General features: G+C 58.6%; 55 protein-coding genes and 2 pseudogenes (2 of these 57 only partly in view). 15 read left to right on the top strand and 42 right to left on the bottom strand.

The window, feature by feature from the left end; genetic code table 11:
- Positions 1 to 779: the 3' portion of an ROK family transcriptional regulator gene (locus ASC96_RS07575; RefSeq protein WP_082511982.1), read on the top strand. Its footprint begins 535 nt before the window's first position; the window shows 779 of its 1,314 coding nt (coding positions 536-1,314); its start codon lies off the left edge, out of view; it ends in the stop codon at positions 777 to 779.
- A gap of 85 nt (positions 780 to 864) precedes the next feature.
- On the opposite strand, the gene ASC96_RS07570 is transcribed toward ASC96_RS07575, so the two are convergent.
- The 7 genes from ASC96_RS07570 to ASC96_RS07540 all read right to left on the bottom strand — a co-directional run bounded on the left by ASC96_RS07570 (position 865) and on the right by ASC96_RS07540 (position 7,316).
- Positions 865 to 1,164, bottom strand: coding sequence for a DUF2218 domain-containing protein (locus ASC96_RS07570; protein WP_060502428.1), 300 nt, complete (start codon positions 1,162 to 1,164; stop codon positions 865 to 867).
- Positions 1,165 to 1,199: 35 nt separating this feature from the next.
- Entirely contained in the window at positions 1,200 to 2,114 is a 915-nt protein-coding gene (gene purU / locus ASC96_RS07565) for a formyltetrahydrofolate deformylase (RefSeq protein WP_060502427.1), read from the bottom strand.
- Between the two features lie 20 nt (positions 2,115 to 2,134).
- Entirely contained in the window at positions 2,135 to 3,415 is a 1,281-nt protein-coding gene (locus ASC96_RS07560; protein ID WP_060502426.1) for a flavin-dependent oxidoreductase, read from the bottom strand.
- Positions 3,416 to 3,464: 49 nt separating this feature from the next.
- Positions 3,465 to 4,172 carry a B12-binding domain-containing protein gene (locus ASC96_RS07555; protein ID WP_060502425.1) on the bottom strand — a complete coding sequence of 236 codons (708 nt, stop codon included), beginning with the start codon at positions 4,170 to 4,172 and terminating at the stop codon, positions 3,465 to 3,467.
- 146 nt (positions 4,173 to 4,318) lie between these two features.
- Entirely contained in the window at positions 4,319 to 4,522 is a 204-nt protein-coding gene (locus ASC96_RS07550) for a hypothetical protein (RefSeq protein WP_060502424.1), read from the bottom strand.
- A gap of 53 nt (positions 4,523 to 4,575) precedes the next feature.
- Positions 4,576 to 5,793, bottom strand: a complete 1,218-nt coding sequence (locus tag ASC96_RS07545; protein ID WP_112834753.1) for a Xaa-Pro peptidase family protein — start codon at positions 5,791 to 5,793, stop codon at positions 4,576 to 4,578.
- Positions 5,790 to 7,316 carry a trimethylamine methyltransferase family protein gene (locus tag ASC96_RS07540; RefSeq protein ID WP_162246335.1) on the bottom strand — a complete coding sequence of 509 codons (1,527 nt, stop codon included), beginning with the start codon at positions 7,314 to 7,316 and terminating at the stop codon, positions 5,790 to 5,792. The genes ASC96_RS07545 and ASC96_RS07540 overlap by 4 nt, the downstream gene beginning before the upstream one ends.
- Positions 7,317 to 7,571: 255 nt before the next feature.
- Here ASC96_RS07540 and ASC96_RS07535 point away from each other — a divergent pair, with 255 nt between their 5' ends.
- The 3 genes from ASC96_RS07535 to ASC96_RS07525 all read left to right on the top strand — a co-directional run bounded on the left by ASC96_RS07535 (position 7,572) and on the right by ASC96_RS07525 (position 9,998).
- Entirely contained in the window at positions 7,572 to 7,949 is a 378-nt protein-coding gene (locus ASC96_RS07535; RefSeq protein ID WP_060502421.1) for a nuclear transport factor 2 family protein, read from the top strand.
- 240 nt (positions 7,950 to 8,189) lie between these two features.
- A complete protein-coding gene (locus tag ASC96_RS07530) occupies positions 8,190 to 9,179 on the top strand; it encodes a helix-turn-helix domain-containing protein (protein WP_162246334.1) in 990 nt (329 codons plus the stop codon).
- Positions 9,180 to 9,371: 192 nt separating this feature from the next.
- Positions 9,372 to 9,998, top strand: a complete 627-nt coding sequence (locus ASC96_RS07525) for a GntR family transcriptional regulator (protein ID WP_060511948.1) — start codon at positions 9,372 to 9,374, stop codon at positions 9,996 to 9,998.
- A gap of 25 nt (positions 9,999 to 10,023) precedes the next feature.
- Here ASC96_RS07525 and ASC96_RS07520 read toward each other — a convergent pair whose 3' ends face one another.
- Positions 10,024 to 10,350 carry a hypothetical protein gene (locus ASC96_RS07520; RefSeq protein ID WP_156393916.1) on the bottom strand — a complete coding sequence of 109 codons (327 nt, stop codon included), beginning with the start codon at positions 10,348 to 10,350 and terminating at the stop codon, positions 10,024 to 10,026.
- A gap of 146 nt (positions 10,351 to 10,496) precedes the next feature.
- On the opposite strand from ASC96_RS07520, the gene ASC96_RS07515 reads away from it, so the two are divergent.
- The 3 genes from ASC96_RS07515 to ASC96_RS07505 all read left to right on the top strand — a co-directional run bounded on the left by ASC96_RS07515 (position 10,497) and on the right by ASC96_RS07505 (position 14,166).
- Positions 10,497 to 12,083, top strand: a complete 1,587-nt coding sequence (locus tag ASC96_RS07515) for an aldehyde dehydrogenase family protein (RefSeq protein ID WP_200954922.1) — start codon at positions 10,497 to 10,499, stop codon at positions 12,081 to 12,083.
- 4 nt (positions 12,084 to 12,087) lie between these two features.
- Positions 12,088 to 13,251: an FAD-binding oxidoreductase gene (locus ASC96_RS07510; RefSeq protein ID WP_060502417.1), complete on the top strand. Its 1,164-nt coding sequence runs from the start codon at positions 12,088 to 12,090 to the stop codon at positions 13,249 to 13,251.
- Positions 13,252 to 13,323: 72 nt separating this feature from the next.
- Complete coding sequence (locus tag ASC96_RS07505; RefSeq protein WP_060502416.1) at positions 13,324 to 14,166, top strand: fumarylacetoacetate hydrolase family protein; 843 nt, start codon at positions 13,324 to 13,326, stop codon at positions 14,164 to 14,166.
- A 154-nt stretch (positions 14,167 to 14,320) separates the two neighbouring features.
- Here ASC96_RS07505 and ASC96_RS07500 read toward each other — a convergent pair whose 3' ends face one another.
- A complete protein-coding gene (locus ASC96_RS07500; RefSeq protein ID WP_060502415.1) occupies positions 14,321 to 15,214 on the bottom strand; it encodes a LysR substrate-binding domain-containing protein in 894 nt (297 codons plus the stop codon).
- Positions 15,215 to 15,335: 121 nt separating this feature from the next.
- Between ASC96_RS07500 and ASC96_RS07495 the strand changes: the two genes are divergently transcribed.
- Complete coding sequence (locus ASC96_RS07495) at positions 15,336 to 15,965, top strand: hydrolase (RefSeq protein ID WP_244481933.1); 630 nt, start codon at positions 15,336 to 15,338, stop codon at positions 15,963 to 15,965.
- A 174-nt stretch (positions 15,966 to 16,139) separates the two neighbouring features.
- Here ASC96_RS07495 and ASC96_RS07490 read toward each other — a convergent pair whose 3' ends face one another.
- From ASC96_RS07490 to ASC96_RS07455, 8 genes are all read right to left on the bottom strand, one after another.
- Positions 16,140 to 17,150, bottom strand: coding sequence for a sugar ABC transporter substrate-binding protein (locus ASC96_RS07490; protein ID WP_060502413.1), 1,011 nt, complete (start codon positions 17,148 to 17,150; stop codon positions 16,140 to 16,142).
- 342 nt (positions 17,151 to 17,492) lie between these two features.
- Entirely contained in the window at positions 17,493 to 18,506 is a 1,014-nt protein-coding gene (locus tag ASC96_RS07485) for an ABC transporter permease (protein ID WP_082511979.1), read from the bottom strand.
- Entirely contained in the window at positions 18,503 to 20,020 is a 1,518-nt protein-coding gene (locus tag ASC96_RS07480; RefSeq protein WP_060502411.1) for a sugar ABC transporter ATP-binding protein, read from the bottom strand. The genes ASC96_RS07485 and ASC96_RS07480 overlap by 4 nt, the downstream gene beginning before the upstream one ends.
- Positions 20,021 to 20,786: 766 nt before the next feature.
- A complete protein-coding gene (locus ASC96_RS07475) occupies positions 20,787 to 21,833 on the bottom strand; it encodes a helix-turn-helix transcriptional regulator (RefSeq protein WP_162246333.1) in 1,047 nt (348 codons plus the stop codon).
- Between the two features lie 92 nt (positions 21,834 to 21,925).
- A complete protein-coding gene (locus ASC96_RS07470) occupies positions 21,926 to 22,645 on the bottom strand; it encodes a ribonuclease activity regulator RraA (RefSeq protein ID WP_060502409.1) in 720 nt (239 codons plus the stop codon).
- Positions 22,632 to 23,048 carry a RidA family protein gene (locus ASC96_RS07465; RefSeq protein ID WP_060502408.1) on the bottom strand — a complete coding sequence of 139 codons (417 nt, stop codon included), beginning with the start codon at positions 23,046 to 23,048 and terminating at the stop codon, positions 22,632 to 22,634. Before ASC96_RS07465 ends, ASC96_RS07470 begins: the two co-directional genes overlap by 14 nt.
- A gap of 37 nt (positions 23,049 to 23,085) precedes the next feature.
- Entirely contained in the window at positions 23,086 to 23,502 is a 417-nt protein-coding gene (locus tag ASC96_RS07460) for a cupin domain-containing protein (protein WP_060502407.1), read from the bottom strand.
- 66 nt (positions 23,503 to 23,568) lie between these two features.
- Positions 23,569 to 24,510 (bottom strand): VOC family protein, encoded by a 942-nt coding sequence (locus tag ASC96_RS07455; RefSeq protein WP_060502406.1) that lies wholly within the window; start codon positions 24,508 to 24,510, stop codon positions 23,569 to 23,571.
- A 197-nt stretch (positions 24,511 to 24,707) separates the two neighbouring features.
- Here ASC96_RS07455 and ASC96_RS07450 point away from each other — a divergent pair, with 197 nt between their 5' ends.
- Complete coding sequence (locus ASC96_RS07450) at positions 24,708 to 26,258, top strand: NAD(P)/FAD-dependent oxidoreductase (protein WP_060502405.1); 1,551 nt, start codon at positions 24,708 to 24,710, stop codon at positions 26,256 to 26,258.
- A 157-nt stretch (positions 26,259 to 26,415) separates the two neighbouring features.
- Here ASC96_RS07450 and ASC96_RS07445 read toward each other — a convergent pair whose 3' ends face one another.
- The 11 genes and pseudogenes from ASC96_RS07445 to ASC96_RS07405 all read right to left on the bottom strand — a co-directional run bounded on the left by ASC96_RS07445 (position 26,416) and on the right by ASC96_RS07405 (position 35,179).
- Positions 26,416 to 27,819: a DUF4360 domain-containing protein gene (locus tag ASC96_RS07445; RefSeq protein ID WP_082511978.1), complete on the bottom strand. Its 1,404-nt coding sequence runs from the start codon at positions 27,817 to 27,819 to the stop codon at positions 26,416 to 26,418.
- Positions 27,820 to 27,882: 63 nt separating this feature from the next.
- The gene (locus ASC96_RS07440) at positions 27,883 to 28,473 is read right to left on the bottom strand and encodes a DUF4360 domain-containing protein (protein WP_060502403.1); all 591 of its coding nucleotides are present in this window, start codon (positions 28,471 to 28,473) and stop codon (positions 27,883 to 27,885) included.
- Positions 28,474 to 29,146: 673 nt separating this feature from the next.
- On the bottom strand, positions 29,147 to 29,668 hold the full coding sequence (locus ASC96_RS07435) for a DNA starvation/stationary phase protection protein (RefSeq protein ID WP_060502402.1): 522 nt from the start codon (positions 29,666 to 29,668) through the stop codon (positions 29,147 to 29,149).
- Positions 29,669 to 29,705: 37 nt separating this feature from the next.
- Positions 29,706 to 29,888 (bottom strand): hypothetical protein, encoded by a 183-nt coding sequence (locus tag ASC96_RS07430; protein WP_156393915.1) that lies wholly within the window; start codon positions 29,886 to 29,888, stop codon positions 29,706 to 29,708.
- Positions 29,889 to 30,350: 462 nt separating this feature from the next.
- Positions 30,351 to 30,573, bottom strand: a pseudogene (gene purU / locus ASC96_RS33745) (formyltetrahydrofolate deformylase); the annotation flags it as partial.
- 1 nt (position 30,574) lies between these two features.
- Positions 30,575 to 31,266: pseudogene (locus ASC96_RS07425) on the bottom strand (formyltetrahydrofolate deformylase); the annotation flags it as partial.
- A gap of 1 nt (position 31,267) precedes the next feature.
- Positions 31,268 to 31,508 (bottom strand): ACT domain-containing protein (locus tag ASC96_RS33740; protein ID WP_348270794.1); only part of this gene is annotated, 241 nt, incomplete at its 3' end.
- 134 nt (positions 31,509 to 31,642) lie between these two features.
- Complete coding sequence (locus ASC96_RS07420; protein WP_060502400.1) at positions 31,643 to 32,434, bottom strand: 3-methyl-2-oxobutanoate hydroxymethyltransferase; 792 nt, start codon at positions 32,432 to 32,434, stop codon at positions 31,643 to 31,645.
- Between the two features lie 70 nt (positions 32,435 to 32,504).
- On the bottom strand, positions 32,505 to 33,731 hold the full coding sequence (locus ASC96_RS07415) for an FAD-dependent oxidoreductase (RefSeq protein ID WP_060502399.1): 1,227 nt from the start codon (positions 33,729 to 33,731) through the stop codon (positions 32,505 to 32,507).
- An 11-nt stretch (positions 33,732 to 33,742) separates the two neighbouring features.
- Positions 33,743 to 34,057 (bottom strand): MocE family 2Fe-2S type ferredoxin, encoded by a 315-nt coding sequence (locus ASC96_RS07410; RefSeq protein ID WP_060502449.1) that lies wholly within the window; start codon positions 34,055 to 34,057, stop codon positions 33,743 to 33,745.
- Positions 34,058 to 34,093: 36 nt separating this feature from the next.
- A complete protein-coding gene (locus tag ASC96_RS07405; RefSeq protein WP_060502398.1) occupies positions 34,094 to 35,179 on the bottom strand; it encodes a fatty acid desaturase family protein in 1,086 nt (361 codons plus the stop codon).
- Between the two features lie 145 nt (positions 35,180 to 35,324).
- Between ASC96_RS07405 and ASC96_RS07400 the strand changes: the two genes are divergently transcribed.
- The 6 genes from ASC96_RS07400 (at position 35,325) to ASC96_RS07375 (ending at position 42,435) form a co-directional block, all read left to right on the top strand.
- Complete coding sequence (locus ASC96_RS07400) at positions 35,325 to 36,356, top strand: LacI family DNA-binding transcriptional regulator (protein ID WP_060502397.1); 1,032 nt, start codon at positions 35,325 to 35,327, stop codon at positions 36,354 to 36,356.
- Positions 36,357 to 36,531: 175 nt separating this feature from the next.
- Positions 36,532 to 37,344, top strand: coding sequence for a TIM barrel protein (locus tag ASC96_RS07395; RefSeq protein WP_060502396.1), 813 nt, complete (start codon positions 36,532 to 36,534; stop codon positions 37,342 to 37,344).
- 236 nt (positions 37,345 to 37,580) lie between these two features.
- Entirely contained in the window at positions 37,581 to 38,510 is a 930-nt protein-coding gene (locus tag ASC96_RS07390) for a sugar ABC transporter substrate-binding protein (protein ID WP_037103482.1), read from the top strand.
- Positions 38,511 to 38,658: 148 nt separating this feature from the next.
- A complete protein-coding gene (locus tag ASC96_RS07385) occupies positions 38,659 to 40,197 on the top strand; it encodes a sugar ABC transporter ATP-binding protein (RefSeq protein WP_060502395.1) in 1,539 nt (512 codons plus the stop codon).
- A gap of 39 nt (positions 40,198 to 40,236) precedes the next feature.
- On the top strand, positions 40,237 to 41,262 hold the full coding sequence (locus ASC96_RS07380; protein ID WP_060502394.1) for an ABC transporter permease: 1,026 nt from the start codon (positions 40,237 to 40,239) through the stop codon (positions 41,260 to 41,262).
- Positions 41,263 to 41,295: 33 nt separating this feature from the next.
- Complete coding sequence (locus tag ASC96_RS07375) at positions 41,296 to 42,435, top strand: Gfo/Idh/MocA family oxidoreductase (protein WP_060502393.1); 1,140 nt, start codon at positions 41,296 to 41,298, stop codon at positions 42,433 to 42,435.
- A 214-nt stretch (positions 42,436 to 42,649) separates the two neighbouring features.
- Here ASC96_RS07375 and ASC96_RS07370 read toward each other — a convergent pair whose 3' ends face one another.
- From ASC96_RS07370 to ASC96_RS07305, 14 genes are all read right to left on the bottom strand, one after another.
- A complete protein-coding gene (locus ASC96_RS07370; protein ID WP_060502392.1) occupies positions 42,650 to 43,759 on the bottom strand; it encodes an S-(hydroxymethyl)glutathione dehydrogenase/class III alcohol dehydrogenase in 1,110 nt (369 codons plus the stop codon).
- A gap of 11 nt (positions 43,760 to 43,770) precedes the next feature.
- Complete coding sequence (locus ASC96_RS07365; RefSeq protein WP_244481931.1) at positions 43,771 to 44,664, bottom strand: sugar phosphate isomerase/epimerase; 894 nt, start codon at positions 44,662 to 44,664, stop codon at positions 43,771 to 43,773.
- Positions 44,661 to 45,866 carry an FAD-dependent oxidoreductase gene (locus ASC96_RS07360; RefSeq protein WP_060502390.1) on the bottom strand — a complete coding sequence of 402 codons (1,206 nt, stop codon included), beginning with the start codon at positions 45,864 to 45,866 and terminating at the stop codon, positions 44,661 to 44,663. The genes ASC96_RS07365 and ASC96_RS07360 overlap by 4 nt, the downstream gene beginning before the upstream one ends.
- Before the next feature lie 52 nt (positions 45,867 to 45,918).
- Positions 45,919 to 46,863 (bottom strand): substrate-binding domain-containing protein, encoded by a 945-nt coding sequence (locus ASC96_RS07355; RefSeq protein ID WP_060502389.1) that lies wholly within the window; start codon positions 46,861 to 46,863, stop codon positions 45,919 to 45,921.
- Between the two features lie 71 nt (positions 46,864 to 46,934).
- Positions 46,935 to 47,246 (bottom strand): MocE family 2Fe-2S type ferredoxin, encoded by a 312-nt coding sequence (locus ASC96_RS07350; RefSeq protein ID WP_060502388.1) that lies wholly within the window; start codon positions 47,244 to 47,246, stop codon positions 46,935 to 46,937.
- On the bottom strand, positions 47,243 to 48,277 hold the full coding sequence (locus ASC96_RS07345; protein WP_060502387.1) for a sterol desaturase family protein: 1,035 nt from the start codon (positions 48,275 to 48,277) through the stop codon (positions 47,243 to 47,245). Before ASC96_RS07345 ends, ASC96_RS07350 begins: the two co-directional genes overlap by 4 nt.
- Before the next feature lie 168 nt (positions 48,278 to 48,445).
- Positions 48,446 to 49,447 (bottom strand): LacI family DNA-binding transcriptional regulator, encoded by a 1,002-nt coding sequence (locus tag ASC96_RS07340; RefSeq protein WP_060502386.1) that lies wholly within the window; start codon positions 49,445 to 49,447, stop codon positions 48,446 to 48,448.
- A gap of 229 nt (positions 49,448 to 49,676) precedes the next feature.
- Positions 49,677 to 50,369 (bottom strand): gamma-glutamyl-gamma-aminobutyrate hydrolase family protein, encoded by a 693-nt coding sequence (locus tag ASC96_RS07335; RefSeq protein ID WP_060502385.1) that lies wholly within the window; start codon positions 50,367 to 50,369, stop codon positions 49,677 to 49,679.
- A gap of 65 nt (positions 50,370 to 50,434) precedes the next feature.
- Positions 50,435 to 51,397 (bottom strand): ATP-binding cassette domain-containing protein, encoded by a 963-nt coding sequence (locus tag ASC96_RS07330; protein ID WP_060502384.1) that lies wholly within the window; start codon positions 51,395 to 51,397, stop codon positions 50,435 to 50,437.
- Positions 51,394 to 52,305, bottom strand: a complete 912-nt coding sequence (locus tag ASC96_RS07325) for an ABC transporter ATP-binding protein (RefSeq protein ID WP_060502383.1) — start codon at positions 52,303 to 52,305, stop codon at positions 51,394 to 51,396. Before ASC96_RS07325 ends, ASC96_RS07330 begins: the two co-directional genes overlap by 4 nt.
- Positions 52,302 to 53,123 carry an ABC transporter permease gene (locus ASC96_RS07320; RefSeq protein ID WP_060502382.1) on the bottom strand — a complete coding sequence of 274 codons (822 nt, stop codon included), beginning with the start codon at positions 53,121 to 53,123 and terminating at the stop codon, positions 52,302 to 52,304. The genes ASC96_RS07325 and ASC96_RS07320 overlap by 4 nt, the downstream gene beginning before the upstream one ends.
- A gap of 5 nt (positions 53,124 to 53,128) precedes the next feature.
- The gene (locus ASC96_RS07315) at positions 53,129 to 54,064 is read right to left on the bottom strand and encodes an ABC transporter permease (protein WP_060502381.1); all 936 of its coding nucleotides are present in this window, start codon (positions 54,062 to 54,064) and stop codon (positions 53,129 to 53,131) included.
- Positions 54,065 to 54,155: 91 nt separating this feature from the next.
- Positions 54,156 to 55,745 (bottom strand): ABC transporter substrate-binding protein, encoded by a 1,590-nt coding sequence (locus ASC96_RS07310; protein ID WP_060502380.1) that lies wholly within the window; start codon positions 55,743 to 55,745, stop codon positions 54,156 to 54,158.
- Positions 55,746 to 55,804: 59 nt separating this feature from the next.
- Positions 55,805 to 57,060, bottom strand: the 3' portion of a protein-coding gene (locus ASC96_RS07305; RefSeq protein ID WP_060502379.1) for an amidohydrolase. Its footprint extends 370 nt past the window's final position; only the last 1,256 of its 1,626 coding nucleotides appear in the window; its start codon lies beyond the right edge, outside the window — the gene reads right to left on this strand; it ends in the stop codon at positions 55,805 to 55,807.

Raw genomic sequence — 57,060 nt, 5'->3', positions numbered from 1 at the left:
ATGACATCTACGATTTTGCCACCAAGCAGCCGGGATGGGACGCCTGGGCCAGCGTCCCCGTCGCCCAGCGTCTGCAGGAGTTGTGCGGTTTGACCGTGCTTGTCGAGAACGACGCGACGGCCGCGGCGATCGGCGAGCATTTTGCCCGCCGCGACAAGGACAAGCGCAACTTCGCCCATCTGTATATCGGATACGGCGTCGGCGCCGGCATGATTGTCGATGGCATGCCCTTGAAGGGTGCATGGGGGAACGCCGGCGAACTCGGGCTCTTGCCATTTCAACCGAAACGCATGCGCGACAATGGCGCACCGCCGATTATCGATGCCATCCTGTCGCTGAACGGTATTGCGTCGGCGCTCGAATGGAGCATCGAAGATGCCGATGCAGCGGTCGCCGACCTGTCAATCCTTGCTGATATCCATGCCCGCCGCGATCCGCAGCTTTCCGCCTGGATGGAGGAGGCGGGACTTTGCCTGCGTTTTCTGGCGGCTATTCTCGAAGGCACCATCGATCCGGAGTTCATTACGGTCGGCGGGTCGCTACCGCCGTCGATTATCACGGCGCTGGTCGAGCGGGCCTATCCGCTGTACCGCTCCTTGAGCGAACGCAAGGACCGCCGTTCGCCGCGGCTCGTCGTCGGTGAACTGACCGATGACGCGCCGGTTATCGGCGCCGCCAGCCTGCCGATCTTCGTCAACACCAACCCGAATTTTCGCCATCTCTATATCCGCCAGATCGGTGACGATCAGCGCCCCTTCGAGCAGCCGAAAAGAAGTTAACGGGGAGCCGTTGAACCCCGCCGGTTGCTGGTGGCTGGCCGGATCAGGGCAAGTGGCGGTGCTTGATTGACCACGGGCGGGATCGTCAGGCCTCCGGCTGTCGCCAGTCCCACACAAACGATGACGATTCGCGAAAACCGAACCGATTGATGTGCTCTTCTATGGCCGCCTTGCCCTTGCTCAGGGAAGTAACGTCTGCTGCCGCAATGGTGATTGTCAGCGCGTCCGTATTCGGCTCGATCGTATAGCTTGTCTGCCCAAACGCCATCACGACGCCGGCCGCCGTTTCATTGACGACCGGGCCGTGATGTTTCCAGTGGCTCAGAAGCTGGGCGCAATAGCGTGTGGCTTGCGCCGTCTGGATCGAGACTGTCGCGTTTGGCATGGGTTTCCTCTCCCGGTTCTGGGCGCGCTGCAATCTTAGTTGTGCAGGACGACGGTCGTCTTGCCGTTGATGAAGACCCGGCCTTCCAGATGATTCCTGACGGCGCCTGCCAAAACCCTGCGTTCGATATCGCGGCCCTTGCGGACGATGTCATCAAGGGAATCGAGATGGCTAATGCGCTCGACATCCTGTTCGATGATCGGCCCTTCGTCCAAGTCGCCGGTGACATAATGGGCCGTCGCTCCGATGATCTTGACACCCCGTTCCTTGGCCTGCTGGTAAGGCCGTGCGCCCTTGAAACCGGGCAGAAAGGAATGATGGATATTGATGCACCGACCAGACAATGCTTTCGCCGCGTCATCCGACAGGACCTGCATGTAGCGGGCAAGAACCACCAGATCGACGGCGCTCTGCTGGACGATGTCGAGCAGTTTCTGCTCCTGTTTCGCCTTTGTTGCGGCGGTTACGGGCAGATAATGGAACGGCATGCCCCGCAGATCTATATTGGCGAAATCTTCCTTCGGATAATTGGAGACAACGCCGACAATCTCGGCTGGAAATTCCCGCACGCGCAACCGGTAAAGGAGGTCGAGCAGGCAATGATCGAACCTGGAGACCATGATCAAAACCCGGGCCCGGGCATCGGCGGTTTTCAGGCTGATGGTGGCCCCTACCCTCATCGCAACGGCCTGAAGCCGTTCCTCGAGCTTGCGGAAATCGTCGGCCGTGCCTGAATAGCTGAAGACCAGCCGCATGAAGAAACGGTCGGTATCGATATCACCATATTGATGTGCCTCGGTGATGTCGGCGCCGATTTCGGATAGCAGGGTGGTAAAGCCCGCAACGATGCCGCGCGTGTTGGGGCTGGAAGTGGTCAAGACATACGAGCAGGTCCGATTGTCGTCCTGAACGCAACTGGCGCCGTGAATAACGGCAGTGTCATAGCACATTCTCATGAACTCCGTGGTGCTTACAAAAGTCTCGGATCGATATCGACCAACGGATCTAGCGCGTTGACCTGTGCGGGATAGAAACCGGCGGCTTTCTTGTAGTCGTCAGCGATCCGGTTGAGGTCTTCTTTCGGGATAACGTCATGGATATGCTTGAAGCCGCCGGGGGCTAACTGCTCGGCGAGAACCATGACCCATTCCGGGCCCATTTTTTCGCGGTTGAGCTTGACCAGGGAATAGACTTCCTCAAGCCGCAGTTTCTCGTAGAAGTCGATGGCCGCTACAGCGTCGCGCTGTGTCTTGAAGGCAAGTGCCAGCGCCCGCACATCGACGATCGCCTGGGAGGCGCCGCTGGAGCCGGCCGGATGCATGGCATGGGCGGCATCGCCGATCATGGTGACCCGCCCGAAAGTCCATTTCGGGATGCGATCCCGGTCGACTTTGGGAAAGACATAGAGTTGCTTGGCGTTGCGAATGATGCCGGGCACATCGCACCAGTCATAGGCCCATTTCTCAAAACGGGGAGCGACCTCGTCGATCGTGCAGACGCGGTTCCATTCCTCTTGAGGCATCGGCTTGTTGGGATCGACTGAATCTTCAGCGACGAAATTGATCTGCGTGCTGTCCGGATGGGTCAGAGGTCCAGCCATCGGATAGAAAACCACCTTCTGCTGGCGATGTCCGGCCATGAACATCGTGTGGTTATCCAGGAAGGTCTTGGCATCCGTGACACCCCGCCACATGATTTGCCCGGCAAAACGCGGCGCGGCCTCCTGCGGATAGAAGAAACGGCGAACGGCGGAATGAATTCCATCGGCGGCAATCAGGATGTCGCCGGTATAGGTGCCGACCGGCTTGCCATCCCGGCTCTCCCGGAATTCGGCGGTGACGAGATCGCCCGTCTGCTCCAGCCTATGGAAGTAGTGCCCTGTCCTGACGGCGTCTTCACCAAGGCGCTCCTTGACGGCCTTGAGCAAAAGACCTTGAAAGCGCCCGCGGCTGATGCCGAATTGTGGCCACAGATAGCCGGCTTTCAATCCACGCGGTTCGCTCCAGATTTCCTGCCCGTGCTTGTTGTGATAGCGGAGTTCCTCCATCGAGGAACCGATCTCCGAAAGCTTGCCCAGGAGACCGAGATTGGTGAGTTCCTTGACTGCATTGGGCTGCAGGTTGATGCCTACACCCAGCTCGCGGACCTCATGCGCGGCTTCGAACAGTTCGACGTCGATACCCAAGGCGTGAAGCCTCAGGGCGGCGGTCAGTCCGGCGATGCCGGCGCCGACGATCAGAATTTTTGTCATTGTCTTGTTTCCCTAGCCCCAAGGCCTGAGCAGCAGGCCGGCTCGAATGTCATGCGTCGATACTGTTGCGGCGATATTTCCTGGCAAGATGGTGCTTAGCGGTTTCGACTGCGGCGGCTGCATCGCGGCAATAGGCGTCAGCCCCGACTGCGGCGGCAAATTCCTCGTTGAGTGGCGCGCCGCCGACGAGGACAATGTAGTCCTCGCGCAGCCCGCGCTCTTTCAACGTGTCGACGACGATCTTCATGTAAGGCATGGTCGTGGTGAGCAGCGCCGACATGCCGAGAATGTCTGGCTGGTGTTCCTGGAGCGCGCCGATGTAGACATCGACATCGATGTTGATGCCAAGATCGATCACTTCGAGGCCAGCACCCTCCCACATCATGATGACGAGGTTTTTCCCGATATCGTGAATATCGCCCTTGACCGTGCCGATGACGGCTTTCCCGATGGGCTTGGCACCGGTGTTTGCCAGAAGCGGCTTGAGGATGTTCATCCCGGCCTTCATCGCGTTTGCCGAGAGCAGCACTTCCGGAACGAAAAGAATGCCATCGCGGAAGTCCATGCCGACGATCCGCATTCCCTCGACCAGGGCTTTTTCCAGCACTTCGGTCGGAGACCAGCCGCGGCCAAGTAAAATGCGGGTTCCCTCGGCGATTTCATCGGCAAGGCCATCGTACATGTCTGCATGCATCTGATCGGTCAGGGCGTCGTCATCAAGCTCTGAAAGGATAATCTCATCGGTTTGCGTGCTCATTCCAACCCCTGCTTTTACGTGTCCTCAAGATGTGCAAACGATTAGCCTGCAGCCTTGTCATTTCAGAAGTCCCGAATGAGACCATTGATCCGGTGCCGGCAAAGCAAATATGCGCATGCGTTTTGCTTCAGGCAGCCGGCGGGGGATCACTCGGCGTCAGGCGTGGTCCTGTTGAGGTCAGCCGCCAACCCGGTCGCGGTGACAGCGACGATGGGTAAGATCGCGCCGCCGGACTTGCGGCACTTTGCAGAACCGCAGGCTCGGTTGCATTTCGGTATTTTGCCGGAAAATGCTGCAGCCCCGCCGGGGCAGGCATCATCGGCAAGCGCATCAATCATGAAAATGCACATAGTCTCCTCCTTCTGAGCCGATGGGGGCCGAGGCGCCGGCTTGCGCGTGCGGCTTAGCGCGAATTCAGCAGATCAAGCGGATATTTGGAGAGCAGGTCGTAGCCATCGTCGGTCACCAGTATCTGCTGTTCGATCTTGACGCCCTGTTTGCCGCCAAACTCGCCAACATAGCTTTCGACACAGATCGTCATCCCTGTCTCCAGGACACCGTCGAAACCGAAGTTCTCATAATCGCGCCAGTAAAGGATTTGGGGATACTCATCGCACATGCCGATGCCATGGGCGGCACAAACATATTGCTGGCGGCGGAACCGCTCCGGCAGGTTTTCCGACCGTTCGGCAAACTCCCTGAATGTCAGGCCGGCTTTCACCATCGACATGTTCCGGTCGAGATGCTCCACCGCGATGTCAAACAGATCCTGCTGTTCGACGGTGGGTTTGGCGTCACCACAGATCCAGGTGCGGGAAATATCGGCGCAATAGCCGTAGTTTCCGATCAGATCCGTATCGAAGGCGACGATGTCGCCATTCTCGATACGCCGATCGCTTGCCTCCTTGAACCAGGGATTGGTGCGCGGACCGGACGCGAAGAGTGCGCCCTCCAGCCACTCGCCACCGAGTTCGATGTTGCGCTTGTGGAGGATCGACCAGACTTCCCGCTCCATCAGGCCGGGCTCCAGCCCTTGGCGCATGCTTTCCATGCCGGCTTCTGCGGTGCTGATTGCGCAGCGGATGGCGCCGAGTTCGTCGGCAGACTTGATGACGCGGGCATGCTCCATGATGCCCTGCCCCTCGATGACCTTGACGCCCTCTTGCTCGAGCCCCCACACGCCGAACGGATTGATCCTGTCGACGGCAAGGCGGCAGTTGCCGCCACCGTGCTCGCGGACGAGCGCGGCAATGCTCTTCGACCAGGCCTTCGCATTTTCCTCGAAGCGTGGTCCTGCCGTGAAGTAGGTCCATGGAATGCAGGGGCTCAACTCGTCGACGAGATCGAAGCCATCGTAGAGATGCAGCATGGTCGTCGCGTCGAAGATGATGACCGGGCCGGAGGTCGCGATGAAGGCGTATCGAACCGGATTGTGATGGCCCCAGACCTGCATGTTGGTCGTGTCGGTCGCATAGCGCAGGTTCACGGAATCAAACAGGACAATGCCGGCGACGTCGTGGATGGCCATCTGTTCGCGCATTCGCGCCAGCCGGTACTTGCGAAGAGCCGTCAGGCTCCATCCGGTTTCAGTACCCGCGGTAAAGGTTCCGGCCATATTCATTGTTCGAACTCCCCACCGGTGATGGCTTTTGAGCGGGAGGCAATAAAGTCACCGATCGTCTGCCGCAGCCCCTCGTCGATCGCCGGTGCTTCGTATTCGTCGATCATGCGGCGCGCCTTGGCGAGGCCGACCTGATGAGCGTCAAGCCGCCCCTCGTCACGCCATTGCTCGTAGCTGTTGGCATCCGAGAGCTCGGGTATGTAGAAGGAATTCTTGCGCGTATGCGCTTCGCCCAGAAAATGCCCGCCCGGGCCGACCTTCACCAAGGTTTCGAAGACTTCCTCGAGGTCATCCATTCTCGGACGAAGGAAGGCCTCGTAGAAGATATCGATCTGCTCGACGTCGTGGACAAATTTGGAATAGCTGATGGCAAGGCCGCCTTCGACGATACCGGCGGCGTGGATAATCCAGTTCGCATGCGCCAACATGTAACCCCATGTCGACATGATCGATTCATAACCGGCCTGCAGATCTGGCGTCTTGGCTGTGGTCCAGAGCCCGCTCGCCCGCCATACCAGGCCGAGTTTGCGGATGACTTGGCCAACGATCAGGTTCATGGCGATCGGTTCGGGGCTGCCGGTCAGTGGCGCGCCCGATTTCATCGAGATCGTCTGTGCCACGCAGCCAAACATCGCTGGCGCACCCTTGCGGATGATTTGCGTATAGGCGATGCCGCTGAGGGCTTCGGCGATGATAAGAGCGCAAGCGCCGATGGTGCTGACGGGCGAACTGGCGCCGCCCATGACGAACGGTGTACAGATGACCGTCTGGTTGGCGCGCGAATAGATTTCGAGCGCGTTGATCATCGCCTCATCCCAGACAAGCGGGGTGTTGCAGTTGACCAGCGAGCCGACAACCATGTTCTGATCGACAAATTCCTCACCGAACACAAGCTGCGACAGCGCAATGGTGTCCTTCGCCGCCGTCCGCGATGTCACGGCGCCCATATAGGGTTTGTCCGACAGCAGGATTGTCTGTCCGACAAGCTCGAAGTGACGCAGCCGAACATCGACATCCTGGGGCTCAGCAAGCACGCCGCCGTTGATCTGGATCGTCTTGGCCGTATGCGCCAGCTTGGTGAAGTTCTGCAGGTGCTCGCGCGTGCTGGTCTTGCGAACGTCGTCGAAATCGAGAACGTGTGGCGCGCCATAGGCCCCGCTGAAGACTGTCCGGGCGCCACCAAGCGTGATTGAGCGCTCGGGGTTGCGGGCGTTGAAACGGATCTCGGATGGAGCCGTTGAGATCAGCTTCATGATCAGGTCGCGCTTGATGCGCACACGTGCCCCGTCAACCTGTGCGCCGGCGGACTGCCAGCGGGCTGGCGCCTCCGGATGGCGGAATTCGATGCCGATTGTTTCCAGAATCCTAAATGCCATGCCCAGTACTTGTTCGAGGCCATCCTCGTCCATGATGGAATAGGCGGGCAACTGGTTGATAAGCTCCGCCCGCTGAACTGCGCCCTTGCGAGCCTGCGCCTCACGGCGATTTGCGGCGCCCCCGCGCCGTGTCCCTGGAGTGCTCATGATTTGCTCCGCTAGAAATCCGATGGATGCGTTTGCCCGCATTTGCCGGACTATTCCTGTGTGAGCGCCGGGGAGATCGATAGTCCAAATTTATACCGCCTGATGCGAGCGAACGGATCGCGGCCATCATGTGAAAGCGGGGATGGTGACGAATAGGACAAGCACTGCCTTGGGCTTGGCTGTCTAAAACGAATGGTAAGCCACGGACACCTATTGCCGCGAAACGGGCGGCGTCGTCTTCAGGAGGGAAGAGTAATGTTTGCAACGATCGATGCGGCAGAGGCCGCATTTTACTCGGCTATCGAACGGCATGACGTGAACGCCATGTGTGATATCTGGTCGAACTCTGACCGGGCCGCCTATATCGAGCCGAACGGCAATGCAGCGGTCGGCATCGAGGCGATTATTGAAACAATGGCGCATGCGTTTGCGAGCGCGCCGTTTGTTCAGTTTGAGTTGACTCACTTGACCCAAAGCGAGCCGGGAAACTCTGCCGCCATCCGGCTTGTCCGGGAAAATGTTACCTTCGTCGCTGACAATCGCAAGACCGCGCTCATGGGCACCAATGTCTTCCGGCGCGATGCCACAGGCTGGAAGATTCTGTTGCATCAGGCAACGCGGCTCGCGACCTGAGATCGTAGCTTGCGCGTCCATGTGTCCGCCGGAAGACGCACTCCTTATGCCGGCTGACAACGCACATGAGAGCCACCCCGGCAGGCGATTGATCGTCTCCATCAATGCCTGCCATTCTCAAAACAAGTTGTAGGGTACGTGATGCTTCTGGGCACCCGTGGTGAAAACGAGCATGAGGCTTTTCGGTACGATGGCCGCTTTGAGCGGCAGAACCGCGCTGATCTGGAGCCGGTGACGCGGGTGACAACGGTCACCGTGCTTGTCGTCGATGGTTTCTCGATGCTTAGTCTTGCGGCCATCATCGAACCCTTCAACCAGGCCAACAGGGCTGACGCTGCAGATCATTTCCGTTGGAGATTGGTCGGGGTGCTTCGTCGGTCGGCGGTGGCATCTTGCGGGATCGAGGTCGAGCTCAGTGACGATCTTACATCATTCCGTCCGGATGCGAGCGCTCTACAGGAACATTTGGTGGTCGTTTGTTCTGGAAACGATGTCGATCGTCATGTCAGCTCGAAAACCCGCTCCTTTCTCAGAGGAATGGCGCGAAGGGGGGCCACTCTCGTCGGCGTGGGGACGGGAGCCTGGATGATTGCAGATGCCGACCTGCTTGAGGAAAAGGAATGCACAATCCATTGGAGCAAGATGCCGAGCTTTTCGGAGCGCTTCCGGGACATAACGGTCAATGGCCAGCGGCTTCACAGCGATGAGAACATCTACACTTGCGCGGGTGAAATGGCGTCCTTCGATTTTTCCCTGGATATAATTCAGGCCCGGCTCGGCGCGACGAAATCAAACCGGCTTGCGGAATACTTCCTGGGCAATGTCATAGCCCCGGCAACCGCCAGGCAGAAACTTCCCAAGCCTCTTGTGCACGCGGCACCCCGCCATCCGCTGGTGCAAGCGATCACCGTGATGGAGAACAATATCGCGGAGCGTAAAACGCTGAACGAGATTGCCAAGATGTCGCTGATATCGCGCAGGCAACTCGAGCGCCTGTTCATGAAGCATCTCAAAACCACCCCGGCCCAGTATTACATTCAGCTGCGCCTCGAATGGGGCAAGAGCCTGCTTGAGCAAACGTGCATCCCAGTCATCGATATCGCGGTTGCATCCGGCTTTGTAACCGCATCGCACTTTTCGCGCTCATTCAGGAACTTATTTTCCTGTCTTCCTTCTGAAATACGATCTACTGAAAGAAACGAGCAGGCTGCGGCGGTCGAGCTGGCGTAAAACGCGGTTGAAATTTACCGTAACCAGATCGAAAAACGACGGCTATCTGAAACGAGGACACCAAGGATGAGTTCTTCGCAGCACCAAGGAAAGCGTCAACGCGCTTCCTCAAAGACGGTGTCTGAGCTATCGCCTGACATGCTTGCAAAGCTGGGGGCCATTCCGGCCCAGCCCGCAATTAGAAAAAGCTCATTGACGGAGCAAGCTTACCAGAAAATCAAGGTGCGCATTCTGACGGCCCAGTATGAGCCGGGGCGATTCCTGCAGGAAAATGCGATCTGCGAGGAGCTTGAAATGGGCAGGACTCCTGTCCACCAAGCACTGCAGCGGCTGATGCAGGAAGATCTGCTCGAGGTCATCCCGCGCAAAGGCGTGTTGATCCGGCTGGAATCGCTTGATGAAATTCTGCTGGCTCTGGAAGTACGTGGTGTTCTGGAGCCCTATTGCGCCTCGAAAGCGGCAACGCGGTTGAGCAACGCACAGCTCAAGGAGTTGGACACGATCCAGGCCGAAACGATTGCTGCCGTGCACCGGCAATCAAAGCCGGATTTGTTGCTACTGGACCGGCGTTTTCATTCGATCATTGCGTTGGGAGCGGGTAATCCGATGATTGCCGATTTCCTGCGCCCCGTCCATGAAAGGCTGACGCGTCTCTGGTTTCAGCCGCGCTGGGCGCCCAGCGATTTCTCGCAGACAGAGGGCGAGCATGACGCGATCATTGCCGCCATCAAGCGCCGGGACGCGGATGGCGCAATGACCGCGATGCGCGAACATATCACATCCCTGCATGGGCGCCTGATATCCTCCGGCGGTTCCTGACCACTGCACACATGCGATGAGCCGGCTACCATGGATCATCATTGGGGGACGGGACGGCGTGCGCAGCGGCTGTCCCTCCCTTCGCAACATCGCGGCGATGCTTCAGCCAGAAATAGGGAAAAAAGAGCAGGAACAGCAGTGCTCCTTTGCTCGTTGCCATGGTCTTCAGGAACGCCAGGAAATCATCCGGTGCCATATAGACCATGGTTCTCATCGCTTGCTTTTCGTCGCTGTGGATGACCAGCATGGTTCCCGACCGTTCGATCTTGCCGAAATTGAAATCCACATCGGCTAGCTTGCTCGTCACACGCATAAACTTTCCACCTGATTTTAGGTCGCTGCTGCTGTTCAAGAACAGCGAATTTACCCGATCGTAAGTGCCCTGCCCCGGCCGAAATAGTCTCGAATGGGACAAGCGCTACCTTAGCCGCTCGCCTATCCAAATCGGGACAACAACGCCAACGGCCATGCGCCGAAGGCCTGCAAGGAGGGATGGCCTTGCAGCGCGATCAATCGCGGTTCCGTACCGGTAGCAAGGATGGGTTGAGAGACATGATCTTCGACAAACAAAAAGTATTCGCCGAGCTGGGTCTTCAAGCGTTGAATTCAGGCGCCTATGGCAGCGAAGGTGGTTGGAGCGTTGCAGAACCCGGCAACGCCTTCGCGGCCATAAACCCATCGACCGAGGAAGAACTTGCCAGGGTCGGCAATGCTTCTGGCGAAGACTATGACCGCATCATCAAGGCTGCCGTCGCAGCACACAAGAAATGGCGCATGGTCCCCGCACCCGTCAGGGGCGATCTTGTTCATCGTATTGGTATGCTCGTTGCAGAGCATCATGATGCGCTTGGCGCGCTGGTGTCGCTCGATACCGGCAAATCGCTGATGGAAGGCAAGGCCGAGATCAAGGAGGTCATCGATATGGCCACCCTCGCCGCCGGTCAGTCGCGCATGCTTTATGGTTTTACGCAGCAGTCGCAGCGCGCCCATCACCGGATGTATGACCAATGGCTGCCGCTCGGTGTCGTCGGCATCATCACAGCCTACAACTTTCCAGCCGCGGTATGGGCGCAGAATGGTTTTCTGTCTGCGATCGGCGGCAACACCGTTATCTGGAAGCCCAGTCCCAAGGTCCCGCTGACGGCGATCGCGCTGCAGCGCCTCGCCGTGAAAGCCATGGAGGAGATGGGATATGCCGGGGTCTTCCAGATGTTCGTGTCGGAAGATAATACGGTTGCAGAACGCCTCTTGACCGACAGGAACGTGGCGCTGGTTTCCTTTACCGGTTCGACCGGTGTTGGCCACAAGGTCGCCAATACCGTCGGGGCAACGCTGGGACGCCGCTACCTGCTGGAGTGTTCGGGCAACAACGGCTGCATCGTCGATGAGACGGCCGACCTGGAGCTGGCCGCAGCCGCCATCACTTTCGGTGCCGTTGGGACAACCGGCCAGCGTTGCACAAGCACACGCCGCGTCATCGTCCAAAAAAGCGTATCTGAAAAGCTGGTCCGGCTCCTGGCCGGTGCGTACCGGAATGTGAAGGTCGGAGACCCGGTAGACGGCAGCACGTTGGTTGGCCCGCTGGTCGATAAGGGGGCCGTTATCGCGTTCGAGCAGACTGTGGCTTCCGCCAAGTCACTCGGTGCGACCGTCGCCTTCGGCGGCCGCCGAATGGATCGACCGGGTTATTTCGTCGAGCCAACCATCATCACCGGCGCGCGCAACGAATGGCAATGCGTCCAGGAGGAAACCTTCGCACCCATCCTGTTCGTCATCGAATATGACGACTTTGGTGAAGCTCTTGAACTGCACAACGGCGTCGCACAGGGGCTCGCCTCGGGCATCCACAGCACCAATCTGTCCAATATCGAAGCGTTCCTCTCGGCGGAGGGCAGTGATTGCGGCATCGCAAAAGTCAATATGGGGACAACCGGTGCCGATGTCGGCGCGGCTTTCGGCGGTGAAAAGGAAACAGGTGGCGGCCGCACGGCAGGCTCTGACGCCTGGAAGGGATACATGCGCCGCCAAAGCGTTTGCATCAACTGGGGCAAGGAAACCCCGTGGCGCCGTCTGGTCGAGGTGTGATCCCATGAACTATTACGACGTCATATTGATCGGCGGAGGCATCGCGGGCGTTTCCGCCGGCGCAGAGATCGCGGCATATGCAAAAACGGTTGTTCTGGAAGCCGAAACCCAGCCGGGATATCATGCGACAGGCCGCTCGGCAGCCTTTTTCACAACCACATACGGTAACAGCCTATCCCAGTCGCTTGGGCGGATTTCGGAGATTTTCTTTCGTGGTCCACCCGACGGCTTTACTGAACATGCGCTCATCCACCCACGCGAACAGATCGTCGTTGCCAATGCTGCATCGCTGGACCGGCTCAAGGCTATGCAGGCCGGTATTGCGGCCGATGTATCGCCAATCGGCATCGACGATGCGCTGGCGCGGGTCAGCATTCTCAATCGTGATGAAGTGGCAGGAGCCTTTGTCGATCGCACGGGTGGGGAACTTGATGCCGGTGCGATCCTCGGCGGATATGCGCGGCTTCTCAAGCAGCGTGGTGGCGAACTGATTGGCAATGCACGAGCCACGTCGATATCCTTCAATGACGGGCTTTGGACGGTGCGCACCCAAAACGGTGATACCTTTACGGCGCCGGCAATCGTCAATGCCGCGGGGGCCTGGGCTGATGACGTGGCGCAGATGGCTGCTCTGGAACCCTTGGGGTTGAAGCCGCTGCGGCGTACCGCAATCCTCGTACCTCCCTCCCCGGGGCTGGACATGGCAAGCCTGCCGATGCTCATCCATTTGTCGGGCGGCTTCTATTTCAAGCCCGATGCCGGGATGTTGCTCGTGTCGCCGATGGACGAAACAGAAGACACGCCTTGCGATGTCCAGGCCGACGAATATGACGTTGCCGTTGCAGTTGACCGGCTGATGAACAACACATCGATGCAGGTTCGCCAGGTCACGCACCGATGGGCCGGTTTCCGTACCTTTGCCGAGGACAGAAATCCCGTTGTCGGGTACGATCCGGCGGCAAGCGGCTTCTTCTGGCTTGCCGGACAGGGTGGATTCGGTGTGGGCTCAGCGCCGGCGCTCGCGCATCTCGCCTGCGCATTGATTACAGGCCAGGATATCCCCCATGCCTTTGATCGGGTGGCTCATATGGCTGACATGCTGAGCCCCGCGCGTTTCCGCATATCGGGGAAAGCCGAAGAGCGCCCTACCGCAAGTGCGGTTGCATAACAAGACTGATCGTACACAATCCGAAGACCGCCAGCGGTGGCTTTCAGGGCATCCGCGCAAAAGGGAAATATCGTGAAAATCATCAGTTTCAAGAAGAACGGTGCCGCCGCCTACGGCGTTGTTGTCGGCGATACCGTCATCGACCTCCATGCCCGTTTGAAGGACAAGTATCCGACGATGCGGGATCTGCTTGAAAATGGGCTCGCTGACGCCCGGGGACTTCTAGGGGCAGTCCCGGATTTCAGTCTTGCGGCCGCCGATCTTCTGCCGGTGATCCCTGATCCGCAGAAGATTTTCTGCATCGGCGTCAACTATCTTTCACATTTGGTCGAGACAGGCCGCCCCAAACCGGATTTTCCGGTGGTCTTTACCCGCAATCCGAGAAGCCAGACGGCGCACGGTAAGCCGATCATCAAACCGGCGGTGTCCGATCAGCTGGATTTCGAGGGGGAACTGGCTGTCATTATTGGCAAGCCGGGCCGCAACATTGCCGCGGCTGACGCGCTCTCCCATGTTGCAGGTTATTCCTGCTATAATGATGGCAGTATTCGCGACTGGCAAAAGCACACGCCGCAATTCACCCCGGGCAAGAACTTCGACAATACCGGTGGCTTTGGTCCGTGCATGCTCACCGCAGACGAAATTGCCGATCCCTCGACCTTTGAGCTTATTACGCGCCTTAACGGCGAGGAGATGCAGCGGGCACCGCTTTCGGATCTGGTTTTTGATATTCCAGCCCTGATCGAATACCTGTCCAGTTTCACGACACTGGTCGCAGGCGATGTCATCGTCACCGGGACCACGGGCGGCGTCGGCGCGTTCCGCAACCCACCGCTCTGGATGAAGCACGGCGACGTTGTCGAAGTCGAAATCAGCTCGATCGGCACGTTGCGAAATCCGGTTGTAGCGGAATAGCATCGCAAGTGTGGACGTCGTGCCGGTATCACTGCCGCAGCCTGTGTGCTGACGGCATGTCTGGATGGTGGACATTTGTTCAGCACAGGGAGGTCTTTACCTTCTCAAGCCGATGTGCGCGGAATGCCGTGGTTGCCTTACAACTTATTCGCGATCACGCCTTGAGCGCCGCAGCAAGATAGTCGACGAAGCTTCTGACGGCCGGCGACAGACCGCGCCGCGACGGAAAAACGGCGTGCACGATACCGCTCTTCAGATGCCAGTCAGGCAAGATCCGCTCGAGCTCGCCGGACGCGATCTGGTCGGTGACGAGATAATCCGCAAGCTGTACAACCCCAACGCCATCGATGGCGGCCTGGCGGAGCGCGTACATATCGTCGGCCACATAGCGCGGCTCGAAGAGGATACTCTGTTGCTCTTTGGTTGAATCTTGCAGTTCCCAGACATGCTTCGACGAACTTCGCACCAGATCCATCCCGGGTAGAGGGGAAAGTTCATCGGGTGTCGAAGGCCTGCCGAAGCGGGAAAGAAGGGCCGGGCTTGCCACCAGGATCTGTTGGCTGTCGGCAAGCCGTCTCATCACCAGCCCTTCATTTTCGAGCGGTGGAAACCGCACACGAAGCGCCACATCCACCCCCTCTTCGATCACGTCGACCCGACGATTGGTCGCTGACAGTTGAATGCGAACGAGCGGAAACTCCATCAGGAAGCGCGAGACGATTGGTGACACTAGGCTGATCATCAATGAAACGGGACATGTAACCCTGATGAGGCCGCGCGGTTCGGTGCGATTGTTCTCAACGGCCTCTTGAGCTGCTTCGGCCTCGGAGATCACTGCGACGCAGTGCCGATAGTAGACTGCGCCGATTTCGGTCATCGCGAATTGGCGCGTCGTCCGTTGCAGCAGCCGGCTACCAAGACGCTCCTCCAACAACGTGATCCGTCGGCTGAGCGTCGACTTCGGAACTCCGAGGGCACGGCCGGCAGCGGCGAAGCCACGGTGCTCGACAACACGGGCGTAATAGAAAAGGTCGTTGAGATCATACATGGCATTGTTCCATTTTTGGAACGAATAGTACCGAAACACCCGTCTTTCGGCAATGTCGTCTCAGTAGTATCTCTTCAGTGCATCGAGACAATCATCTCGTTTCACAAAAGGAGACATGAGAATGGCCAAAAGTTCGCTGCTTACCCCCGACGATCACGCGCTTCTGCTGATCGATCATCAGTATCTTCAGCTGCTTGCTGTGCGCTCGCACACCAACGAAGCGATCGTCAACAATACGACCTTCCTGGCGAAGGCTGCGAAGATCTTCAACGTTCCGACGCTGCTGACCACCGCGTTTGCCGAGCGGCAGGAACTGTTTCAGGAGGTCCAGGCGGTCTTCCCGGACCAAAAGCCGATTGACCGCACCGGGCTCAACTCCTGGGACGATCAGCGCGTGCTCGACTGGGTCAAGAAGACAGGCAAGAAGAAGCTGGTTATGGCGGGCCTCTGGACCGAGGTTTGCCTGAGCATGCCGGTGATCGATGCATTGGCTGATGGATATGAAGTCTACATCGTCACCGACGCTTCCGGCGGCGGTAGCACGGAAGGTCATGAACGCGGCGTTCAGCGCATGGTTCAGGCCGGCGCGCAGCCCCTGACCACAGTCGCCTATGTTTCCGAACTGCAGCGCGACTGGGCACGCCCGACCGCCGACGATATCGCCAAGCTTTTTGCCGAGCATGGCGGCGGTTTTGGCCAGGGTTTGCGTTGGGAGTGGCAGCTTCTGGGTCTCAAGGAAGGCACACGATAAAGTAGCGCTTTCGGCCACGGGTTTTGATGCCCGTGGCCGGCAATCAGCTGTTGTTTCGGCATTCGATTGATCCAGACGTGATATCGCCACCTACGCCGATAAAATCACAAACGTGCCCTGACACAGTAAACCCCGGGTCGCGTGGCGATCCGGGGTTGTCCTGTCATTGCCCTATCAGTTTGTCTGAACGCCCCACTGAGCCTCGAACTTGTCGGCATTTTCCCGCGTAACAACGGGGCCGACGGGGCTGATTTCCGGAACTGAAACAGCGGACTTTTCGATCGCCTTTCCATTGACTGCGTCAATTGCCATATTGACGGCAATTTCCGCATCGGTCTGAGGCAGGGACACCTTGCTGCCGAACCATCTGCCGGCACGGATGCGTTCAACACCGATGTAGCTGGCACCAGAGCCGATCAACGCCACCTTGCCTTTCAGCGGCGTATCGCTGACGGCCTGCTCGACACCGATGATGGTATCATCGTCATTGGCGAAGATGACGTGGATGTCCTGGTTGGCCACCAGAATATCCCGCGCAACCCGGAGACCACCATCGGCGCTGTAGTCGGATGCACCCGACGCGACCAGCTTGATGGTGGGGTTTTCCGCATAAAGCCGGTTGATCTCTTTCAGCTTGGCCGCATCATAGGCTGCCGCTCGGCTGCCGATAATGTAGACAGTGTTGCATGGGTCCTTTCCCTCGCAGGCCTTCTTGACCATCGAGAAGGATGCCTCTGCGTCGTCCGGCTCTGGAAACAGGACGGAGCCGGTGAGCCCTTCGACCTGCGGCTCGATCGTGAACTGCGGACCGAGAGGACTATCTAGGGCAACCACCTTGATACCGGCAGAAATGGCCTGTCGCACGCAGGGCAGGATGCCGGCGCCATCGACAGGATAGATGACGAAAGCGTTGTAGCGGCCTGTGGTGATGGCGTCCTGGCACTGTGAAAATTGCTTGGACGGATCGAAGTCGCCGGACAGGACATTGATTGACGCACCTTTGGCGGTCGCGACTTCCGTTGCCTTTTCGGCACTCGCCTGATTGTAGCTTGTATTGCCTTGCAGGAAGTAGGCGATACGGGCGTCCTTGCCTTCCTGGGCGACAACGGTACCGGCAGCAGATAACGCCAGCGCGAACGAAAGAGCGCCGATCGTTGAAGGGGCAAGGCGTCTGGATACAAACATATTGAACTCCTTTGCTGTCCCCTCGAAGACTTTTCATTCGAGGGATTGGGTTGAGTTTGACAAGAACGCCGAATGTCCTGCGGTCGCGAGTGCATTCGAAATTCATCGGCGTCTTCACGCTGGACTTTGCTTGTTCGGCCCCGTGTTTGGACCACGTGTTACCAAAGAAAAGTGTGGCGCAAAAATTAATTCCGGTTCCGGTGGTGCAGCCGGCATCTTCGTCGTGGGATATGAGCGAACGCACTGCGTTTCCTCAACGCAGCAGCCCACATCGAGCCGGTGATGTTGTTGTCGCCGGCGGATGCATTCGGGATCGAGAAATGTGTTACGTACTCCCGCTCTTTAGCGGGAGCGCCTGCGGGCCAGTGCATCCAGTCCGACCGCGAGCAGGATAATCACGCCGGTCAGAATCTGCTGGTACAGCGTGTCCAGGCCAAGAAGATTGAAGCCGTTGCCGATCATGGCCAGCAGAAGCACCCCGAGAACCGTTCGCCAGATGGCTCCCCGGCCACCGACAAGGGATGTCCCGCCGACAAGAATTGCCGCCCAGACGCTGGATTCTATCCCGGCATTCATGTTCGGCTGCGCCGCACCCGTCCGGCTTGCGACCAAGGCCGCGGCGAGCCCTGCCGCCAACCCTGAAAGCACGTAGGTGAAGATGATCACCCGGTTTGTCGAAATGCCCGACAACAGCGCGGCCTCGATGTTGGCGCCCGTGGCGCGGATGTGCCGTCCGATCGTCATCCAGTTCAGAATGAAACCACAGATCAGGGCAAAAGCGATGAGAATGTAGACGGAATAGTTGAAGCCCAAAAGCTTGTCTGTACCAAGCCGTTGAAAGGTCGCATCCGATACGGCAACCAGGAAGCCACCGCTCAAAACAGTGGCGAACCCCTTGAAAACGATGGCGCTGGCGATCGTCGCTACGAAGTGGTTGATGCGGAATGTTGTCGTCAATACGCCATTGAACAAGCCGAGCGTACCGCCTGCGGCAATGCCCACGGCGATGCCGGTCGCTGGCCCGTGGCTGTTGGCAACGAGCGCTGCGGAAACGGCAGAGACGGCAAAAATCGAACCGACAGAAAGATCGAAGCCGCCGACAAGGATCACCAGGGTGCCGGCACAGGCCATCAACCCGATGGGGGCCCATTGATCGATGACGTTGCCGAGGTTGAGCCGTGTCAGGAAAACATCCGAGGACAAGGCAAGCAGGATGAACAAGACGAGCGTAGCGAAGACGATGCCGTAGTCTCTCAATCCCTCCATCTTGAAACGACTGGTACCGGGCTTCAGGGGTGCCCCTGTACCTCCCTGTTGCAATCCTGATTTCGAAGCGAGTGCGACGGTGGTGTTCATGCGACGGTCCTATTCCTTGAGTCCGCGGCTGTGCCAAACGCGGCCGCCAGTATTTGTTCCTGTGTTACTGTCTCCGCTTCGAATTCAGCGACGATCTGTCCTGATCGCATGGCAAGGACACGATCGGACAAGCCGATGACTTCCTCCAGTTCGCTTGAAATCAGAAGGACGGCCATGCTTTCCGCTGCGAGGTCGCGAATGAGCGCGTAGATTCCGTGTTTGGCGCCGACATCGACACCGCGTGTAGGCTCGTCAGCGATCAGCAGCTTTGGCCCGCGAAAAAGCCATTTTGCAAAGAGCGCCTTCTGTTGGTTGCCCCCCGATAGACTTGAGATCGGCGCCTCTGCATTCGCGGCTCTGATATCGAGCTTTTTCATCAGGGCATCGACAGCTGAACGCTCGCGCTTGCGGCCCACGACGCCGGCCGTGGTTACGTCCGTGAGATAGGCGAGAGAAATGTTCTCACGGATCGACCGTCCCATGAGAAGACCTTCCGTCTTGCGGCTTTCCGGAAGAAAGGCAATGCCGGCATCGATGGCAGCAGCCGTTTGAGGGGCCACCAGCTGTCCTTCGATGCGGACTTCGCCTGAACTGCGCTTGTCGCGTCCAAAAATAGCGCGCGCGATCTCGCTGCGGCCGCTTCCTACAAGCCCTGCCAACCCGACGATTTCGCCGGCGCGGACATCCAGATTGATATCCTGGAGTAATGTCGGCGTACACAATCCCCGCACGGAGAGAATGACCTTGTTGCCGTCGATGGTGTTTTTGGGCGGGTATCGCAAATCGGAGGATCGCCCAAGCATGCCGCTCACAAGCGTTTCCGCCGTCTCGAGGGCTGCTGGCCCGCTGCGAATGAGCTGACCATCGCGCAGAATGCTGACGCTGTCGGCCAATTCCAGGACTTCATCCAGGAAATGCGACACGTAGATGATCGTCGTTCCCTTATCGCGCAGGGCTTTTACGAGCGCGCGCAGCCGCCGGGCTTCATCGATCGTCAGAGGTGCCGTCGGTTCGTCCATGACGATGACGTCGGCGCGTCTGGCGATAGAGCGAAGAATCTCGACCTTCTGCTGGTCTGCGATCGGCAGGTCCGCGACTTTTTGATCGGGGTCCATATGGAAACCCGTCTCCTGGGTCAGCAGATGGAAGCGCCTTCTAAGCTCCTTGGTATGAACAATCCCGGCCGTGTGGATCTCGGAGCCAAGAAACACATTGTCCATGATCGAGAGGGATGGTGCGAGGGATATCTCCTGCTCCAGCAGGGCGATGCCACCGCGCAATGCGTCGCGCGGTGATTTGAAACGGACGATCTGTCCGTTCAGAAGCAGGTTGCCCTCATCAAGCCGGCAAACCCCCGCAAGGACTTTCCCAAGGGTCGATTTTCCCGCTCCGTTTTCGCCCACCAGAGCGTGAACCTCCCCTCTTTTGACTTGAACGTCCACGCCTTTGAGAGCGGTAACTCCGCCAAACCGCTTCACGGCACCTTTGACGGCGACAATAATATCCTCGCTCATGGGCAGTTCGCCCGGGTACAGTCGCTCGCTGCGGCGTGTACAACGGTCAACGAACACTGGCCATGCAGCCTGGAAAACCGGAAAAGTCTGGCTTTATAGACAGAAGATTTTCGCGCTGTTTGATTCAATGTAGTCCTCCCCCCGTTGCCGCCGCATCACTTGCTGCGTTGCAGCGGCGACACTTATTTGTTCTTTTGATATTTCAAGCTATCTTTTTGTGCATCCCTGTCAACGTGTGTTTCTGTAAATATAGATATATATTTGTAAGTTTTATCTGAGTTAAAGTATGGAAAATCGATCGACATTGCCACAATCTCCAAAGGATGTATCATCCATTGAAAATCGGTTACGCCGCCTACTGATGATGATATACTAAATTTCGGCGCAGATATGTGTGGTGATATCTATGGTATGTCGAAATTATACCTTGATCGCGGTTTTGATGACGCGACGTCAAGCTGGAAAACAAATAGCATCAAGTTTTTCAGGTCTGCTTAGTCACGAAAATTTCGATCGTGACAATCCCAGGCGGCACGCAAGGCAGCATTCTGGAAATCATTGGTTCACCCTCGTTTTTTATCCGTCATGCTCTCTTTAGTTGGAGCTGATCGTCATCATGCAATGAAGATGGCAGAATGCTTGTCCCAAATTTCACTAATGGCGTATTTTCCTGGAGCAACAGTTCTGCGCATTTTAAGAGAAGCAGGAAGGGCTACAGCAAGGGACTGCAGAGAAGATGTAGCCGCCGTCTGACCCGCCTCGTGTTTCAGGCCACTCGGGCCTCCCCGATGAGAGAGTTCAGAAACATCGCAAACAGTTCCCGCTCTGCGGAGATATAGAGTTTGTCGTAGATCCGCTTGCGATGATTGCGAATGGTGCCGACGCCGATATCCAGAACTTCGGAGATTTTTTCGTTAGAATTGCCCCACAGAATAAGGCGTACCATCTCCCGTTCCCGTGGCGTCCAGACGACAGGCTCAAACTCGCTGATCGCCTTTTCGATGTCCAGTGGGGTCGCGACACTCTGGCTATGCTCGAATGTGATGACCTTGAGATTCCGGCCCCAAAGATCGGGAAAATCCATGCAATCGACGTGAAATGTTCCAAAATCCATTTTGGTCGATCGCCGCTCGCCTGTTGCACGCACGGTTTCGGCGGCTCGGGCAAAGCTGGGAAACTGCCGCTTGGCAGCACGCCATTGCTCGGATTCGTAGAGGGTTCGGTGGTGCATATCCAGGATCTGCACCGCAGCAGGCAATTGCAGCAACGAATCCTTCGCTGCCGGGGCTCCCAGCCAGGCCTGTGTCATCAGTGACTTGATGTGGACCTCATGAAGCGACCGGATGATCGGATAGATCTCCTGCAACCGGACACTTTCCTCATGATTGAAGCGCTCCTCGCGCTCCAGAAACATCGTGATGCTGTTTCCACCATAGGCTGGCAGAAACATTGCGATCACGTCCATATCCCCGAGAAATGGCTTTAGGGCGGAATAGAAATCGTCCTTGGCCTGATGACTGGGAAGGTTTTCTGCCGTCACTACGCCGGGGGCCCGATAGCTGGTCCAGTACCGAAACCACGGGTCCATTTTATAGAAGCCGCCGTCATAGAGCTTGTTGACCATGTCCAGATCCACAAGGGTCCGGATCTCCACGCGCTTGGCACAGTGAAGAAGAGCGGGTGGCGCAAAAGGCGAATAGCGGACCACCCATTCGACGTCCACCGGTACCTTGCTTTTGGCAAAATCGATCAGCTGGCGGTAGAAATCGGCTGTTGCAACGGCCTCAAGTGGCCCCTGGAGTTCTTCGTACATGCCCATCTCGATCTGGAGCCGATGCTCGGCGGCGTTGCAGGGGACTGACACATCTGCTCTAGCATAGCTGTGGCGACGAGCAGCGAACATTTCTATCCTCTTTCCCCGTGCTGTTCCCAGAGGATATATTCCTCGCGCGATTCGGCGGTTGCAGGATAAAGGCCGAGAATACTACGCCCTTTGACAACCTGCTCAGTCGCGAACGTCTCGTATCGCGTCATTCCAATGGCTTTTTCTGCAACTTCGCTGGCAAGGTGGGCTGGTATAACGATGATGCCGTCAGCGTCGCCGACGATAATGTCACCCGGATAGACGGCGACCCCGCCACACCCGATCGGTTGCTGGACGTCTACCGGCGAGAGGCAGATCGGTGTTGACCGCGCCGCGGGTGCCTGGTGAAAGGCGGGATAATCCAGCTGCCTGATATCGGGCGTGTCGCGAAATCCGCCGTCGGTGACGACACCGGCAACACCGCGCGCTTTTAACCGCGTGACCATGATGTCACCGGCAGAACCGGCCTCGGCTCGACGCCCGCTGTCGATGACCAGCACGCTCCCCGCCGGACATTCCTCTATCGCCCTGCGGTGGAGAAAGTCCGGGCGGGAATAGTTGGCCATGCTGTCCAGATCCTCCCGCGAGGGGATAAATCTGAGCGTATAAGCTTCCCCGACCACACGTGTCACATTGGGGTTGAGCGGCCGTACATCCTGCATGACGCAGTTGCGGAGCCCGTATTGAAAGAGACAGGTCGCCAGTGTGGCGACGCTGACCTGCCCAAGCCTTCGGCGGCTCTCTTCGTCAAGGCGCGACATGTGCCTCAACCTCTTGCAGGTGGCCGATGGCCTCTATTTCGATCAGGATTTCAGGCTTGGCGAGCGAACTCACTTCGACGAGTGAACAGGCCGGGAAGTTGCCGCTGAAAAACTCCTTTCGCGCCCGCCAGACATGGGCGCGCTGATCGATCCGCGTGACAAATATCGTCAACTTGACGATGTCGGCCATCTGCCCGCCTGCGGCTTCGATAAGTCCCTTGATTTTTGAAAGTACGGCTTTCGTCTGTTCGTACTCGTTGTCACCGCTGACCGCTTCGGGATCGGTCAGCGAGCGGGCGGTCATTCCTGAAATATAGACAACATTGTTGGCGACCAGGCAGTTGGACCAGAGATCGGCGGCCGGTTCCGGTGCCAGCGGAGATGTCACGCGACGGAAATTCATGGGGTACCCTCATTAAACGCGTATCTTGGGTGGTTGGTCAGACGGTGCCGTTTTCGGAAACTTTTGCGAGAAAACCCTGAATGGTATCATCGCGGTGAAATACCGGCTTCTCGTAGTAATGCGGGCCGTCATAGACCTCGAGCAGAACAGACTTCTTGCGGGCTATGGTCGGGCCGTGCGGGTGATCCTTGGGGTTCATGTAGAAATCGCCCGGGCGTAGCGTCAGATCGCTGCTCGTGTAGGCGTACTCCCCCTCCAGACAATACATGAACTGGTTGGAGGCGTGAGAATGCTTGATCGGCACCCCGCCGCCTTCATTGAATTCCAAAAGGGCAATGGATGCGCCGGTGCTTTCGTTCTTGTAGAGAAAATACTGGCGAAAACCGTAGTCCGGGAAATCCAGCCATTTGGCTTCATCGATCTTGGCGGCTTGTAGCAAAACTTCGAGAGTCATGTTTGCGTCCTCAGCTGTTTGATGGAGCAGCGGCAGCGCCGCTGCTCGTGATAAGCGGTTGCGCTGTCAGGCAAAGAACTGTGGTGGAGGGGCCATGCCCCACTGGGTCGTTTCTTCCGCTCCGCCGACGAAACGTGTCGGCTGATACTCATCATTGATGATGTCGGAATCGGTATAATGCTCGATGCGGTTGCCGAAGGGGTCGGTCCAGTAGTCATAGATCAGGCTGCCGAGGTAGTGGCGTCCGACGCCGGCGTCGAGCGACCAGTCGCGTGTGCGCAGAAATTCGTGGGCAGCGAAGACGGCGTCCATATCGAGCACCTCGAAGGAGGCGTGATGGCAGCCGGCATTGATCGATTCATTGACCAGGATGCAGTGATGCTCGACGAAGTCTGCCCCATGATCCATGCGGAGAAATGCGCCGACCACTTTCGGCTCAGGGTCTCCCGGTATGCAGATATAGTCGGATGCGGCCATTTCGAGATGCTTGAGGAACCAGGCCGTTTCCGCGGCTCCATCCTCGACCCACAGGGCGCAATGGCCAAGGCGGAGGACCGGTGTCGCCTCTGCTCGCTGGCGCACGGGGCGGTTCTTGCGCGGTTGAGTATCGGAAATGTTCAACGGAAATGTCTGGCGGGTCTGCAATGCCGCTACGGGAGCAATGCCGTGGACAAGGTCAATGACCTGCTTGCCGGGGCTGACCAGCCGGACACGCTCGCCGCCGCCCGGTGCGTTCAATTTTTCAATCTTGGAAGCGCCGGCGATTGCCGAGGCAACTTCAAGATCGCCCCGGGTCTGAACTTGGAATGCAAGCGAGATATATTCAGGTTTCGCTCTTTTCTCTGCAACATAGAGGTAGGGATCAGTACCGGCGCCCCGCATGTAGAGGACATCATTCGTCTTGTGGCTGGTTTGGAGGCCAAAGTCTGTCAGGAAACTTTCAAGCTTGTTCAGATCGTCAACCGCATAAGTCACATAAGCCAGGTGTTTCAGCTTGACGCGCGTCATTCTTATCTCCTGCCATCGAGGCGTTAAATGCACAAAAAAGTTACATGATATTTCACGAATGATGGCACTGATGTTCCACCGGTAGCCCGATGAAATTAGGCCAACGAAAATCCGGGCACTTGTCGAAAATGAGACTAGCGACTTGTTTTTCTGCGTTGCTGTTTGTGCGGTGAAGACAACCGGACACGGAGCGTGCGATGAGTGATTTCGATGTAATTATTGCCGGCGGTAGCCACAACGGTCTCGCCTGCGCCAGCATGCTTGCCGTGAAAGGCCTCAAGGTACTTGTGCTTGAAAAGAACGAGTGGGTGGGAGGTGGAGCCGTAACGCAGGAGATCGTCGCGCCGGGGTTCAAACATGATCTCTTCAGTTCTTCTCATATTTTCATCCACATGAACCCCGATTTCAACCAGCACCTGCGGCCTGAACTGGAAAAGTTCGGCCTGAAGTATCTCTGGGGTGAAGACAAGATAACCGGCCATCCGTTTGCCGATGGGCCGGGCGTTGTGGTCTACAAGGATGTTGAGAGGACCTGCGACAGCATCGCGCAGTATAGCAGGGCGGATGCTGCCACCTACCGCAAGATCGTCGACGACTTCGCCGAGATCCGGGACGGGTTCATCCGGGGAGTCTTTTCACCGCCAAACCTCCCGAGCCTGCAGCCCGCCGCAATGGAACGCAGCCCGGAAGGGCTTCGCCGATTGAGAGAATTCAATCTCAGTGCCAGGGCTTTTGTCGAAGAGAAGTTCGAGAATGATGCGATCCGCGCGCTGATCCTCGGATGGTCGCTTGCGCCTCACACTCGCCCGGATCAGGAAGGAATGGGGGCTGGATTCTACGTCATGGTGCCATCGGTTCATCATTACGGGCAAGCCATTCCGGAAGGTGGAAGCCAGCAACTGCCTCTGTCGATGTGCCGGCTGATTGAATCCCGCGGCGGCATGATCGTCACCGGCGCAGACATTGCAAAGTTCATCATCTCGGACGGCAGATGCAAAGGCGTGCGCACGGCTGATGGCAACGATTATATCGCCAAGCATGGCGTCGTCACGGCCCTTGATCCAACCCAGACATTCCTGCGCCTGATCGACGAAGAGCATCTGACCGAGAACTTCAGAACCGCGGTCAGGCATTTCAGCTATTCAGACCACGGCATTGCGCGCATTCACCTGGCACTCAACGAACGGCCGCAATTCCGTGAAGAGAGCCTGGATGGCATCGCCTTTCATCGCTTCTTCGGCAGCGTCGACAAGATCAGGCATCAGTTTGCCGAAATCGAACTGGGGGAACTGCCGAGTGAGCCGAACCTGGTCTATGTCAACTGGACCATTCGCGACCCGAGCCGGGCACCGGCCGGCAAACATACCCTGTCGCTCGACACGGTCGTGCCGTCAAAGCTGCGATCGGGAAAGAAATGGGATGATGTGAAGGAGGCCTTTGGCGAGACGATGCTGAACGAGGTCCGCAAACATGTCACCAACCTCGACAGCGGCAATATCATCAACTCTGTCGTCCATACGCCCGAGGATCTCTTCCGCTACAATCGCTCGTTTGTGAATGGCAGCCCGACCGGCGGCGAGCGAACGCTCGCGCAATGGGGGGCTTTCCGCCCCTTCCCAGGCTATTCCCAGTACAAGTCCCCGATCAGGGGTCTCTATATGACAGGCCCGCATTGTCACCCCGGCAACGGGATTTCGGCGATGGGAACGATTACTGCCAATGTCCTGCTCAAGGATCTGGGAGTGTAGCTGGAAACTTTGACGTCAGCGATCTGATCCGGCCGCCATGGCATGGATCGCGTTTTGAACGGGTGGCGGCACGACCGGGATCGGCCGCCCACCCGCGTATTCTGTCCAACCGGTGCTGGTGAACAGCTTCCGGTTGGACGCTGTTCTTAGTTGATTGTTAGAACGAGGCCTTCAACTGCCCGCCGATATTCCAGTCGGGCTTGTCCTGCTCGCGGAATGTCGCAGACACGGATGTCTCGACCTTCCAGATTTCGTCGATCTTCCAGCCGACCCGGCCCCCCAGTGTTGCGAAGTCCTGGTCGTCGGCCGTGCCGGTGACATCGCCGACCCAATCCACCGAGGCTTTGGCGCCGTTCCTGCCCGCAAACGTCCGGCCAATGGCACCTGCAACGGTATAGTCCAGTTGCCCGCCGGTATCGTGGCTCCAGGCGATTTCGGCGCTCACGGTGTCGGCCTCGGAGCGGCCGCCCTTCACGGTTGCCGCAAAGACATTGGCGCCGGTTCCCGCTTCACGATAACCATCAAGATCCAGCCAGGACCGGGTGAACCGGGCAGAAAAGGCGATTTCATTGGCATCGTCGGGGGCATAGATTGCCCCGATACGTCCATAGGCACTGAACAGCGACCCGGACGCTGTCCCACCAGCAAAGACCATGTCGGTCATGTTCAAATAGCTGCGCGACAGGTTGGCCGATACCTTGGGCGAGCCCCAGGCGCCGGCCTCGCCGAATGCACGCCATTGCGCCTCCGCCGTGGTGTAACGCGCCGCACCGGCCAACAGAACAAGTGTATCGATGGAAACGCCGGTCCTGTTTGGGTTTACAACCGCTGCGCCACCGAGAAAGCTCACGCCATTTCCGGCGTTCCAGCGTCCGTTGAAACCGGCGGCGGCGTCGGAGCTCCCAAATGCGCTGAGGTAATTGCCGCTGTCAAACCGTTGCGATTGCCCAAGCAAATTTTGCGCGGTGTCCATCAGGTCAAGGACGATCGATTGCCTCTGGCGCGCCAGTTGGTCCGCCGAGTTCGTTACCGACTGTGCCGTCGTAAAACCCACCCGGGCGAAATCGATGGAATCGAGAAAAAGACCGGCCTCGGGGTCCGTCACATTCAAGGATCCCGTTGCACCGACGATAACCGCCAGTTCCAGCGTATCCGAGCCGGACACTCCGATCCGATTGCCGACGGAGACATCATCGTCGAGCGGGCCGGTGATCTGGTGGTTCAGAACGGTCTTGCCGTCCTGCTGCGTCACGATAGAGGCAGCCTGCCCGTCCTGTGTGGTGACAAAACCACGATAATCGACCTGATAGACCGTGTATCCGCCCGGATTGGTAACAGGAACGCTTAAGTTGCAGGTGCTTGTTGCGCGCGACGTTCCGGAACCGCCGCCCGCTGTTGCGGAGAAATCATCGAACAGGACGCTGGTCGCATTGCCATCCGGCGAATGGACGCTCGAAAAAGTGCCGTCAGCGCAGCCGTTCGCAGCATGCGCCGGTCCGGTGGCGGCGCTCAGCACTGCAAAGGCAAACAAGTTCACGGGTAGGTAAACTGGGGAACGCATGACAACTAACCCTCATAAAGAACAAGGGGCAGCATACTGGGGCTGCCCCGATCCGCTTCGATGTTAGCGGCAGGTGCGCCACTGAAGCTGGTAGACAATGGCAGCCTTGACGTCCTGCGTATCCACCGTTGCCATGGCTTCCTGATTTTTCGTGGTGTTGACGCGAATGCTGGAGTTCGTCCGCAAGTTCACATCCTCGCCGCAGGCCGACCAGATCAGTGAATTCGCCACGAGCTTGTTGGTAATGAGGTAGTCCTTCTCCTTTGGACCGGTGAACGTCTGGGTGAAGGCCGGGCCGCGGGCGCCGGCGAAGAAGTATTCGACGTTGAATTGCGAGCGTGCACCGCGCGGCAACTGATTGAAACCGCGATAGTCGATCGCCAGTACCGAGACGCTGCGTCCCTGCGGAACGTGGACTGGAATAGCGACATTGCAGGTCTTGCGATCAAACGATTTGCCTGTCTCGCCGCCGGCTTCCACGACATAGTTGTCAAACAGCAGGCTCAGGGCTTTGCCATCCGGGCTCAAAGTCGCCGATACGCTGTCGGAAGGGCAGCCGCTGCCGCCATAGCCTGGAATACCGAGCGAAATGTCGTCCGCATAAGCCGTAGAGGCAACGAAAAGGGATGCGAGTAAAATACCGATAGCCTTCATGTGATTTCCTCGGTGTTAAAAAAGCGAAGCGGCTGCTTCGCTTGAGAAATAGAGCCGCTGATCTGAACCTTCGATGAGCACTTCGTTCATCTGAAAGTCATCCAGCAAAGGCCCATGTGTAGGAAGGCTGGATTAATAAACTTTTAATCAAACACGACGGAAAAGGCGCGGTTGGAAGGCAAGATTGTGGCCGGGTGTTTTCGTCCGGTAGCGATCGTTCGCCTCACGGTTCAGCCGGGGTTCATTCATTCTGGCCTACTCTTGTCGAAATGCACAAAAGCAGGCGGAAGGCCCCGGGATGCGAAAAGCAACGACGATCTTCAGAGCTTTCGCCATAGCCGCAACGATTGGCTTGGTGACCACGAGCTGCTCGACAGCCAAGCCGGTCGGGATCGAAAGGTCTCATGCGCCTTCAGCGCAATTGTTGGAACACCAGCGCAAACAAAAGATCAGGTTTGAGGAAGGCCACTACAAACGGCTGTATCGCCCAAAAATCTGTCGCGATCGTGTAAACTGCGGAGCTTGAGCAGGCATCAACGCACGCGGTCGTAGGCGGCGGTATGGGTGCCCAAAGCCCAGCTTGGGGGACAGGATGTAGCCGGTGGCATCAGGCAAAGCGGCACCCTGGTGCCACCCTGCCTGTTGCAATCGCGATTCTACCTGTGCGTTTCGATCAGGAATTGCCCTTGCGGCTCGTCTCGAAGAGGAACCAGACGCGCTGTTCTGTTTCGTCTATCCAGTTTTCCAAGACGCTTGTGCCGGCGACATCGCCATGTTCGTCGCAAAGTGCGCGCGTTTCGCGCATGCTTGCCAGAAGGTCGGCATTATCGTCGCGCAACTCAGCCAGCATATCCTGCGGATCGACGTAATCGGCATCATTGTCTGCAATCCGCTGCAGCTTGCCGATATGGCCGATCGAGCGCAGCGTCGTGCCGCCGATCTTGCGGACGCGTTCTGCGAGCGGATCGGTCATGGCCAGAATCTGAGCTGCCTGATCGTCGAAGAGCAGGTGATAGTCGCGGAAATGCGGACCCGACATATGCCAGTGGAAGTTTTTCGTCTTCAGATAGAGGGCGAACACATCGGCGAGCAAGGCTCTCATCGCGGCGGAGATATCCCGGGTCGCGTCTTCCGAAAGGCCTGACGGCGTTCTCAGGGGGGCCATACGGCGCGTACGCGGTGTCTTCTCGGTCATGGCTGGTTTCTCCTTGTTTCGGATTCGAGAGGCTTGTTCAGCGGAGGCGTTGAGAAAGCGGATCGGTGGCGGTAATTAATCTCTCCAAAGGCGGTTTGAGAAAATCGTCCTGTCTGCGCCAGCCATTGTCTGGCAAAACGAGAAATTCCAGGTCGAGAGGTTCCGGCAGCGAGGCGAGCGAGTCGCGGAGGTGTTCGGGTTCGCTAGCGGCGGTTTTCATGGCCTTGTCCCGGTGCATTCATGCCTGGATTGTCTCAACCTTATATAGGCGCGGCTCCTGTTCTTGCAGGGGGGCTTGTAGGATTTTCCGCTTTCCGTCGCCGACTGCCGAGCGGGCACTGATCTGCAGCTTTTCTCAACTCTGCGTCAGAGAGCTACCCTTGCCTGCACTCGATCAGGCTGCCGTGCCACCGGATACGAACCGCGGGCTTGCGGGCATCGCTGCGGTGAAGCAGGATTGATGGCCCTCGCCGGCCTCCTCGCTCAGTCACGATTTCGACAGCGTGCCGAGCCTGCCAGCGCATCATCGCGCAAACTGCGGCTGCACAAGAACCCGAGCGCCGTCGCATAGCTGTTTTCAAAGGGAATAGGCTGACACGCACGCACTTTCGGGTTCCTGGAATGTGGTCACATACGGGATTCAGGATGGATGGGATCGATCATCAACTTGTGGAAATTGTAATCACCCCATGCGCTCGGAGGCATAGGATCCCGGGCTTGCCGGAAACACCACGGTGCGATTGCCGTTGATGAAGGTGCGGTGGTGGATATGGGCGTGCACGGCGCGCGCCAGAACCTGGCTCTCGACATCGCGGCCGATCGAGACATAGTCCTCGGCCGACTGCGCATGGGTGATGCGGGCGATGTCCTGCTCGATGATCGGGCCTTCGTCGAGATCGGCGGTANACATCGCGGCCGATCGAGACATAGTCCTCGGCCGACTGCGCATGGGTGATGCGGGCGATGTCCTGCTCGATGATCGGGCCTTCGTCGAGATCGGCGGTAACGTAATGCGCGGTGGCACCAATCAGCTTCACGCCGCGCTCATAGGCTTGCTTGTAGGGGTTGGCGCCCTTGAAGGACGGCAGGAACGAATGGTGGATGTTGATGATCTGCCCCGACATCTTCTGGCAGATGGCATCCGACAGGATCTGCATGTAGCGGGCAAGCACGATCAACTCGGTGCCGGTCTGCTCGACCACGTCCATCATCCGGGCTTCCGCCTGCGCCTTGTTGGCCTTGGTCACCGGGATATGATGGAACGGGATGTCGTGATTGACGACTACCTTCTGGTAATCGAAATGGTTGGAGACCACACCGACGATGTCGATCGGCAAAGCGCCGATCTTCCAGCGGTAGAGCAGATCGTTGAGGCAATGGCCGAAACGCGACACCATCAAAAGCACCTTCATCCGGTGCTCGGAATCACGGATATCGGCGTCCATGCCAAACCGGGTCTTCACCGCCTCGAACCCGGCCTTCAGCTTCTCAAGTGCAGCACCTTCCTGGCTGATGAAAGTCAGCCGCATGAAGAACAGGCCGGTTTCCATGTCGTCGAACTGCGAACTGTCGGTGATGTAACAGCCTTCGTCGGCCAGNCACGGATATCGGCGTCCATGCCAAACCGGGTCTTCACCGCCTCGAACCCGGTCTTCAGCTTCTCAAGCGCAGCGCCTTCCTGGCTGATGAAAGTCAGCCGCATGAAGAACAGGCCGGTTTCCATGTCGTCGAACTGCGAACTGTCGGTGATGTAACAGCCTTCGTCGGCCAGATAGCCGGTAATCGCCGCGACAATGCCACGGGTGGATTTGCACGATACGGTCAGAACGTAGTGTCGCATTGTCAATCTTGCTTTCGTTGAATGTTTCACGCCGGGCGGTGTTGCGGATTTTCTGGATGCGATATGGCGGATGCTACTGGGGCGGCCAACAGCAGGTACCGGCACCCTGTCTGCCGGGATGAGCGCCCGCGGCGTTAAGCCATCGACTGCAGGAACGCTTCCAGTTCCACCGGATCGATGCCCACCAAATGGGATTTGGCGGGATAGGCACCGGATTTCACATCGGCCACATATTCGGAGAAGGCGGCGATCCGCTCTTGCTGCAGCCTCTCGTACTCAGCGGCAAAGTTGCGATAGATCTTTGCGTGACGGGGGACATGCCCCTTGTTGGCACCGAGCACATCGTCGGCAAAGAGATATTGCGCATCGCAACCGGTGCCTGCGCCCATTGACAGCATCAGCATCGATGTGCGTTCACTGATTGCCGCTGCGACTTCGCCCGGAACGACCTCGATCTCTGCCGCAAATGCCCCTGCCTCTTCGAGTGCCTTGGTCTGGCGCCATATCTCCAGCGCACCGAGCGACGTCTTGCCAACAGCGCGAAAACCACCGGTCCAGGTGGCCTTGGACGGGATAAGCCCGACATGGCCGCAGACGGGGATGCCCTCGTCTCGCATGCGGCGCACCGTCTGAAGACCTGCTGCGCAATAAACGGCATCGCCGCCCGCTTTCAATGCCTGAAACGCGGCGCGGATATATTCATCCGCTGTTACAAGGTCACCATATTCCAGGCCGGGAAAGGCAAAGACGGAAGGGGCCGCCTCCCGAAAAGCCGCGCCGAGCAATGACGGCGGCACGGAGACGAGGTCTACCCCAGCCCTTTCCGCGGCATCTGCTTCCTTCAGTGTTTCGACGCGCAGCATGCTCAGCTGACGCTTTCCCTTTATCGACAGAAGATCGGCGACAGTCGGGCGGCGGTGTCTCATGACATGTTTCTCCATTGCCACGCGCGATAAAGACGCTGCCGTGGCTCGTTTATGTTGCTATGTGCTGCGCTTAAGCCGTCAGCAGTGTCTTCAGTTTGATCGCCGGCGTAGCAAGTGCTGCTGGATCAGGATGGATCCCGGCCGCAATCATCATCTCGGCCAAGCGGATATCGCGGGCGACGGCGTTGCCGGGACCGATGCCGCTGGCGGCGATCAGGCGGCCACCGGCGTCGAGATGGAAGAGGATGAAGGCGCCATCGGCGACCTCGCGCCGGACAGTCTGCGCCGCCCCATCTGCAATGCCAGCGATCTGCAATGTCAGGTCGTATTGATCCGACCAGAACCACGGGACTGCGGTGATAGCTTCGTCTGCACCCAGGAGATTGGCGGCAGCAAGCTGGCCCTGTTCCTGCGCGTTGCGCCAGGCCTCCAGCCGCAGCCGGCGTCCTGCGTAATGCGCCAGCGGGAAAGAACAACAATCACCGGCAGCAAAGATGTCCGGTGCGGATGTTCTCAAATGGGTATCGACGGCGATACCGTTGTCGATTGCAAGCCCGGCATCGCGGGCAAGTTCAACATTCGGTATGGCCCCGATCCCGACGACAATCAGGTCGGCATCAAGCGCGCCGCCATCCTCGAAAAGAACGCTTACGCCCTCCCGGCTTTCCTGCAAGCTCCGGATTTTTGCGCCGCAGTGAATCTCTACACCCTCCGCCTTATGCCGTTCCGCAACCACGGCGGCCAGCTCTTCAGGGACGCCGCGGCTGAGGATACGGGGCAGACCTTCGACCAGCGTCACGCGGGCGCCCAGTTTGCGCGCGGCCGCAGCCAATTCCAGCCCGATGAATCCACCGCCGATGATCGCGAGATGCCTGCCGGGCTGAAGCGCGGCGCGGATCGCGACGGCATCGCCATGGGTTCGCAGCGTCCGGATGCGCTGACAGGCACCGGACAGGCCGGGAAATGGCCGCGGCCGCGCGCCGGTCGTCAGAAGCAACTGATCGTAAGGCTGGCTGCGGCCGTCAGACAGCCGCACCACCTTCGCCGCCGGATCGATGCTTTCGGCGCTGATACCAGTCAAAACAGTGATGCCGGCAGCCTCATAACGCTCGGCCTCCGACACCAGTTTCGGGGCGTGGCCTTGCAGCAAGGCATCCTTCGAGAGAGGCGGGCGCTCGTAAGGAAGATGGTCTTCTGCGCCGATAAGCATGATCTTCCCGGCAAAACCCTTTTCCCGCAGGGCAAAGGCAGCCCTTGCGCCGCATTCCCCCGCGCCGATGATGACAATCTGCGTCATGACCCTATCCCTTAGCCCAAGGAAACGAAGACGCTGCCATCCTCGACCTTGACCGGGTAGGTCTTGAGATCGACGCAGACAGGGGCACCCTTGGCTTCGCCGGTCATGTAGCTGAAGCGGCCATTGTGCTTTGGACATTCGATGATGTCGTCCATCACCAGCCCATCGGCGAGATGGACCTTTTCATGCGTGCAGAGCCCGTCGGTCGCAAAGAACCGGTCGTCCGGGCTGCGGTACACCGCAAACGTTTTGCCGTCATGATCGAAGCGGATGACGTCCTCTTCATCAATCTCGTCGGTTGCGCAGACTTCCACCCAATTGCTCATCGTTTCCTCCATCTAGTTCTGTTTTCGGGCACCGCTCTATTCGGCGGCAATTGACTCGGCGTGAAACTCTTCACGGTAGGGCTTCGCGGTCGGCGGCAGTTCGCGTTTGAGAAAGTAATCCTCATTCTTCAACTGCCGCAGAAAGGCCGGGATCATTTCGCGGTAGCCTTCGAGCATGGATCTGTTCGGGGCGGGCAGGTCGTGCTTGATCATGTCATGCAGCTGCGGGAGCGCATGATAGGGCACCATCGGGAACATGTGATGCTCAACATGATAGTTCATGTTCCAATACACAAACCGGCTGAACGGGTTCATGTAGACGCTACGGCTGTTGAGACGATGATCAATGACGTTGTCGGCAAGGCCGCCGTGCTGCAGAAGCCCCGTCAGCACGTGATGCCATGCGCCATAGAGCCGTGGCAGGCCGATCAGTATCAGCGGCAATATCGAGCCGAGGTAAATGGCCATCGCCACCGTGGCGGCATAGATCAGAACCCAGATACGGGCAACACGGATGACGCGCGGCTGCTCCTGTTCGGGAACGAAGGTTTTTTCGGCAGCACTGATAATGCCGGCCGCGTTGCGGACCATATCGATCATTGCGTAGCTGGCATCGAGCAAGCCAAAGAAGTTGAGGACCAGCCGGAACAGGTCCGGCGGGCGCATGACGGCAATTTCCGGATCGCGGCCGACGATGACTGTATCGGTGTGGTGCCGCGTATGGCTCCAGCGCCATGTCACCGGATTACGCATGATCATGAAACAGGCAATCTGATAGACTGCGTCGTTCATCCAGCGCGTCTTGAAGGCGGTACCGTGCCCGCATTCGTGCCAGCGCGAATCCGAGGCCGACCCGTACATCACGCCGTAGATCAGGAAGAACGGCACGCACCACCAGGAGCCCCAGAAATAGGCCCCAAGCGCACCGGTGATAACCATGCTGCCAAGCCAGATTGCCGTGTCGCGGATGGCCGGACCATCCTCGCGCTTCATCAGCTCTTTCATCTGCTTGCGCGGGATGTCGGTGTGATACCATTCCGCGGCTGCCAGTCCGCTGTCGACGGCGGCCTGAGCATCACGCCCGAGGAGGCTGTAATCACGTTTCGTCGCAGTCTTGTCCATTCTGTCCTCCTCCGCTTGCCGCTGGTTCTCGTCCTTGAATGGAGGATAGGTTGACTTTGAATGCAGCTCAATGCAGCCTTGATGTATTCTATCAAAACACATCATTCATCGCATGATTGAATGATGGCTTCCATCAGGAGCGATTATGAGCGGGCGTCCGACCATTACAGATCTTGCCCAGGCCGCGGGCGTCAGCGTCGCGACCGTCGACCGGGTATTGAACGGCCGCCACAAGGTAAGGGAAGAGACGGCGCGGCGGGTCTACGATGCGGCAAAATCGATCGGCTACCATGCTGTCAGCCTGCTGCGGCAGCGGGTTTTCGAGGACCTGCCGCAATACAGGCTCGGCTTTATCCTGCAAAAGCCAAACCAGTACTTCTATCAGTCGATGGCTAAGGAGATCGAGAATGCGGCGTTTTCGGCGCCCGGAGTCCGCATTATCCCGCAGATCGATTTCAACATGAGTGCTACGCCCGCAGCTTTGGTGGAAAAGCTCAAAGCTGTTGCCGCGCGCAACCAGGCCATTGCCCTCGTTAGCCCCGACTATCCCGCGGTCACGGCGGCTATAGAGGAATTGAGGGAAAAAGGCATCCCGGTTTTCTCGCTTCTTTCGGACTTCGCCGCGGGTGCACGAGAGGGTTATGTTGGCCTCAATAATCGCACCGTCGGCCGCACAGCCGCGTGGATGATTGCCAAGGCCGCGAAGAAACCGGGGAAGGTTGCAACTTTCATCGGAAGCCATCGGTTTCATGGTCACGAATTGCGTGAAATCGGTTTCCGCTCGTATTTTCGCGAGAATGCGCCTGATTTCGAGGTTCTCGACACAATGGTCAATCTCGATACGGAGGAGATCACGCACGAGGCAACGATCAACCTCTTGCAGCGCCATCCAGACCTGATCGGGTTCTATGTCTGCGGCGGCGGCATGGAGGGCGCGATCTCGGCCCTTGCCGAAGAAAAGATGGCAGGTAAGCTGCTGGTCGTTGTGAATGAACTGACCCCGGAATCAAGAATGGCGCTGGCTGAAGATCTCGTGACCATGGCAGTCGCAACGCCCGTCGCGCATCTGACCCGGGAATTGGTGGGGCAGATGGTCGCCGCCATTGATCGTGGTATCGGAGGCGTTCCGGGCCAGACATTTTTGCCGTTCGATATTTTCACCCCGGAAAACATCTGAGCAGGCCGCCTTCGAAATGAGAGTATTCTCTCACGCGGTTTTTGTATTCTTTCACCAATGAGAGACAGATAACGGCTTCGGCTTTGACTGTGTCTCAATAAGCTGATGATCCTCACGCGCTCAGGGAGTGGGCTTTCCCCTTCCCGCGAATTCATGTGCAGGAGGAACAGCACCTATGACGACCCTTTCATTCGCGCTCAATCATATGACTGCCCCGGCCTTGTCGCCGGATGCATTTTTTGCTCTGGCAAAATCGCTCGGCATGTCGGCGGTTGAAATCCGCAATGATCTCGACGGCAACGCGATTATCGACGGTACACCGGCTGCCGAAATAAAGGCGCTCGCCGAAAAACATAGCTTGACCATCGTTTCGATCAACGCGCTGCAGCGGTTCAACCAATGGAACGGCGACCGCGCCCGCGAAGCACAGGAACTCATCACTTATGCCCGCGATTGCGGAGCGGAGGCGCTGGTTCTCGTGCCGCTCAACGACGGCAGTGGTCAGGGCGACGGCGAGCGCCAAGCCAACCTGAGACAGGCGTTAACCGCGCTGACGCCAATGCTGGAAGACGCCGGTATCATCGGTCTCGTCGAGCCGCTTGGCTTTGAAATCTGCTCGTTGCGTTCCAAAACCGAAGCCGTAGAGGCTATTCAGGCCGTCTCAGGTGGGAGTCGGTTCAAAATCGTGCATGACACGTTCCACCATCACTTGGCAGGGGAAGAAAAATTCCATCCGGAAATGACCGGTCTGGTTCACATTTCCGGCGTTGCCGATCCCGGCATTTCCGTCAACGGCATGCGCGACCCGCACCGCATTCTTGTGGATGCCAATGACCGCCTGGACAATGCCGGCCAAATCCGGACGCTGCGAGAAAGCGGCTATGCCGGGCCATTTTCTTTCGAGCCCTTTTCGCCCGATGTGCATCAATCAGCCGATATCAGAGCGGCGATCCGCGAAAGCATGGCATTTCTTGAAGCCACGGCCTGACGGAACGGGCGTTCCATCCGGCATTTTTGCACGAATGTCAGTTGGAACGCCCTTGACGATGGAATTATAAAATGGAATAGTTGTTCCGTATTAACAAACTGTCGGTTTGTTTATTCTGTTTTGACGCAGAGCTGCCCGGGAGAGGCGGCCTACGGGAATTGGGTGCCACCGCGAATGGGGTGCCTCCGGCTTGTGGAGGGTGGTCGCCGGTCACCGTTTTGTGGAGGAACTACAACATGAAGAAAATGATTATGGGCGCAGCCTTGGCTGCGATGATGTCGACTGCGGCACATGCCGAAACTGTTGGTGTTTCGATGGCGCTGTTCGACGACAACTTCCTGACCGTTCTGCGCAACGGCATGCAGGATTATGCCAAGACGCTCGACGGCGTCACGCTGCAGGTTGAAGACGCGCAGAACGACGTTGCCAAGCAGCAGAGCCAGATCCAGAACTTCATCGCAGCCGGCGTCGATGCCATCGTTGTCAACCCGGTCGACACCGACGCGACTGCCGCCATGTCAAAGATCGCAGCCGATGCCGGCATTCCGCTGGTTTACGTCAACCGCGAGCCGATCAACATCGACACGCTCCCGGAAAAGCAGGCTTTCGTTGCATCCAATGAAGCTGAATCCGGCACGCTCGAAACCCAGGAAGTCTGCAAGCTGCTCGGCGGCAAGGGCAAGGCCGTCGTCATGATGGGCGAGCTTTCAAACCAGGCGGCCCGCATGCGCACCAAGGACGTCCATGACGTTCTCGCCACCGACGCCTGCAAGGGCATCACCATCGTTGAAGAGCAGACCGCCAACTGGTCGCGTACGCAGGGTGCAGACTTGATGACCAACTGGCTTTCTGCCGGTTTGGAATTTGACGCCGTCATCGCCAACAACGACGAAATGGCCATTGGCGCGATTCAGGCACTGAAGGCTGCCGGCCGGCCGATGGACAAGGTCGTGATCGGCGGCGTTGATGCGACGCAGGATGCGCTTGCCGCCATGGCAGCCGGTGATCTGGATGTCACCGTGTTCCAGAACGCTGCTGGCCAGGGCAAGGGCGCGCTCGATGCGGCTCTGAAGTTTGCGCGGGGCGAAACGGTCGAAAAGAAGGTCTACATTCCTTTCGAATTGGTAACGCCGGCCAACCTCAAGGACTATCAGGCAAAGAACTGAACCTGAACACCGGGGCGCGCTCATCCGCGCCCCGGATTGCCCGGTTTCGTTGACGTTGGTGCGATGCGCCTCCAGCGGACCGTGAGGTGACCTTGCTGCCTGAGGGCGCAGGTCCCAGCCAAACAGGCGACAGGGAGGCATCATTAAAATGGTCAGTCCGACAACAATGGCAGCCGTACGCGCCAGTGGCGCCGTACCAAAAGCCGAATATCTGCTTGCAGTCGAAGGGGTGCGCAAGGAATTTCCCGGCGTTGTGGCCCTGGATGACGTATCGTTCCGTCTGAAGCGCGGCACCGTGCATGCGCTGATGGGTGAAAACGGCGCCGGCAAATCGACGCTGATGAAAATCCTTGCCGGCATCTATACGCCCGACAAGGGCGAAGTTAAATTCAAGGGCGTCGATATCCGGCTGAAATCGCCGCTGGATGCGCTCGAAAACGGCATCGCCATGATCCATCAGGAACTGAACCTGATGCCATTCATGACCGTAGCAGAGAATATCTGGATCCGGCGCGAGCCGCTCACCCGGCTCGGGTTCGTCGATCATGGCGAAATGAACCGCAAGACCGCAGACCTCTTCAAGCGTCTGAACATTGCCCTCGATCCGCAGGCGGAAGTACGCGATCTTTCCATCGCCAATCGCCAGATGGTCGAGATCGCCAAGGCGGTATCCTACGAATCCGACGTGTTGATCATGGATGAGCCGACCTCGGCGCTGACCGAGCGCGAAGTCGCCCACCTCTTCACCATCATCCGTGATCTGCGCAGCCAGGGCATCGGCATCGTCTACATCACCCACAAGATGAACGAGCTGTTCGAGATCGCCGACGAGTTCTCGGTGTTCCGCGACGGCAAATATATCGGCACACATGCCTCTACCGACGTGACCCGCGACGATATCATCAAGATGATGGTCGGCCGCGAGATCACCCAGATGTTCCCGAAGGAAGAAGTACCGATCGGCGACGTCGTTCTGTCGGTGAAAGACCTCTGTCTGAAAGACGTCTTCCACGATGTTTCGTTCGATGTGCGCGCCGGCGAAATCCTTGGCGTTGCCGGCCTTGTCGGTTCCGGCCGCTCGAATGTGGCCGAAACTTTGTTCGGCGTCACGCCAGCAAGCTCGGGATCGATCGCAATCAACGGCAAGCCTGTCACGATCGGTTCGCCGACAGAGGCGATCCGCAACCGGATGGCTTTCCTGACCGAAGACCGCAAGGATACCGGCTGCCTGCTTATCTTGGATATCCTGGAAAACATGCAGATCGCGGTGCTGCAAGACAAGTTCGTCAAGATGGGCTTCGTCGATCAGAAGGCCGTGTCGGCAAAATGCGAGGAGATGGCCCGCAAGCTGCGGGTGAAAACACCAAACCTGCAGGAGCGTATCGAAAACCTCTCAGGCGGCAACCAGCAGAAGGCGCTGATCGGCCGCTGGCTGTTGACCAACCCGCGCATCCTGATCCTCGACGAGCCGACACGCGGCATCGATGTCGGCGCCAAGGCGGAAATCCACCGTCTGGTGACAGAACTCGCCCGCGACGGCGTCGCCGTCATCATGATCTCGTCGGAAATGCCGGAGGTTCTGGGCATGAGCGACCGCGTCATGGTGATGCACGAAGGCCGGGTCACGGGTTTCCTCGACCGGGCGGAAGCGACCCAGGTCAAGGTCATGGAACTTGCAGCGCAGTGATGGCGCGCTTTTAAAAAATACCATCCGGGAGGACAGGACATGAGCACCAAGATAGAAGCCTCGGCCGCCACGGCGGTGCCAAGCGCGAGCAAGCGGCGCATCCCGCCGGAATTCAACATTTTCCTGGTTCTGGTCGGCATTGCGTTGGTCTACGAGATCCTCGGCTGGATCTTCATCGGCCAAAGCTTCCTGATGAACTCGCAGCGCCTGACGATCATGATCCTGCAGGTGGCCGTTATCGGTATCATTGCAGTCGGCGTCACGCAGGTGATCATCACCGGCGGCATTGACCTTTCCTCCGGCTCGGTGGTCGGCGTCACGGCGATGATTGCCGCTAGCGTGGCGCAGGCATCGACATGGCCTCGTGCACTCTATCCTGCATTGACCGACCTTCCGGCCATCGTCCCGATCGGCCTTGGGCTCTGTATCGGCCTGCTTGCGGGTCTGATCAACGGCTGGCTGATCGCCAAGACGAAGATTCCGCCGTTCATTGCGACCTTGGGCATGATGGTCTCCGCACGTGGCCTGTCGAAATGGTACACCAAGGGGCAGCCGGTTTCCGGCCTGACCGACCAGTTCAACTTCATCGGCACGGGCATCTGGCCGGTCATCGTCTTCCTTGTCGTCGCCCTCATCTTCCATATCGCCCTTCGCTACACCCGCTATGGCAAGTTCACCTATGCGATCGGCGCCAATGTTCAGGCCGCCCGCGTCTCCGGCATCAATGTCGAGGCACATCTGATCAAGGTCTATGCCATCGCCGGCATGCTGGCTGGTCTCGCCGGTGTCGTCACCGCTGCCCGTGCGCAAACGGCACAGGCCGGCATGGGTGTCATGTACGAACTGGATGCGATCGCCGCCACAGTCATCGGCGGCACATCGCTTGCCGGTGGCGTCGGACGGATCACCGGCACGGTCATCGGCACGGTCATCCTCGGTGTGATGACCTCCGGCTTCACGTTCCTGCGGGTGGACGCCTACTACCAGGAAATCGTCAAAGGCATGATCATCGTCGCAGCCGTCGTGGTCGATGTTTACAGACAGAAGAAGCGCAAGACAGTCTGACGGACTGCAGGATAGCTGGCGAGGATAAGTGTCATGAAACCATTGGGCGTCGGCTTGATCGGTACGGGATATATGGGCAAGTGCCATGCACTGGCCTGGAATGCGGTAAAAGCGGTCTTCGGCGATGTGCCTCGTCCACGGCTGGTGCATCTGGCAGAAGCCAATGCCGAACTTGCCACCGCGCGCGCCGATGAGTTCGGCTTTGAAAAGGCAACGGCTAACTGGCGCCGGCTTATCGACGATCCGGATGTCGATGTCGTCTCCGTCACCACCCCGAACCAGTTCCATGCCGAGATGGCCATTGCGGCCCTCGGAGCCGGCAAACATGTCTGGTGCGAAAAGCCGATGTCGCCGACATTTCCGGATGCGCAACGCATGCTGAAAGCCGTCGAGGCTTCCGGCAAAATTGCAATCATGGGCTACAACTATATCCAGAATCCCATCCTTCGGCATATGAAGACACTGATCGAGGATGGCGCGATCGGTGCCGTCAACCACGTCCGTGTCGAGATGGACGAGGATTTCATGGCTGATCCCGAAGCGCCCTTCTACTGGAAAAGCGAACGGTCGGCAGGCTATGGTGCGCTGGACGATTTCGCGGTGCATCCTCTCTCGCTGCTCTGGTATCTTTTCGGCCATGTCCGTTCGGTCGTTACCGACATGGCGAAGCCCTATGCCGACCGTCCCTTGAAGGATGGTGGCCGCAGGGCGGTGGAAAACCACGATGGCGCCAGTATCCTGATGCGGCTCGAGCACGGCATCTCGGCCGTACTGATGGCAAACCGCGCCGCGTGGGGCCGCAAAGGCCGTATCGCTCTGCAGATTTACGGCTCCAAGGGTTCTATACTCTACGATCAGGAGCGCATGAACGAGTTCGAACTCTACCAGACCGGCGGCAACACCACCGAACAGGGCTTTCGCCGGGTCCTGACTGCGCCTTCCCATGCACCCTATGGCCAATTCATCCCGGCACCCGGCCATGGTCTCGGTTTCAATGACCTGAAGATCATCGAGTGCCACGAACTGATCCGCGCGATCGCGGGTGAGCCTTTTTCAGCGATCGATTTCAAACAGGGCTTGCGTATCGAGAAGACCGTCCATGCCATGGCACGATCGTTTGATGAGAAGGCCTGGATCGAGGTCGACAAGGTAGAAATCGGCGCTTCGCTGTAGGAAGAGATGCGCGTCATTCTTCGGTAGCGTGCTGACACCAGATCGCCGGCTTGCCTTTGCTGAGGCCTGAAACTGCGGACGGTCTGTGTGATGGCTTTCCAGTGCCGGGTGGATAGTTGGGAGAGGCGGCCGCAGCCAGCTCTCCCTCGGCCACCACGTTTGGAGGGTGATAGTGGCCAGTCGCTTTGTGAGGGAAAGGAACGGTGAACCGTGATCAATAATGGATCACGGACCGAATAGATTTTCCCTCATGCATCAGATCGAAAGCGTCATTGATGGCATCGAGGCCCATGGTATGGGTCACGAAGGCTGCCAGCTCTATGTCTCCGTTCATTGCGTCTTCCACCATTGAGGGCAGCTGGGTGCGGCCTTTAACCCCGCCAAATGCGGTGCCTTTCCAAGTGCGTCCGGTCACAAGCTGAAAGGGCCGGGTGGAGATTTCCTGGCCAGCGCCCGCAACACCGACAACGACCGACTGCCCCCAGCCCCGGTGAGCGCATTCCAGGGCTGCACGCATGACGCTGACATTGCCGATGCATTCAAAGGAATGATCGACACCCCATCCGGTCATCTCGACAATGACGTCCTGAATAGGTTTTTCATGGTCTTTCGGATTGATGCACTCCGTGGCGCCAAAGCTTCCGGCAAGCTCGAATTTCGAAGGGTTGGTATCAATGGCAATGATGCGTCCTGCCTGCGCCTGCCTTGCGCCTTGGATGACGGCAAGGCCGATGCCGCCCAGACCGAACACGGCAACGCTATCCCCCTTTTGCACTTTGGCAGTGTTGTGGACGGCGCCGATGCCGGTAGTGACGCCGCAACCTAACAGGCAGACGTGCTCGGGATTGGCTTCAGGATTGATCTTTGCCAGGGAGACCTCGGCAACCACGGTGTATTCGCTAAACGTCGAGCAGCCCATGTAGTGATAAATCGGCTGACCTTTATAGGAAAAGCGCGTGGTGCCATCCGGCATCAATCCCTTGCCCTGGGTCGCCCGCACCGCGACGCAGAGATTGGTTTTGCCCGATCTGCAAAACAGACATTCGCGGCATTCGGCCGTATAGAGCGGAATGACGTGGTCTCCGGGCTGAACGCTGGTGACCCCATCCCCGATTTCCACGACGATACCGGCACCTTCATGCCCGAGAACGACCGGAAAAATGCCTTCAGGGTCGGCTCCCGAGAGCGTGAAAGCATCGGTGTGGCAGACCCCTGTATGGGTAATCCTGACCAGAACCTCCCCTTTCTGCGGCGGAGCGACATCCAGTTCGACGATTTCCAGGGGCTTGCCCGGAGCGAAAGCGACGGCAGCACGTGATTTCATAGTATTCCTCATTATCCCTTAGGGGCGGAGACCCAAAGATCTCCGCAAGCCGTTTCGCGTGGTGTTTCAGGGGAAGCCGTTGCCGCCCAAAGCTCGCGGATCATATCCTTGAGCTGGAGCGCCTCAGACCATCTGTCGGTGGTATCGTTGCCGTCGCGGCCTGTGATCGCATAGGGCTTCGGCCCAAGTTCACAGGTAAAGACCAGTTCTGCGTTGTCGGCGGAACGGGAGCGCCAGCTCCGGAAACCTTCCTGCCACCAGGCAAGGAAGAGATCGACCCAGGGGCGGTGATGTGGAAACGACAGCTCGATCTGGACCTGTTCGCGTGATGCGACCCTGCCGTGAAATGCCTGGGCATTCTGGAGAATACGGCTGATCAGAGCGTGATTTTCCGCATTGACCGGAAATGCGAACTCCCGCCCCACCAGGAAATGCGACAGGTCTGCCAGCAGCGGGAATTCGGGGCGCTGATCCAGCAAATCAAGCGTGAAGAAGAGATCGGCGGTCATTCGATCGCGATGTGTTTCGATGAACACCGGGATGCCGGCAACGGCTGCAAGCTGCATCCAGCCGTCAAGCAAGGGTAGGCAGTCCTCAACCCTGCGCAGACGAATATCCGGCTGCAGGTTGAGGTGGCTGACCGGGTAATCCGCCGCAAGCTCCAACGGCAGCATCAGGTCTTCGACTGTCCGGGGAAAGCACACCCCTTCGATTTTGAGGCCGGTGCCTTCGATCGCCTGGTTGAGACGGGCAACATCCTGACGGTTTGTATAGTGGGCGCTGACGCCGTCGAAACCAGCCTCGATGATCATGGCAATATTGTCTTCGAGGTCTCGCTCGAAGCCGTCGGTATGGCGCCGCTCCATCGCCCATAACGACTGGAAAATATGTAGATTCTGCATCACGCCGCCTTCGCATTTTTAAGCAGCGCCTTCAAATTGACGCCCGGGTCGGCCAGAACGGCGGGATCGGGGCGCACACTCGCCGCAATCAGCATCTCCGAGAGCTTCATGTCCTTGGCAAGACTGTTCCCAACGCCCAGACTAGCGGCGGCCACCAGGCGTCCGTCATCGAGATAAAACGCAAGCTCGCCGGTTGGCAGCGCGCGCATCACGCACTGATGGTCTGGCTGCGGCAGCCCGGCAACCTGCAGGACGAGATCATATTGATCGGACCAGAACCAGGGGATCGCTGCAAAAGGCTCAACGGCTCCTGCCATGTTGCGAGCAGCCGTCTCGGCTTGCGCCCGGGCATTGCGCCAGCTCTCAAAGCGGACATGGCCACCACCATATTGCTCGACAGCCACGCAATCACCGGCCGCGAATATATCTGGATCACTCGTCCGGAGAAAAGCGTCCGTCAGTATGCCGTTGCCAGTCGCAAGGCCCGCGGCTTCAGCCAGGGCAATCTCAGGCTGAACACCAATGGCCGCGACAACGACGTCCGCAGGTACCGAAGTACCGTCGGCCAGGAGAACCGTGTTGTGGCGGATTTCGGAAACGCCTTGGCCGAGATGGAAGTGGACGCCTTCCTCACTGTGCCGGCTATGCAATCGTGCAGCAAAGTGCGAGGGCACTGCCCGGCCGAGTGGCTTTGGAGCAGCCTCGATAACGCTGACAGCAAGCCCTTTGCCACGCAGCACGGCCGCCAGCTCCATGCCGATCAGACCGCCACCAATGATCGCGACGCTGCGGCTGGTATCCACGCCGGAGAGCACGGCCTTCGCATCATCATACGTTCGAAAGTCAAGCGCGCGCTCAGCGCCCTTGCACGCGAGTTTTCGTGGACGCGCGCCTGTCGCAAGAAGCAGTTTATCGTAGGCCAGTGCTCGCCCATCACTCAGAGTGACGGCCCGCCGGCCGGCATCCAGGGCGGTTGCTCCGACGCCATGAAGGTAGGTAACGCCCGCGTCGAGCAGAGCTTGGCTGGAACACAGCGCCTTCATCGTTACAGCGCCGTTTTCAGGCTTTGACAGCGGTGGGCGCTCGTAAGGCAGATGGGGTTCAACGCCAACCAGCGTGACCGTACCGGCATAGCCAGCTTCCCGAAGCGCAAAAGCCGCTCTGGTGCCCGATTCCCCTGCCCCGACAATAACGATAGCGTCCACGGTGGTCCTCCAGAATGGACTGGCACATAGGTTTATGTGCCAGTCATCGCGATCAATTGCGCTTGGCGTAGTCTTTCATGTTCTCGGGCGTGACCAGTTCGAAGGGAACCATGACCTGTTTTTCGACAGGTTTTCCGCCCGCGAGCGCGACCGCCGCATCGATGGCGCTTGCGGATTGAGCCTTGGCGTTCTGGAAGACCGTGGCATCCAGGTCACCGGCCGCCATGGCAGCCAGAGCGTCCTGTGTCGCATCGATGCCAATGACGATCACATCATCCATCGAAACCCCTGCAGACTTCAGCGCCTGAATTGCGCCCAAGGCCATTTCGTCATTGTTGGCGTAGACCACATCGATCGGCTGGCCGGCCGTGATCCAGTTGGTGGTCATGTCCATCGCATTGGTCCGGGTCCATGCGGCCGACTGTTCGTCGGCTATCGTCACGCCCTTACAGTCGCCGGCAGCCAGCGTGTCCTTGAAAGACGACGTGCGGTCACGCGACGCCTGATGGGCGAGATCGCCCATCAGGATGTAGACCTGCGCGTTGCTGTCTTTGCCCGTCTTCTTCAAAAGGTCGCATGCGGCCTGGGCGGCCTGCGTTCCCGCATCCGTTTCCCGTGATCCGAAATAGGCTTGCTTGTCGGGAAGCTGCCCGACATTGCCAGGCTCAAGATTGAGGTAAACCAGCGGAATGTTGGCCTTTTGCGCCGCCTGGGTGATGCCCGGCGCTGCCGAAGCATCAGCCAAGGTGAGAATGATAGCGTCGACGCCTGCAGCGATGAAGTTGTTGATTTGGCTAAGCTGCCTGGAGATGTCGGTCTGCGCATCCTCGACTTGTACGTCCGTGCCCTTCACCTCCAAGGCCCGGGCCTGCAAGCCTTCACGCAACAGTGTCTGGAAGTTGTTGTCGAAGCTCTGCATGGAAACGCCGATCATTTCGGCCGAGGCGGTACCCGCCATCAAGGAGACAGCAAGAGCCGCCGCGTAAGCAAATTTCATATTATCCTCCCAATAGGCGCCGGACCGCCCAGTGCATTCCGGAGGCCCGACGGGCCGTTGTTTCGGCGGCCCTAGTTCACGGCCACGCGAACCTCTCCATCGACCACCTCGGCCGGATAGGTTTTCAGATTTTCGCAGGCAGGCAGCCGGATGGCCTCGCCCGTGCGATAATCGAAGGCTCCGGAATGCTTGGGACATTCCACCTCGAAATCCATCACCAGGCCATCGGCAAGGTGGACAGCCTCATGGGTGCACAGACCGGCCGTGCAATAGACACGATCATCCGGTCCACGATAGATCGCGTAGGTGCGTCCACCATGGTCGAAGCGAATGGCGCCTTCCTGTTCGATGTCATCGAGTTGGCATGCGGAAACCCAGCTCATTCTGCAGCCTCCCCGGCGGCTGCACGGGCCTTGCGGGCTGCCAGTTTTTCTTTCCGTTTGCGGTAGCGATCCTGCATCTGAGCCTCGCCTTCTGGCGAGCCGTCGTGCCAGGTGCCAAACCACTTATCGAGCGGGATCAAAGCATCGCCGTAGTTCACTTCGAAGTACTTGTGATGCAGGTAATGCGCATAGGCATGGCTATCGACCAGCTTGTCCTCACCGACTTCGACCTTGTCGAAGCCGACATGGCCGGGAATGGCGCCGAAACCCGCGTAATGCAGCTGGTACAGCATGAGGATGGGGTTGGACGGCAGGATCAAATGGTAAAACGCCGTTCCGAAGTAGAGCAGATGCTCAACCGGGTGCATCGACAGCGACGACCACGGTGACGGATTGACCGAGTTATGGTGGACCGAATGCACCCACTTGTAGAGCAACGGCGTGTGGATCAGCCGGTGCACGCAGAAAAAGTGGAATTCGTGGATGATCGGCACGACGAGTGCGACAAGCGCCAGTGTCCAGGGATTCTCCGCAAAGGCAAGCCAGGGCGCGTACCCGTTGGCATAGGCCCAGAGCATACCAGCCTCGATTGCCGTCCAGATGACAACACCGGACAGAAAGGTGCGCAGAATGTTGTCTTTGTTCTGGTTTTCGAACCAGAACGCCTGGTTTTTCTGTTCGGCGGGGAATTTGCCATTGTATTTAAAGCGGGTTTCCTGGCGTTTCAGCACGTAAAGATGAAGCTCGAACGCGCCGTAGAACAGGAAAACGCAGACAGTGTTGACAGCATAAAGCCAGGCGATCCAGCCAAAGCCGAGCGTCCGCATGGTTTCCATCGGCGGAATGACCCAAGCCCAATAGGCCAATGCCGAGGCCGCAAAGACCACGTTCCAGGGGAAGAAATAATGTGGCAGCCATTTCAGGATTGCCATAATCCGCGTCGGGAACTGGAAGAGCGGCGCATACTGAACCGGCTGCTTCGGCGCCCAGTCGCCACGCTTGTTGCGCGTTCCATACTTAAGGTCGTCCATTACGTTCTCCCTGGGGCGGAGCACGTCTGACGTGCTCGCACAAAGCTTTGATTGAAGGAGAGCGGACGCTTTCGCCGGCTGTTCAAAGCGAACGTCTAGGCCTTCCTCCCTGCCATTTAGGTAGCAGGAGGACCGCAAAACGCCGAAGGCTTCGTTGATCAGATTAGATCAGAGAGCTTCTGCGGTGATGGTGATGAAACGAATGGGGTTGGGATCCGGCTTAATCTTCGTCAAGCCGATCCGATACAAGATCCAGTCCAGCGCCCGCTGTGCCTGCGCTTCGGGCGCCTGGTCGAGGACCACATCGACGATGCCATTGCGTAAGGCCGTGCGGGTGTAATCCGTGAGTTCGTGAGCGACGAACAAGATCTCGCGGCCTCGCTGATGGCGGCCCAGCACCTTGATTAAGGCGGAGTTCGCGCCGCCTGCATTATACAGGCCGGCAAGATCGGGATATTTCTCAAGAGCGTAGCATAGGGATGCCTCGCTATACTGCTCTTCGTCCCGGCTGAACCCGATCCACTCAAAACTGACGGCGCCACGATGCTCGGCAAAATAGTCAGAAAAACCGCGCATGCGCTCCCGGTGCACCTGATAGATCGGATGGCAGAGCGCAACTACCGGCCCCGCCTGCGTCGTCATCCGGGAGATGAAGTGGGCTGCGGTACGACCGGCTGCGTAGTTATTGATGCCGACAAATTCTCCCCGCGTTTCGGATGCCCGTGTCACCACATGGACCACCGGTGTCCCGCGTTTGACAACGGCATCCACTGCAGCGCCGATGGTGGGGCTGTTGGGCACGGCCAGTATCAAGCCCGCCCGTGGAACGTCAGCAGCCAGGATCCGTTTCGCGATTTCGTCGGGGTTCTTCTCATCCGTAAAGCTGCGTTGAACAACGACCAAAGGATCCAGTGTTGATGCGATGCTTTCAAACTCGTGGGAAAGCCTGCGGTAGAACGTTGTCTCCGGACGGACCATCAGCACTTCAATACGCAGCAGCTTGTGGTGTGCGTCTGGTATCGTGCGTGGATATTTCAGAGTCCGTGCAGCAAGCGTTACCTTTTCAATGAGTTCTGGACGAACGCCGCCACGCCCGTTCAGAACGCGCTCGACTGTCGCTGTCCCAACGCCGGCAAGGCGGGCAATATCCTGATAGTTCGGTCTGCTCATGCGTAATCTGCCGCCCCAACTCCTTCGCCAATCGTATCGGGGATTCCCCAAGCGCTTGGCGCATGAATCAGAGGATATCGTGTTTTTGGTAGTGTGTCTGAGGCGGTTGCAAAACGAAATGCGTTGAACAATGCAAAACGGCCGAGGGGCAGCTCTTTTGTCGGGAACTTTGCCTATCTCACGGCGGCAACGATCCGGACGCCGTCGATATTTATTGGTCCGACACTCCCTAGCTCGCAGCTTTCACAAACGCATCAAATATGCGAGCGCCCGGGTGGTCCGCGGTGTCGAGCCGTTCCGGATGCCACTGCAGGCCCATGGCAAAAGATTGCGATCTCACCTCAATGGCTTCGACAACACCGTCTGGACCGCGGGCGGTAACAACCACGCTGCCGGATATGTCGACGATCGCCTCCCGATGGAAGGTATTGACGTCGAATGTCTCGGCATTGAGAATTTCAGACATTCTGGTGCCACTGGGGATGTGTACGGGATGGAACGTATCGGTCTGGTCATGGTTGAGCGCACCGGGCCACGAGGAATGCACATCCGAAACCATTCGGCAGCCGTTGAGGCACCCAAGCATTTGCATACCATTGCAGATACCGAGCACAGGCTTGTCGCGGCTAAGAAATCCTTCCATGAGCGCCATTTCGACGGCGAGACGCTCGGACGCCGGGTATTGGGACTGGTCGCCTTCGACGTACCATTCCGTCGGAAAGTGGATGCGCCCACCGACGCTCAAGAAGCCATCGAACTCTTCGACCACCTGGCCGATCACGTCATGCTGATATGGAATACCGAACCCAATGGCGCCGGCTCGGCTGATGGCGGAGAAGTAGTTCTTGGAGATCTCATAGCCGTCGCCACCAGAGCTGGTGTTTTCATCCAAGATCACGGCGATTTTCGGTTTGCGGCCCATTCTGTTCCCACCTGTTGTTTATAGCTTACTTCTGGCTGCTCTGGCTTACCGGAGTTGTCATAGCCCTATGCCGAAGCCAGCCGGACTTTATGACTGGCACCGATCTCAACCAGTTCGGAAGGCGCAGGTGCCGTAAAAACATCCGGCGCCGTGCTGCCGTCGGAAATGAAGCTGCGGCCGGCAAATTGCGGCACATCGGAAACACAATCCTGTAATTCGGCCGTGTTCAGTGCCTTCTCCGGATCGGGAATGGCGGCGATCAACCGGCGGGTATATGGATGCGCCGGCGCTTCGAAGATTTCCCGCCATCCGCCTTCTTCCACGATTTGTCCGAAATACATCACCAGCACCCGGTCGCTCATATGCTCGACCACGCTGAGGTCGTGGCTGATCATCAGGTAGGAAAGACCGAGTTTTTCCTGAAGGTCCAGCAACAGGTTGATGATTTGCGCCCGGATCGAGACGTCGAGAGCCGATACCGGCTCGTCGAGCACGACGATCTCCGGTTCGAGGATCAGGGCACGGGCAATGCCGATACGCTGGCGCTGGCCACCGGAAAATTCATGCGGATATCGGTTTGCGTGCTCGGGTGTCAGGCCGACATTCTTGAGCATGACTTCGATGCGGCCGTCGATTTCCGAGCCAGCGGTAAAGCCATGCAAACGCAGCGGTGCCGCAAGCGAGCTGCGTACTGACTGGCGCGGATTGAGCGAGGCGTAGGGGTCTTGAAACACCATCTGTACTGCCTTGGCGCGCTGCATACGTCCCGGCGCGCCAGGGCCGGCGAGAGGCAGGCCACGGTAACGGATCATGCCCTCCGTCGGCTCCTGAAGGCCGAGGATCGAGAGCGCGGTTGTCGACTTTCCGCAGCCGGATTCGCCGACGATCGAGAGGCATTCCCCTTTGGCAAGCGAAAAACTGATGCCGTTGACGGCGTGCAGCATGCGCCGGCCTCTGCCGAGCAGGCCGCCCCCGGAAATCGGAAAACGGACATGCAGGTCGTCCACCTGCAGCAGCGGGGCGGTCATGGCTGGCTCCCCTCTATACCGCGCGGGGCGATGAAGCGGGTCTCGGTCAGCTTCGAGCGGTCGGCAATGATGCTGTCGATATCGACCAGCCGCTGGCGGCCATGCTGACTGCGGCTGCCAAGGCGAGGCAGGGCGCCGAGTAGCCCTTTCGTATAGTCGTGCCGGGGTGTATCGAAGAGCGCCCTCGTCTCGTTCTCCTCGACGAGACAGCCGGCATACATGACGCCGACGCGCTGGCAGATGCTGGCGATGACGCCGAGATCGTGGCTGATGAAGAGTACGGCCGTGCCGCGTTCGGCGCAGAGTTCCTTGATCAGGCGCAGCACTTCGGCCTGTACGGTGACGTCGAGCGCTGTTGTCGGTTCGTCGGCGATCAACAGGTCGGGATTGCAGGCGAGCGCCATGGCGATCATGACACGCTGACGAAGGCCGCCCGACATCTGGTGCGGATAGTTTTTCGCGCGCCGGTCCGGGTTGGGGACACGAACGCTGGCGAGCGCGTCGATCGCAAGCTTCTGGGCTTCGTTCCAACTCTTGTCCTGATGCAGCACAAACATTTCGGCGATCTGCCGGCCGACAGTGGACAGGGGGTTCAGCGCGGTCATCGGTTCCTGGAAGATCATGGCGATACGGTTGCCGCGCAGGCGGCGCATTTCCCGTTTTGGCAAAGTCAGCAGATTCTGCCCCTTGAACAGGATTTCGCCGCTGGAGACGGCCAGCGGCCTCTTCAGCAACCCCATCACGGCAAGCGATGTCACTGACTTGCCGGAGCCGGACTCTCCGACGAGGCCATAGGCCTCGCCGGGCATGATCTGGAAAGAGACACCCTTGAGCAACGGGTGGTGGGCGGAACGGCCGAGTGCCACACCCAGATGCAGGCTTCTGATGTCGAGAAGCGGAGCTGTCATGGCTTGCGCGTCCTCATATGTGGGTCGAGGCTGTCTCGCAGACCGTCGCCGAGAAGGTTGAAACCGAGCACCGACAGGAAAATGGCAAGGCCGGGAAAGATCGCGACCCATGGTGCCAGCTGGATGAGCTGGCGCGCGTCGGTCAACATTGAGCCCCAGCTCGGAAACGGCGGCTGGATGCCGAGGCCGAGGAAGGAAAGGGCTGCTTCCGACAGTACCGCCGACCCCATACCGAGCGTCGCCATAACGAGGATCGGCCCCATCATGTTGGGCAGGATTTGGGTGAACATGATGCGCAGGTCTCCATACCCCAGCGTTTGTGCTGCCTGCACATAGCCTTGCGATTTCAGCGACAGCGTCGAGGAGCGCGCGATGCGGCAAGTCCAGCTCCAGTTGGTGAGGCCGAGTGCGACAAGAAGAGACGGCAGGCCCGGCCCGAGCACCGCCATAACTGCGAGCGCGAAGATCAGTGAGGGAATAGCGAGCATCACGTTGGTGAGGCCGTTTACCAGATCGTCCCACCAGCCGCCCCAATAGCCGGCGGTCATGCCGAGTGTGACGCCGATGATTGAGTTGATCACCTGCGAGACAATGCCGACCGTCAGCGAAATCTGCGCACCGAAGAGAATACGTGTATAGACGTCGCGTCCCTGAGCATCCGTGCCGAACCAGAAGGTAGCGTCAGGCGGCAGTTCGGAACTCATCAGGTCTGCGTCGAGTACCGGGTCGAAGGGCGCGATCCACGGAGCGAGGACACCAGCGAAAATCACCAGTGCCGTCAGGCCGGTGCCGAGCCAGAAATTGAAGCCGAGACGCATTGCCGTCACTCCTGCTTGATGCGTGGGTCGATCGCGGCATAGATCAGATCGACGGCAGTATTGATGACGAGGAACCACAGCACGATGACGAGGATGGTGCCCTGCACCACGGGGATATCGCGGATCGCAACGCTATCGACCAGCAGTGAACCAATGCCAGGCCAGGCAAAAAGCTTTTCAATGACGACGGCCTGGCCGATCAGCGAGCCGAATTGCAGGCCAACCGTCGTGACGATCAGGACCAGCGCATTGCGCGCCACATGCCAGCGCACCACCTTGATTTCGCTCATGCCCTTGGAATGGGCGGTACGGATAAAATCGGCGTTCAGCACATCGAGCACCCCTGCCCGCGTGGTTCGTGCGAGGAGCGCAAGCGGCGTAACGCCGAGCGTGACGGCAGGAAGAATAAGGTTCTGGAACGACCCGTTGCCATAACCGAAGCTCGGCAGCCAGTTCAGCTGCAGGGCAAACAGATACATGGCCAGAAGGCCCAGCCAGAACTGCGGCATGGACAGGCCCGAGACCGCACCGATCATCGTCACTGTATCGAGTATTGAGCCGGGTCTCATTGCGGCGAGAAAACCGAGCGGCACGCCGACGGCAAGGGCAAAGACCATGGCAGCGATCGCCAGTTTCAGCGAAGCCCACATCCGGTCGTTGATGAGGTCGATGACCGGCTGGCGGGTGCGGAAGCTGGTGCCGAGATCGAATTGCGCAAGGTCCGTGACATAGGTCACGAAGCGCTCCATCAACGGCTTGTTCAGCCCAAATTCCTCGATGAGGCGGGCGATCATCTGCGGGTCGGCGGCGCGTTTGCCATCGGCAAACAGGCTGGCGGCAAAGGTGCCAGGCACCACCGAGAAAATGACGAAAATAAGCAGCGCCACCACGACGACGGTGGGTATGATCTGCAGGATACGGCGCAGGGTGAAACGAAGCATGAGCGGTCCCGGTTTGGCCGGCCTTACGGAACGGCAATCGATGCGGAGGTGGCCGTGATGTTTCCACGGCCACCTCCGAACCTCTCAAGGCTTACTGGCGAGCGGGCGCCGTTTCGTCGATCCAGATTTCGTCATAGGGCTGGACCGCCAATTCCGTTGCGTTCGGAACGAGGCCGTGAATCCACGGCTGGTAGGCCATGACCGCCTTGTTGTAGTTGAAGAACCAGACCGGTGCGTCGTCCTGCACGATGTTGTTGGCCTGGCGCAGCAGATCGTTCTGCTTGGCCGGGTCGCGCTCCTGCTGGGCCGCCTCATAGAGCTTGTCGAATTCGGGGCTCGCATAGCTCGTATAGTTGCAGGCCGATTGCTGCGTCTTGGAATGGAAGCAGCGCAGCGCATTCAGCGGGTCGGGACCAGACAGGTTTGACCAGATGAAGGCCTGGAAGGTGTTCGACGTCACGGCGTCGCCAAGTGCGGAGCTTTCGACCGGCTTCGGCTTCACGGTGATGCCGACCTTCTTCAGCATCGGCAGAATCGCCTCGACGATCGGCACGCCCCAGCTTTCGTTGGGGCTCGCCGTCACCTCGAACTCGAACCCGTCGGCATAGCCGGCTTCAGCAAGCAAGGCCTTGGCCTTCTCCGGGTCGAAGGCATAGGCAGCCTTGTCCTTGTCGAAGGCCGGCGAAGAGAGCGGCAGCCAGCCGGAGGCGGGATAGGCCTTGTTCTTGACGAGGCGTTCGATGATCAGCGGTGCGTTGATCGCATAGTTGATCGCCTGACGCACCCGCTTGTCCTTGAAGGGTTCGAATGCCGGGTTGAAACCGATATTGCGGGTATAGACCTCGGCGACTTCGAGCAGGTGATCCTTCAGGCCTTCCTCGCCCTGATAGGCTTGGTACTGCGTCGGGCCAAGGATCGAGACGTCGATTTCCTTGTTGCGGAACGCGACGTCGCGCGCAGCGTCTTCGGCCATCAACACGATGTTGATGCGGTCCAGATAGGGCTTGCCTTCCTCGTAATACTTGTCGAACTTTTCAACGACGACCTGCGAGCCCGGCACATGCTCTTTGAAGACAAAGGCGCCGAGGCCGATGGGGTTCTTGGCGAAGCTTGATTCATCCTCGACATTTGACGGGTAAATGACCGTCGTGTTCTGCATCAGTGGGAAGCCGGGGTTGATCGGGCCGGTGTAGGTGATCTCCAGCGTGTTATCATCGATCTTCTTGAGACCGGAAATTTCGTCCGCCTTGCCGGCGATGAACTCGTCGGCGCCCTTGATGACGGCGATGAAGCTGGCGCCTGGGAACGCATTCTTCGGATTGGCGATGCGCTTGTAGCTGTAGATGAAGTCGTCGGCCGTCAGCGGCTTACCGTTGTGGAACACCGCGTTCTTGCGCAGGTGATAGGTGTGGACCGTGCCATCCTCGGAGACGTCTTCGGAATCCGCCAGTTCGAGCACCGGCTTGTTCTCGATCGAGTTCCAGCTGTAGAGACCGCGGTGGATGGCCTGCGTGATGAATTCTTCCTGCGTGTTGGGGCTCGCCTGCACGTCGAGCGTGGCGAAGCTTGAGCCGTACGGCGCCGTGAAGACGAGTGTTCCGCCGGAACGTTCGCCGGCGGCAAGAGCCCCGGTTGCGACGCTGAGGCTCAGCATTGCGGCGAGTGTCAGTTTTTTCAGCATGTCGTTCTCCCTCTCGTGCCGTTTTCGGCATCGTTTCGATAATTTAGTCCGGCAAGTCTCTATCGCGCATCGTGCACGACGCGGCCTGCAAGCAGGGTCAACAGGCAGCGCGTGCCTGAGAGGATAGTATCCGCAGGGGCCTCCAGAAGGTCATTGTCGAAGACCGCGATGTCGGCCCATTGGCCCGGCACCAGCCTGCCCTTCACGGCCTCGGCTTTCTGCGAATAGGCGCCGAATTCCGTATAGGCCTGAAGCGCCTCCTCGCGGCTCAGTTTTTCGGCATCGTCCATCACCGTCCCCTTGCCGGTCTTACGGGTGATCATGGCATGCAGGTTCGGGAAGGGATCGGGCGAGCAGACCGGCGCGTCGGATCCGGTTGAAGGCTTGAGGCCCATGCGCATCCAGGTGCCGATCTGGTAGGAAGGCTTGCCCCGTTCTTCGCCCAACACGGAAATGTAGCTATCGCCGAAATCGTGGATGAAGGCCATCTGCGGTGCCGGCAGGATGCCGGTCGCCTTCATGCGCGCGTCCTGCTCGGCCGTCGAGAAACCGCAATGTTCGATGCGGTGGCGCCGGTCCGGATCGGGATTGGCGGCCAGCGCCTTCTCGTAGGCGGTGATCAACTGCCCGATCGCGCCGTCGCCAATGGCATGGCAGGCCATCTGGTAGCCGCGGTCATGACAGGATTTGACGATCGCCTCGACTTCGGCATCCGGCAGCATCTGTACGCCTATATTGTCGGGTTCGCCCAGATAGGGTTTCGACATCCAGGCGGTGCGTCCCCCGGCCGAACCATCAAGGAAGATCTTGACCGCACCGACGCGCAGCATGTCGTCACCCGCACCGGAAATAAGGCCGGCCCGCCAGGAGTCCTCAACGATCGAAACACCGGGATCACCAAGCAGCGTCAGCCAGACACGAACCGGCAGGCGGCCGGAAACCTTGGCCATTTCATAGGCCTGAATTTCCGCAAAGCCTGAGAGCTGGCCGACCGCCGCATCCATGCAGCTGGTGATACCGAGCGACAGCAGGTAACGCCCGCCCCGTTCGATACCGTCAACAAGCTCTTCAGTCGTTACCTCGGGCATCGCCGCCTTGATCAGGTTCATGGCATTTTCGGCGAAGAGACCGTTGAGGCGGCCGTCCGTGAGACCGATGACGCCGCCGTCTGGGACCGGCGTCGCCTCGGTGACGCCGGCCAGTTTCAGTGCCTGCGAATTGGCGATGGCCACATGGCCGCAGGCGCGTGTCAGCAGCACCGGGTGGTCGGGGATGGCGCGGTCCAGATCCTCGCGCGTCGGGTGCTGACCGGTAT

The sequence above is a fragment of the Rhizobium sp. Root1204 genome, from assembly GCF_001424965.1.
In the GTDB taxonomy this organism is placed as follows: domain Bacteria; phylum Pseudomonadota; class Alphaproteobacteria; order Rhizobiales; family Rhizobiaceae; genus Pararhizobium.
Note: the sequence above shows the minus strand (reverse complement) of the source record. Positions and strands in the feature narration are given on the sequence as shown.

Coding starts and splice junctions, on each gene's coding strand:
- ASC96_RS07310 (WP_060502380.1), bottom strand. CDS start 55,745: ATGCTGAAAAAACTGACACTCGCCGCAATGCTGAGCCTCAGCGTCGCA.
- ASC96_RS07340 (WP_060502386.1), bottom strand. CDS start 49,447: ATGAGCAGACCGAACTATCAGGATATTGCCCGCCTTGCCGGCGTTGGG.
- ASC96_RS07315 (WP_060502381.1), bottom strand. CDS start 54,064: ATGCTTCGTTTCACCCTGCGCCGTATCCTGCAGATCATACCCACCGTC.
- ASC96_RS07460 (WP_060502407.1), bottom strand. CDS start 23,502: ATGACTCTCGAAGTTTTGCTACAAGCCGCCAAGATCGATGAAGCCAAA.
- ASC96_RS07465 (WP_060502408.1), bottom strand. CDS start 23,048: ATGAATTTCCGTCGCGTGACATCTCCGCTGGCACCGGAACCGGCCGCC.
- ASC96_RS07450 (WP_060502405.1), top strand. CDS start 24,708: ATGAGTGATTTCGATGTAATTATTGCCGGCGGTAGCCACAACGGTCTC.
- ASC96_RS07500 (WP_060502415.1), bottom strand. CDS start 15,214: ATGTATGATCTCAACGACCTTTTCTATTACGCCCGTGTTGTCGAGCAC.
- purU (WP_060502427.1), bottom strand. CDS start 2,114: ATGTGCTATGACACTGCCGTTATTCACGGCGCCAGTTGCGTTCAGGAC.
- ASC96_RS07480 (WP_060502411.1), bottom strand. CDS start 20,020: ATGAGCGAGGATATTATTGTCGCCGTCAAAGGTGCCGTGAAGCGGTTT.
- ASC96_RS07320 (WP_060502382.1), bottom strand. CDS start 53,123: ATGCGTCTCGGCTTCAATTTCTGGCTCGGCACCGGCCTGACGGCACTG.
- ASC96_RS07540 (WP_162246335.1), bottom strand. CDS start 7,316: ATGAGCACTCCAGGGACACGGCGCGGGGGCGCCGCAAATCGCCGTGAG.
- ASC96_RS07550 (WP_060502424.1), bottom strand. CDS start 4,522: ATGTGCATTTTCATGATTGATGCGCTTGCCGATGATGCCTGCCCCGGC.
- ASC96_RS07385 (WP_060502395.1), top strand. CDS start 38,659: ATGGTCAGTCCGACAACAATGGCAGCCGTACGCGCCAGTGGCGCCGTA.
- ASC96_RS07570 (WP_060502428.1), bottom strand. CDS start 1,164: ATGCCAAACGCGACAGTCTCGATCCAGACGGCGCAAGCCACACGCTAT.
- ASC96_RS07555 (WP_060502425.1), bottom strand. CDS start 4,172: ATGAGCACGCAAACCGATGAGATTATCCTTTCAGAGCTTGATGACGAC.
- ASC96_RS07560 (WP_060502426.1), bottom strand. CDS start 3,415: ATGACAAAAATTCTGATCGTCGGCGCCGGCATCGCCGGACTGACCGCC.
- ASC96_RS07350 (WP_060502388.1), bottom strand. CDS start 47,246: ATGAGCTGGGTTTCCGCATGCCAACTCGATGACATCGAACAGGAAGGC.
- ASC96_RS07430 (WP_156393915.1), bottom strand. CDS start 29,888: ATGAAAACCGCCGCTAGCGAACCCGAACACCTCCGCGACTCGCTCGCC.
- ASC96_RS07415 (WP_060502399.1), bottom strand. CDS start 33,731: ATGACGCAGATTGTCATCATCGGCGCGGGGGAATGCGGCGCAAGGGCT.
- ASC96_RS07510 (WP_060502417.1), top strand. CDS start 12,088: ATGAACTATTACGACGTCATATTGATCGGCGGAGGCATCGCGGGCGTT.
- ASC96_RS07380 (WP_060502394.1), top strand. CDS start 40,237: ATGAGCACCAAGATAGAAGCCTCGGCCGCCACGGCGGTGCCAAGCGCG.
- ASC96_RS07410 (WP_060502449.1), bottom strand. CDS start 34,057: ATGAGCAATTGGGTGGAAGTCTGCGCAACCGACGAGATTGATGAAGAG.
- ASC96_RS07535 (WP_060502421.1), top strand. CDS start 7,572: ATGTTTGCAACGATCGATGCGGCAGAGGCCGCATTTTACTCGGCTATC.
- ASC96_RS07435 (WP_060502402.1), bottom strand. CDS start 29,668: ATGACCGAGAAGACACCGCGTACGCGCCGTATGGCCCCCCTGAGAACG.
- ASC96_RS07325 (WP_060502383.1), bottom strand. CDS start 52,305: ATGACAGCTCCGCTTCTCGACATCAGAAGCCTGCATCTGGGTGTGGCA.
- ASC96_RS07455 (WP_060502406.1), bottom strand. CDS start 24,510: ATGACGCGCGTCAAGCTGAAACACCTGGCTTATGTGACTTATGCGGTT.
- ASC96_RS07395 (WP_060502396.1), top strand. CDS start 36,532: ATGACGACCCTTTCATTCGCGCTCAATCATATGACTGCCCCGGCCTTG.
- ASC96_RS07405 (WP_060502398.1), bottom strand. CDS start 35,179: ATGGACAAGACTGCGACGAAACGTGATTACAGCCTCCTCGGGCGTGAT.
- ASC96_RS07490 (WP_060502413.1), bottom strand. CDS start 17,150: ATGTTTGTATCCAGACGCCTTGCCCCTTCAACGATCGGCGCTCTTTCG.
- ASC96_RS07470 (WP_060502409.1), bottom strand. CDS start 22,645: ATGTCGCGCCTTGACGAAGAGAGCCGCCGAAGGCTTGGGCAGGTCAGC.
- ASC96_RS07335 (WP_060502385.1), bottom strand. CDS start 50,369: ATGGGCCGCAAACCGAAAATCGCCGTGATCTTGGATGAAAACACCAGC.
- ASC96_RS07495 (WP_244481933.1), top strand. CDS start 15,336: ATGGCCAAAAGTTCGCTGCTTACCCCCGACGATCACGCGCTTCTGCTG.
- ASC96_RS07440 (WP_060502403.1), bottom strand. CDS start 28,473: ATGAAGGCTATCGGTATTTTACTCGCATCCCTTTTCGTTGCCTCTACG.
- ASC96_RS07445 (WP_082511978.1), bottom strand. CDS start 27,819: ATGCGTTCCCCAGTTTACCTACCCGTGAACTTGTTTGCCTTTGCAGTG.
- ASC96_RS07355 (WP_060502389.1), bottom strand. CDS start 46,863: ATGAAATTTGCTTACGCGGCGGCTCTTGCTGTCTCCTTGATGGCGGGT.
- ASC96_RS07545 (WP_112834753.1), bottom strand. CDS start 5,793: ATGAATATGGCCGGAACCTTTACCGCGGGTACTGAAACCGGATGGAGC.
- ASC96_RS07475 (WP_162246333.1), bottom strand. CDS start 21,833: ATGTACGAAGAACTCCAGGGGCCACTTGAGGCCGTTGCAACAGCCGAT.
- ASC96_RS07400 (WP_060502397.1), top strand. CDS start 35,325: ATGAGCGGGCGTCCGACCATTACAGATCTTGCCCAGGCCGCGGGCGTC.
- ASC96_RS07420 (WP_060502400.1), bottom strand. CDS start 32,434: ATGAGACACCGCCGCCCGACTGTCGCCGATCTTCTGTCGATAAAGGGA.
- ASC96_RS07485 (WP_082511979.1), bottom strand. CDS start 18,506: ATGAACACCACCGTCGCACTCGCTTCGAAATCAGGATTGCAACAGGGA.
- ASC96_RS07345 (WP_060502387.1), bottom strand. CDS start 48,277: ATGGACGACCTTAAGTATGGAACGCGCAACAAGCGTGGCGACTGGGCG.
- ASC96_RS07390 (WP_037103482.1), top strand. CDS start 37,581: ATGAAGAAAATGATTATGGGCGCAGCCTTGGCTGCGATGATGTCGACT.
- ASC96_RS07330 (WP_060502384.1), bottom strand. CDS start 51,397: ATGACCGCCCCGCTGCTGCAGGTGGACGACCTGCATGTCCGTTTTCCG.
- ASC96_RS07370 (WP_060502392.1), bottom strand. CDS start 43,759: ATGAAATCACGTGCTGCCGTCGCTTTCGCTCCGGGCAAGCCCCTGGAA.
- ASC96_RS07375 (WP_060502393.1), top strand. CDS start 41,296: ATGAAACCATTGGGCGTCGGCTTGATCGGTACGGGATATATGGGCAAG.